This window comes from Lichenihabitans sp. Uapishka_5 (assembly GCF_033947565.1).
Taxonomy (GTDB): domain Bacteria; phylum Pseudomonadota; class Alphaproteobacteria; order Rhizobiales; family Beijerinckiaceae; genus Lichenihabitans.
Genome location: NZ_JARPVX010000006.1, coordinates 55093 through 112241 on the forward strand (window position 1 = coordinate 55093; position 57149 = coordinate 112241).

The 57149-nt window shown below is 66.5% G+C and carries 53 protein-coding genes (2 of these 53 only partly in view); 37 read left to right on the plus strand and 16 right to left on the minus strand.

Annotated elements, in window-relative coordinates:
* From P7D22_RS04270 to P7D22_RS04280, 3 genes are all read right to left on the minus strand, one after another.
* A protein-coding gene (locus P7D22_RS04270) for an O-antigen ligase family protein (protein ID WP_319932974.1) crosses the window boundary here: on the minus strand, positions 1-747 show its 5' portion. It extends 546 nt beyond the left edge of the window; the window shows 747 of its 1293 coding nt (coding positions 1-747); it begins with the start codon at positions 745-747; the stop codon falls past the left edge of the window.
* 270 nt (positions 748-1017) lie between these two features.
* The gene (locus P7D22_RS04275; protein WP_319932975.1) at positions 1018-2529 is read right to left on the minus strand and encodes a lipopolysaccharide biosynthesis protein; all 1512 of its coding nucleotides are present in this window, start codon (positions 2527-2529) and stop codon (positions 1018-1020) included.
* On the minus strand, positions 2526-3962 hold the full coding sequence (locus P7D22_RS04280; protein WP_319932976.1) for a hypothetical protein: 1437 nt from the start codon (positions 3960-3962) through the stop codon (positions 2526-2528). Before P7D22_RS04280 ends, P7D22_RS04275 begins: the two co-directional genes overlap by 4 nt.
* 331 nt (positions 3963-4293) lie before the next feature.
* On the opposite strand from P7D22_RS04280, the gene P7D22_RS04285 reads away from it, so the two are divergent.
* The gene (locus P7D22_RS04285; protein WP_319932977.1) at positions 4294-5550 is read left to right on the plus strand and encodes a polysaccharide biosynthesis/export family protein; all 1257 of its coding nucleotides are present in this window, start codon (positions 4294-4296) and stop codon (positions 5548-5550) included.
* Between the two features lie 95 nt (positions 5551-5645).
* Complete coding sequence (locus tag P7D22_RS04290; RefSeq protein ID WP_319932978.1) at positions 5646-5894, plus strand: hypothetical protein; 249 nt, start codon at positions 5646-5648, stop codon at positions 5892-5894.
* 25 nt (positions 5895-5919) lie between these two features.
* On the opposite strand, the gene P7D22_RS04295 is transcribed toward P7D22_RS04290, so the two are convergent.
* Positions 5920-7014 (minus strand): glycosyltransferase, encoded by a 1095-nt coding sequence (locus P7D22_RS04295; RefSeq protein ID WP_319933048.1) that lies wholly within the window; start codon positions 7012-7014, stop codon positions 5920-5922.
* Between the two features lie 264 nt (positions 7015-7278).
* On the opposite strand from P7D22_RS04295, the gene P7D22_RS04300 reads away from it, so the two are divergent.
* The 12 genes from P7D22_RS04300 to P7D22_RS04355 all read left to right on the plus strand — a co-directional run bounded on the left by P7D22_RS04300 (position 7279) and on the right by P7D22_RS04355 (position 20576).
* Positions 7279-7977 (plus strand): sugar transferase, encoded by a 699-nt coding sequence (locus P7D22_RS04300; RefSeq protein WP_319932979.1) that lies wholly within the window; start codon positions 7279-7281, stop codon positions 7975-7977.
* On the plus strand, positions 7977-9161 hold the full coding sequence (locus P7D22_RS04305; protein ID WP_319932980.1) for a glycosyltransferase family 4 protein: 1185 nt from the start codon (positions 7977-7979) through the stop codon (positions 9159-9161). The genes P7D22_RS04300 and P7D22_RS04305 overlap by 1 nt, the downstream gene beginning before the upstream one ends.
* Positions 9158-9991 carry a glycoside hydrolase family 16 protein gene (locus P7D22_RS04310; RefSeq protein ID WP_319932981.1) on the plus strand — a complete coding sequence of 278 codons (834 nt, stop codon included), beginning with the start codon at positions 9158-9160 and terminating at the stop codon, positions 9989-9991. Before P7D22_RS04305 ends, P7D22_RS04310 begins: the two co-directional genes overlap by 4 nt.
* Entirely contained in the window at positions 9978-10904 is a 927-nt protein-coding gene (locus P7D22_RS04315; protein WP_319932982.1) for a glycosyltransferase family 2 protein, read from the plus strand. Before P7D22_RS04310 ends, P7D22_RS04315 begins: the two co-directional genes overlap by 14 nt.
* A 5-nt stretch (positions 10905-10909) precedes the next feature.
* Positions 10910-12577, plus strand: coding sequence for a tyrosine-protein kinase domain-containing protein (locus P7D22_RS04320; RefSeq protein WP_319932983.1), 1668 nt, complete (start codon positions 10910-10912; stop codon positions 12575-12577).
* 11 nt (positions 12578-12588) lie between these two features.
* Positions 12589-13689, plus strand: coding sequence for a glycosyltransferase family 4 protein (locus P7D22_RS04325; RefSeq protein WP_319932984.1), 1101 nt, complete (start codon positions 12589-12591; stop codon positions 13687-13689).
* 421 nt (positions 13690-14110) lie between these two features.
* On the plus strand, positions 14111-15673 hold the full coding sequence (gene xrtD, locus P7D22_RS04330) for a VPLPA-CTERM-specific exosortase XrtD (protein WP_319932985.1): 1563 nt from the start codon (positions 14111-14113) through the stop codon (positions 15671-15673).
* Between the two features lie 49 nt (positions 15674-15722).
* Positions 15723-17033, plus strand: a complete 1311-nt coding sequence (locus tag P7D22_RS04335) for a hypothetical protein (RefSeq protein WP_319932986.1) — start codon at positions 15723-15725, stop codon at positions 17031-17033.
* Between the two features lie 16 nt (positions 17034-17049).
* Complete coding sequence (locus tag P7D22_RS04340; RefSeq protein ID WP_319932987.1) at positions 17050-17856, plus strand: polysaccharide biosynthesis/export family protein; 807 nt, start codon at positions 17050-17052, stop codon at positions 17854-17856.
* A 44-nt stretch (positions 17857-17900) separates the two neighbouring features.
* Complete coding sequence (locus P7D22_RS04345) at positions 17901-19325, plus strand: GumC family protein (RefSeq protein ID WP_319932988.1); 1425 nt, start codon at positions 17901-17903, stop codon at positions 19323-19325.
* A 54-nt stretch (positions 19326-19379) separates the two neighbouring features.
* Positions 19380-20261 (plus strand): CpsD/CapB family tyrosine-protein kinase, encoded by an 882-nt coding sequence (locus tag P7D22_RS04350; RefSeq protein ID WP_319932989.1) that lies wholly within the window; start codon positions 19380-19382, stop codon positions 20259-20261.
* Between the two features lie 108 nt (positions 20262-20369).
* The gene (locus P7D22_RS04355) at positions 20370-20576 is read left to right on the plus strand and encodes a hypothetical protein (RefSeq protein ID WP_319932990.1); all 207 of its coding nucleotides are present in this window, start codon (positions 20370-20372) and stop codon (positions 20574-20576) included.
* A 30-nt stretch (positions 20577-20606) separates the two neighbouring features.
* On the opposite strand, the gene P7D22_RS04360 is transcribed toward P7D22_RS04355, so the two are convergent.
* Both P7D22_RS04360 and P7D22_RS04365 read right to left on the minus strand, forming a co-directional pair.
* Complete coding sequence (locus tag P7D22_RS04360; RefSeq protein ID WP_319932991.1) at positions 20607-20975, minus strand: response regulator; 369 nt, start codon at positions 20973-20975, stop codon at positions 20607-20609.
* A 186-nt stretch (positions 20976-21161) separates the two neighbouring features.
* Complete coding sequence (locus P7D22_RS04365) at positions 21162-22172, minus strand: complex I NDUFA9 subunit family protein (RefSeq protein WP_319932992.1); 1011 nt, start codon at positions 22170-22172, stop codon at positions 21162-21164.
* Between the two features lie 354 nt (positions 22173-22526).
* Between P7D22_RS04365 and P7D22_RS04370 the strand changes: the two genes are divergently transcribed.
* A complete protein-coding gene (locus tag P7D22_RS04370; RefSeq protein ID WP_319932993.1) occupies positions 22527-23915 on the plus strand; it encodes a DEAD/DEAH box helicase in 1389 nt (462 codons plus the stop codon).
* Positions 23916-23969: 54 nt separating this feature from the next.
* Positions 23970-24476 carry a GNAT family N-acetyltransferase gene (locus tag P7D22_RS04375; protein WP_319932994.1) on the plus strand — a complete coding sequence of 169 codons (507 nt, stop codon included), beginning with the start codon at positions 23970-23972 and terminating at the stop codon, positions 24474-24476.
* A 752-nt stretch (positions 24477-25228) separates the two neighbouring features.
* Here the strand turns inward: P7D22_RS04375 and P7D22_RS04380 are convergent.
* Positions 25229-26356 (minus strand): FAD-dependent oxidoreductase, encoded by a 1128-nt coding sequence (locus P7D22_RS04380; RefSeq protein WP_319932995.1) that lies wholly within the window; start codon positions 26354-26356, stop codon positions 25229-25231.
* Between the two features lie 36 nt (positions 26357-26392).
* Between P7D22_RS04380 and P7D22_RS04385 the strand changes: the two genes are divergently transcribed.
* From P7D22_RS04385 to hisN, 3 genes are all read left to right on the plus strand, one after another.
* Positions 26393-26860: a MarR family winged helix-turn-helix transcriptional regulator gene (locus P7D22_RS04385; RefSeq protein WP_319932996.1), complete on the plus strand. Its 468-nt coding sequence runs from the start codon at positions 26393-26395 to the stop codon at positions 26858-26860.
* 311 nt (positions 26861-27171) lie between these two features.
* Positions 27172-28068, plus strand: a complete 897-nt coding sequence (locus tag P7D22_RS04390; RefSeq protein WP_319932997.1) for an N-formylglutamate amidohydrolase — start codon at positions 27172-27174, stop codon at positions 28066-28068.
* 69 nt (positions 28069-28137) lie between these two features.
* Positions 28138-28935 carry a histidinol-phosphatase gene (hisN, locus tag P7D22_RS04395; protein WP_319932998.1) on the plus strand — a complete coding sequence of 266 codons (798 nt, stop codon included), beginning with the start codon at positions 28138-28140 and terminating at the stop codon, positions 28933-28935.
* Here hisN and P7D22_RS04400 read toward each other — a convergent pair.
* The 3 genes from P7D22_RS04400 to P7D22_RS04410 all read right to left on the minus strand — a co-directional run bounded on the left by P7D22_RS04400 (position 28925) and on the right by P7D22_RS04410 (position 31178).
* Positions 28925-29443, minus strand: coding sequence for a GNAT family N-acetyltransferase (locus tag P7D22_RS04400; RefSeq protein ID WP_319932999.1), 519 nt, complete (start codon positions 29441-29443; stop codon positions 28925-28927). The two genes, hisN and P7D22_RS04400, sit on opposite strands and share 11 nt — an antisense overlap.
* A gap of 81 nt (positions 29444-29524) precedes the next feature.
* Positions 29525-30586 carry a calcium/proton exchanger gene (gene cax, locus P7D22_RS04405; protein ID WP_319933000.1) on the minus strand — a complete coding sequence of 354 codons (1062 nt, stop codon included), beginning with the start codon at positions 30584-30586 and terminating at the stop codon, positions 29525-29527.
* A gap of 13 nt (positions 30587-30599) precedes the next feature.
* Positions 30600-31178 (minus strand): exopolysaccharide biosynthesis protein, encoded by a 579-nt coding sequence (locus P7D22_RS04410; protein WP_319933001.1) that lies wholly within the window; start codon positions 31176-31178, stop codon positions 30600-30602.
* Positions 31179-31641: 463 nt separating this feature from the next.
* Here P7D22_RS04410 and dxs point away from each other — a divergent pair, with 463 nt between their 5' ends.
* The 5 genes from dxs (at position 31642) to P7D22_RS04435 (ending at position 36355) form a co-directional block, all read left to right on the plus strand.
* The gene (dxs, locus tag P7D22_RS04415; RefSeq protein WP_319933002.1) at positions 31642-33570 is read left to right on the plus strand and encodes a 1-deoxy-D-xylulose-5-phosphate synthase; all 1929 of its coding nucleotides are present in this window, start codon (positions 31642-31644) and stop codon (positions 33568-33570) included.
* Positions 33571-33599: 29 nt separating this feature from the next.
* Complete coding sequence (locus P7D22_RS04420) at positions 33600-34307, plus strand: TlyA family RNA methyltransferase (protein WP_319933003.1); 708 nt, start codon at positions 33600-33602, stop codon at positions 34305-34307.
* Positions 34304-35593, plus strand: coding sequence for a class I SAM-dependent RNA methyltransferase (locus P7D22_RS04425; RefSeq protein ID WP_319933004.1), 1290 nt, complete (start codon positions 34304-34306; stop codon positions 35591-35593). Before P7D22_RS04420 ends, P7D22_RS04425 begins: the two co-directional genes overlap by 4 nt.
* A 113-nt stretch (positions 35594-35706) precedes the next feature.
* A complete protein-coding gene (locus P7D22_RS04430) occupies positions 35707-36006 on the plus strand; it encodes a hypothetical protein (protein WP_319933005.1) in 300 nt (99 codons plus the stop codon).
* Between the two features lie 13 nt (positions 36007-36019).
* Positions 36020-36355 (plus strand): DUF1491 family protein, encoded by a 336-nt coding sequence (locus P7D22_RS04435; protein ID WP_319933006.1) that lies wholly within the window; start codon positions 36020-36022, stop codon positions 36353-36355.
* Between the two features lie 19 nt (positions 36356-36374).
* On the opposite strand, the gene P7D22_RS04440 is transcribed toward P7D22_RS04435, so the two are convergent.
* Positions 36375-37757 (minus strand): M20/M25/M40 family metallo-hydrolase, encoded by a 1383-nt coding sequence (locus tag P7D22_RS04440; RefSeq protein WP_319933007.1) that lies wholly within the window; start codon positions 37755-37757, stop codon positions 36375-36377.
* A 160-nt stretch (positions 37758-37917) separates the two neighbouring features.
* Positions 37918-38712 carry a phosphoribosylaminoimidazolesuccinocarboxamide synthase gene (purC, locus tag P7D22_RS04445; protein ID WP_319933008.1) on the minus strand — a complete coding sequence of 265 codons (795 nt, stop codon included), beginning with the start codon at positions 38710-38712 and terminating at the stop codon, positions 37918-37920.
* 304 nt (positions 38713-39016) lie between these two features.
* On the opposite strand from purC, the gene P7D22_RS04450 reads away from it, so the two are divergent.
* The 8 genes from P7D22_RS04450 (at position 39017) to P7D22_RS04485 (ending at position 48347) form a co-directional block, all read left to right on the plus strand.
* Entirely contained in the window at positions 39017-39334 is a 318-nt protein-coding gene (locus P7D22_RS04450) for an ATPase inhibitor subunit zeta (protein ID WP_319933009.1), read from the plus strand.
* Between the two features lie 45 nt (positions 39335-39379).
* The gene (tesB, locus tag P7D22_RS04455) at positions 39380-40246 is read left to right on the plus strand and encodes an acyl-CoA thioesterase II (protein WP_319933010.1); all 867 of its coding nucleotides are present in this window, start codon (positions 39380-39382) and stop codon (positions 40244-40246) included.
* A 201-nt stretch (positions 40247-40447) separates the two neighbouring features.
* The gene (locus tag P7D22_RS04460; RefSeq protein WP_319933011.1) at positions 40448-40786 is read left to right on the plus strand and encodes a P-II family nitrogen regulator; all 339 of its coding nucleotides are present in this window, start codon (positions 40448-40450) and stop codon (positions 40784-40786) included.
* A gap of 49 nt (positions 40787-40835) precedes the next feature.
* Positions 40836-42341 (plus strand): ammonium transporter, encoded by a 1506-nt coding sequence (locus tag P7D22_RS04465; RefSeq protein ID WP_319933049.1) that lies wholly within the window; start codon positions 40836-40838, stop codon positions 42339-42341.
* A gap of 234 nt (positions 42342-42575) precedes the next feature.
* Entirely contained in the window at positions 42576-45155 is a 2580-nt protein-coding gene (locus P7D22_RS04470) for an FtsK/SpoIIIE family DNA translocase (RefSeq protein ID WP_319933012.1), read from the plus strand.
* A gap of 118 nt (positions 45156-45273) precedes the next feature.
* Complete coding sequence (locus P7D22_RS04475) at positions 45274-45960, plus strand: LolA family protein (RefSeq protein WP_319933013.1); 687 nt, start codon at positions 45274-45276, stop codon at positions 45958-45960.
* Between the two features lie 59 nt (positions 45961-46019).
* Positions 46020-47456 carry a lipopolysaccharide biosynthesis protein gene (locus tag P7D22_RS04480; protein ID WP_319933014.1) on the plus strand — a complete coding sequence of 479 codons (1437 nt, stop codon included), beginning with the start codon at positions 46020-46022 and terminating at the stop codon, positions 47454-47456.
* A 78-nt stretch (positions 47457-47534) separates the two neighbouring features.
* Entirely contained in the window at positions 47535-48347 is an 813-nt protein-coding gene (locus tag P7D22_RS04485) for an exodeoxyribonuclease III (RefSeq protein ID WP_319933015.1), read from the plus strand.
* 66 nt (positions 48348-48413) lie between these two features.
* Here the strand turns inward: P7D22_RS04485 and P7D22_RS04490 are convergent, their stop codons facing one another.
* Positions 48414-48842: a cyclic nucleotide-binding domain-containing protein gene (locus P7D22_RS04490; protein ID WP_319933016.1), complete on the minus strand. Its 429-nt coding sequence runs from the start codon at positions 48840-48842 to the stop codon at positions 48414-48416.
* Positions 48843-48871: 29 nt separating this feature from the next.
* Positions 48872-49558 carry a response regulator transcription factor gene (locus P7D22_RS04495; protein ID WP_319933017.1) on the minus strand — a complete coding sequence of 229 codons (687 nt, stop codon included), beginning with the start codon at positions 49556-49558 and terminating at the stop codon, positions 48872-48874.
* Between the two features lie 199 nt (positions 49559-49757).
* On the opposite strand from P7D22_RS04495, the gene P7D22_RS04500 reads away from it, so the two are divergent.
* From P7D22_RS04500 to P7D22_RS04510, 3 genes are all read left to right on the plus strand, one after another.
* Positions 49758-50264 (plus strand): L,D-transpeptidase family protein, encoded by a 507-nt coding sequence (locus tag P7D22_RS04500; RefSeq protein ID WP_319933018.1) that lies wholly within the window; start codon positions 49758-49760, stop codon positions 50262-50264.
* 133 nt (positions 50265-50397) lie between these two features.
* Complete coding sequence (locus P7D22_RS04505) at positions 50398-53226, plus strand: EAL domain-containing protein (protein WP_319933019.1); 2829 nt, start codon at positions 50398-50400, stop codon at positions 53224-53226.
* A gap of 73 nt (positions 53227-53299) precedes the next feature.
* Positions 53300-53761 (plus strand): hypothetical protein, encoded by a 462-nt coding sequence (locus P7D22_RS04510; protein ID WP_319933020.1) that lies wholly within the window; start codon positions 53300-53302, stop codon positions 53759-53761.
* A 104-nt stretch (positions 53762-53865) separates the two neighbouring features.
* Here the strand turns inward: P7D22_RS04510 and groL are convergent, their stop codons facing one another.
* Positions 53866-55512, minus strand: coding sequence for a chaperonin GroEL (groL, locus tag P7D22_RS04515; protein WP_319933021.1), 1647 nt, complete (start codon positions 55510-55512; stop codon positions 53866-53868).
* Positions 55513-55556: 44 nt separating this feature from the next.
* The gene (groES, locus tag P7D22_RS04520) at positions 55557-55844 is read right to left on the minus strand and encodes a co-chaperone GroES (protein ID WP_319933022.1); all 288 of its coding nucleotides are present in this window, start codon (positions 55842-55844) and stop codon (positions 55557-55559) included.
* 275 nt (positions 55845-56119) lie between these two features.
* Here groES and P7D22_RS04525 point away from each other — a divergent pair, with 275 nt between their 5' ends.
* Both P7D22_RS04525 and P7D22_RS04530 read left to right on the plus strand, forming a co-directional pair.
* Positions 56120-56881, plus strand: a complete 762-nt coding sequence (locus P7D22_RS04525) for an SDR family NAD(P)-dependent oxidoreductase (RefSeq protein WP_319933023.1) — start codon at positions 56120-56122, stop codon at positions 56879-56881.
* A 219-nt stretch (positions 56882-57100) separates the two neighbouring features.
* A protein-coding gene (locus P7D22_RS04530) for an extracellular solute-binding protein (RefSeq protein ID WP_319933024.1) crosses the window boundary here: on the plus strand, positions 57101-57149 show its start. Its footprint extends 971 nt past the window's final position; only the first 49 of its 1020 coding nucleotides appear in the window; its start codon is at positions 57101-57103; its stop codon lies off the right edge, out of view.

Here is a 57149-nt window from a genome sequence, read left to right on the forward strand (position 1 = left end):
CACCCGTGTGGCGGCCAGGGGCGCGCGGCGACCCAAGCCATAGATGGCGAGGCCCAGCACCACGGCCACGATCGAGGCCGACGAATGCGAGATGCAGGCCCCGATCTCGGCGAAGATCGCGAGCAGCAACACCATGCGCCAGTGACGGCCCTGCGCCACCAGAGCGACGGCGGGCCAGAGCAGCAGCAGCGGCGGAATCGAGCTGCGCTTGAGGTCGAAGGCCAGCGCCCGTGCGCCCACCAGCCGGTGCAGCGGCATGTGGGTGCCGCCTTCCGAGGCGATCAACAGGGCCGAGACCACGATGCCGAGCGCGATCAGGCGCAGGTCGCCGCGGCGGGCCACCATCGGCCAGGCGGCCGCCAACCCCCAGCCGAACAGCAGTTCCGGCGCCGTTTCGCGCAGGCCCCGCAGCGTCATGGCGGGCGAAACGCTCCAGCCGAGCGACAGCGCCGACCAAACGAAGACGAGCAGCAGCAGCACGCCCGACCCCGTCAGCAGGGTGTCGCGGTAGCGCCGCAGCAGGGGGCGACCCTGGCCGGCCGCCAGGGCCGCCAGGTTGGCCAGAACGCTTCCCAGGGCCAGGGTCACGGGAGCGCTCTTGTTGGCGATGACCATCAGAACGGGAAGCAGGAAGCAAAGCGTGACGCTGGCGGCTAAAGCCAGTCCGCGCGCCACCCCCCTGGTGGGGGCCCGGTAAGGCAAAGGCCTGAGGGGCAGCGCAGCCTCGCTCAGCCTGGTTGTTGTCACCACGAAGTCCCTTATGCCGTTGCGGGCGGTGAGCGGCGCAGCATGGCTTTCGAGGCCGAGAACGGACGTTCCGGACCGCCATGTCTCGGCTCGGCCCCGTCCCTAGCATGCCGGGACCCGAATGCAATCGCGGGCTTGGATGGGGCCGTGGCGGTCGTGACAGCGCGTTGGGGCCCATGGCGCGACGAGGTCAGATCGTGCGCGGATCCCTTCGCCGAGCACTCGGGACGCTTGTCGTGGGGCGGTCGCCGGTGCAGGGCCGGCTTGCCGTCATCCCAGAATCAGTCGCGCCCATGGATCGGCCCGCCGGGCGATCGGCCATGGCAGCGCCGCGACGAGGCCGTGCAGCCGGGCCGTGTCGTCGGCCGTCAAGGCGCCGAACAGGCGCACCGCCGCCACATAGGTGATGGCGCCCGACGGGATGGCCACCGCCAGTCCGAGCACACCCGGGTGCAGCGCCAGGACGCCGCGTGCGACACCGCCGCACAACAGGGCGGCACCGAACAAGCGCAGCAAGGCCCCGACCGGGATCGCGAAGCCGAGCCGCGCCCACAAGAACCACGACGAGATCCCGACCGCGCAGGCCTGGGTGAGGGCCCGCGAGGCTGCCGCCCCCATGTCGCCGAAGGGTCGGATCAGCACCACGCCGCCGACCAGCGCCAGCGCGGCCCCGGCGAGGCTGGCGTAGAAGTCGGCATCGCTGCGCTCGAGCCCCCAGACGAGATTGGAGCCGACCGACGAGATGGCGGCCAGCGACGCCGCGCAAACCAGCACCTGCGCGGCCGGGATGGCTCCCGCGAAGGCTTGGCCATACAGCAGCGGCAACAGGCTGGGCAGAACGGCCGCGAGCCCGAAAGAGGCGGGGAACACCAGGAAGGCCAGCAGGCGCGTTCCGGTGGCGTAAAGGCGGAGCATGCTGTCGCGGTCGTGTTGCCCGTGCAGTTCGGCGAAGCGCGGCATCAGCGCCCAGGTGAGCATCAACGGTCCCTGTACGGCAAGGTTCGCCAAAGTCATGCCGGCGCTGAACAGCCCCACGGAGCCGAGCCCCCAGGCGAGTTGCAGGAACAGGATCTCGATGCGCGACCAGACCAGAAACCCGAGGATGTCCGAAGCCCAGCGGAACCGCGCATAGCGCCGCATGCGGCCGAGGACGGCGCGCTGGGGCGGACCGGTCGGACCCCACACCTCACGCAACACGACGAGCGGCACCCAACTGGCCAGCCAATAGGCCGCGACGGCCCCACGCGTGCCGAACAGCCCGGCGCCCACCAGCAGCGCCACGATCTGCAGCGTTGCCATGGTGGCGGTGGTGCGGGCCACGGCATCGAAGGCGTGCCGGCCCCGTAGAACGCTGCGGGCGAAATCGCCGAGCGCCTGCGTGGTGATGTTGGCCCCGATCAGGGCGCAGATGACGGGATCGCGAAACGGGGATGTCGCGTCGCCGACCTGGCCATGGATCAGCCAGGCCGCATAGCCGAGGCCGCCGAGAGCCGGCAGCACCGCCACGGCCGCGAAGGGCCTGAGCAGCCGGGCCGCCAGTTGTTGCGCCACGGCGTCGCCGTCGCGGGCCCCGACCTCGGGCAGATAGCGGGCCAGGGTGAAGGGCAGGCCGCCGTTCACCACCGTGGTGCCGAGCCAAACGGCCCAGACCGCAAAGGCGACGCTGCCGGCGGGCTCGACGCCGAGCAGGCGCGACACCACGAGGCCGGACAGGAAGTTGCCGAGCGTGGTGCTGAGGCCCGCCAGCGTGCCGAAGACGGAGTTGCGCAGGAACCGGCTCACGCCGCGCGCGTCTCGGCAGGCACCCGCCACGGCGAAGCGATCGCCACCCGGCGCGCGATCGCGGGCGTGGTCGCCAGCGCCGGCCTCACGCGGGCGCTGGCCAGGGCCGCGAAGATGAAGAACGGCAGGCCGAGGTCCACCATGGCGCCGGACACCGTGGCCCCGAGCAGCAACCCCAGGCAGGCCAAGCGGGCCGCATCGCGAATGGCCGCGACAGCCCCGCGATCCGGGGCCGCGGTGGTGAGCAGCAGCCTGACCAGGAAGCCCGAGAACAACAGGGTGCCCGGCACCCCGGTGTTGGCCAGCAGCGCCACCGGGAAGCTCGAGGCCCGCACGCTGCCGAGGCCGGCGCCGAAACCCGCCGTGTCGATGGCGTTCCGCAGCGCATCGATGTTCCATTGGGCGCGTTCGAGGCCCGACTGGCTGCCGGCCTTGTCGAACAACAACGCCGTCAGCGTGTCGGCGACGGCGTCGCGGGCCGCGGGCACCAGCAGCACGCCTGTCAGCAGCGCCGCCATCAGCACGGGCACCAGCAGCAGCACGGCCGCGCCTGTCAGGGTGATGCGCCGTTGTGTCGCCCGAAGGCCGAGGCGCGCCAGCAGGGCGGCCAACAGCAGCGGCGTCGCCACATAGGCGGTGCTGGACGTCGACAGGGTGAGCAGCAGCAGCGACATGAGCGCCAGTGGCGCGAAGAGCCTCGGCCGCACCCCGGCGAGCCACAGCTCGGCCGAGAACCCGAGGGCGCCGAGCGTCGCATAAGCAAAGGAGGCGGTTTCGGTGAAGGAGCCGACGATGCGCTTCAGGCCGGTGACGACCGTTTCGGTGTGGAGGTGGTAGTCGGCGTTACGGACGGGCCCGAACAGAAAGGCCGTGTTGGTCCAGTAGGTCGCCAGATCCAGCAGCGCGAAGCCGATGTTCAGGGCGCAGTAGCTCGTCAGGGCCCGGGCGAGCAGACGGTATCCCTGCGGCCGCCCGGCCAGGGCGGCGCAAAGCAGGAAGCAGACAAGATCCGCAATCCCGTAGATCGACTGCGTCAGGTTGCCGGAGGTGGGGCCGAGCGGCACCAGCATCAGCGACGGTCCATAATCGGTGCTGCCGATGGCATTGATGGCAGTGGCGCCCGCGAGAAGGCGCGGCAACAGGATGGCGCCGAGGGTGGTCGTGACCGTGAAGGCCACGAGCCAGAAGCCTTCGTTCGGAAACCGCAAGCTGGTTCTCAGCCCGTCGCGGTCGAGAGCACGCCATGCGGCCGGAACCGCGAAGCCCAGCATCAGATGGGCCGGCTGGATGGTGCCCGAGCCGCCCAGCAGCACGGCCGCAGCCGCGCCCAGCAGGGTGAGCGGCACAAAGGCTGCCAGTGCGAACCCGGACCCGAGCCGCAGCGCCAGCAGACCGAGCCCCAGCGTCACGATCCCGGCAGCCTCGATGCCCACCGCCAAACTCCCCGATACAACCTGTCCGTGTTTTCTCTTGAAGCCCTCACAAAAAAAGCCGAAGAGGTCAATCGGTAAGACGACCAGCTAATTTAATTCGACATCAGTCAGTGGGATGGCATCGCAATCCATGTCGAAGGTGTCGCTAATCTATTCGGCATGGCCGAACATCGATGGCGTTGCGCACGTGTGGCAGCGTTTATCCTGCCGCACAGGGCTCGCCGCCACACGATTGCGGCTGTGCGCTTCGCGCGCGGTCTGGCGTGAGGGCTGTGTTGCCGGTCGGCGATGGAGCGCCCGCAAAAGTCTGACGGCACTGACGGGAGCCTTCGTGGTCTTCGGCGTACTTGCCGCCGAGGCGGAGCCCGCCGCCTGCCGGCTCGGGCCGGAAGACCGGTTGCAGGTCAAGGTCTTCGATTGGCGCACGGGATCGGGCGAGGCCTACCAATGGCAGGCCCTGAATGGCGAGTTCACCGTGGGGGCGGACGGCGCCGTGTCGCTGCCGCTGCTGGGCGGCGTGCCGGCCCTTGATCTGACGCCGTCCGCGCTGGCCGAGGCGATCGGACAGCGCCTGCAGGCGCGCATCGGTCTGGCGCAGCGGCCCGAAGCCTCCGTCCAGGTGGTCAAATACCGCCCTTTCTATGTGGTGGGCAGCGTCGAGCGCCCCGGGGAATACGACTACAGGCCCGACCTGTCGGTGTTGCAGGCCGTCAGCATCGCGGGTGGCCTCGGTCGCAGCCGGATGGACGGCAACGCGCTCGGGTTCGAGCGTCAGGCCCTCGAAGGGCGCGGCGACCTGCGGGCCTTGTCGGCCGAGCGCACCGAACTGCTGATCCGGCAGGCCCGTCTCGACGCCGAGATCGCCGAACGCGACGTTTTCACGGTGCCCCCCGACCTGCAGGCCCGGCAGGGCGAGCCGGCGGTCGCGCGGGCGTTGCGCGAGGAACAGGCGCTGTTCGAAACGCGGCGGGAAGCGCTGCGGTCGCAGACCGAGACGCTGACCCAGTCGCGGGCCTTGCTGGAGCGGCAGATCGGCGCCCTTGCGGCCAAGGATGTTTCGCTGGCCCACCAGCTGAGCGTCACCCGGCAGGAGCTCGACCAGATCGCGGGGCTGGTGTCGTCGGGCCTTGCGGTGCTGCCCCGCAAGCTCGCCATCGAGGAGAACGCAGCGCAATATGAAAGCAGCCGCCTCGACGTGCAGCTCGCCACGCTGCGGGCCCAGCAGGATATTTCCAAGGCGATGCGCGACATGGCGGATATTCGCGCCAAGGAGCGCAACGACGCCTTGCTCGAAGCCTCGCAGGTGCGCGGCCGGCTCGGCGATGTCACGCAGAAGCTCGAGACCGTGCGCGGCCTCGTCTTTCAGGCGGAGGTGCATGGTCCCGCCGTGATGGCGGCGGCAGGCCCGGCCCGGCCCGTGCCGACCTATGCGGTGACCCGCAAGGTCGACGGCCACCCCACAACGCTCGATGTGGGGGAGGGCGACCTGGTGCTGCCGGGCGATGTGGTGCGGGTGGAGATGGCAGATCCCGCGCAGGGCGAGGGAGCTTCGCTGGTCGGGATCGCGCGACGGGCGGACGCCGATTGACGGGCCGCGGGCCGACCGTTGCGGCGCCATCTGAACCAAAGCTTAACCATCCCGTCGCAAACTGACTCTCCCGTGAATGGTGCAACGGCGGTGCTGTGTCGGCATTGATATTCGCAGCGTTCCTGGGCTTCGGCTTCTTCGCAGCCTCGTTGATTCCCCTCGCTTGGGTGCTGATCGTTGCGGCGGCGGCCGGGCTCTTGGCTTTGGCGATCGCGCTCGGAGAGGGGCGAGGTGTGTTCGGTGCCTTCGGGCTCGGAGCAGGCGGCTTCGCCCTGGCGCAGATCGGCTACGCGCTGGGCCTCGCCTGGGTGGCGAGGACACGTCGGGACCGCGTGCCCGACTGACCTCGGGCACACGGCGCGTGTTCTTTCACCCGTGGGCGGCGAGGCTGTCGGCCACGAAACGCTGCATGCCGGCCTGGAACACATCGGCTCCGAAGCGCTGTGCATGGGCGGCAATCGCCTGTGGATCGAAGTCTGTGCCTTCGAAGCGCGTCACGGCGTCGATGATCGCGTCGATGCTTTGCTGATCGAAGAACAGGCCGCTGAGACCGTCCACCACGGTTTCGGTGGCGCCGCCGCGTCGATACGCCAGCACGGGCCGCCCGCTCGCCATGGCTTCCACGGGAACGATGCCGAAATCCTCTTCGCCGGGAAACACGAGCGCCTTGCAGCCGGCGTAAAGCGAGCGCAGCACCGCGAAGCTCTGCGGCCCGAGAACCTGCACCGTAGGGCCCGCCAGGCTGCGCAACCGCCCCAGCATCTCGCCGCCGCCCGCCACCACCAGCGGCACCTTCATGCGGTTGAAGGCTTCGACCGCGAGGTCCGGGCGCTTGTAGGCGACGAGTTCGCCCGCCATCAGGAAGAAGTCGCCACGTTCGGCGTCCGGCACGGGGTGGAACGCCCGCGTGTCAACCGGGGGGTGGATCACCTCGGCGTCGCGCCGGTAATAAGTGCTGAGGCGTCGCGCCACGGTCTGCGAATTGGCTGCGAACCGGTGCACCCGGGTGGCCGACACGGCGTCCCAGGTGCGCAGGTAATGCGACACGGGCGGCATCAGCAGGCGCGTCAGCGGCCCGCTGCGATCCCGGTAGTCATGAAACATGTTCCAGATGTAGCGCATCGGCGAATGGCAATAACAAAGGTGCAGCGCCCCCGCCGGCGGGATGATGCCTTTGCTGGGGCCCGACTCGCTACTGAGGATGAGGTCATAGCCGCGCAGATCGAGCTGCTCGAGCGCCATGGGCATCAGCGGCAGATAGCGCTGGTAGCGCCGCGCCGCCTGCGGCAGACCTGCGATGAAGGATGTCTGCACCCGATGTGCGTTGATCCGCTCCGAGATCGCGCCGGGAACGTAGACGTGGGTGAAGATGTCGGCTTGCGGAAAGAGTTCGCAAAGCGCTTCGACCACCTTTTCGCCGCCTCGCATGCCGACGAGCCAATAATGAACGATGGCAACACGCAGATCCTTGCTCCAAGGCGCGGCCTGTGGCCGTAAGGCATTATCATTGCCTGGAGGACAGCTGCTGAAAGCAACGGAAGGCATCTAAATTCCTCTACGTAATCTGAAATTGCGCTTTTGTTTGCGTTATTGATTTATATTAACGCAAGACTTGCTTACGGTGCAGAGATCAGTAGGACTGACACCTAATTTAATTTGAAATGTTATTGAGCGTCTGGCTTATAGTAAGAGAATATTAACCTTCTCTTTAGACGTGGGTGGATAGGGATGTCTGATGTTTCCGGCACGCTGGAGACGGCTGCCGATCTTTCCCTGTGTGCCGTTCCGCAGATCAACGAGTCGGCGGCCCCCCAAGCCATCATCGACGGCAAACGTTGCTTCGACGCCCAGGCGGCCATGCTGGGCATTCTGATCCTGGCGCCCCTTCTGGTGACGATCGCTCTCATTCTCCTGGTGCTGCAAGGGCGGCCCGTGCTGATCCGGCACCGCCGCATCGGGCGGAACGGGGCCGTCTTTCCCTGCCTCAAGTTCCGCACGATGGTGCGCGACGCCGACACCGTGTTGCACCGGTTGCTGGCGAGCGACCCCGCTCTGCGGCAGGAATGGGACGAAAGCCGGAAACTTCGGCGCGATCCGCGCATCACGGCCTTCGGGCGGCTGCTGCGGGAATCCAGCATCGACGAGATCCCGCAGATCTTCAACGTCCTGCGCGGCCACATGAGCCTCGTCGGGCCGCGGCCCATCGTGGCCGACGAGGTGCCGCTCTACGGCCCCAAGATCACCCAGTATTACAAGGTACGCCCGGGCCTGACGGGCGCTTGGCAGGTGGGCGGCCGCAGCGATGTCAGCTTTGCCCGGAGGGTCGAACTCGACACCGCCTATGTGGTGTCGCGCAGCTTCCGCGCGGACCTCCGCATCCTGGTCAAAACGGTGCCGGTCGTCCTCGGTCGCAAGGGCAGCCGGTGATGACCGCTGTGGCGACACGCCCGCGCCCGGGCGGCGATCTGCGGCTGATGGGGGACGGCAACGCTTCGGGCCCGAAGGCCTCGCCGCGCGTGCGACCTGCCCGTCAGAATGGCGTCGTGCCGGCGAGCGCCATGACGGTGAACGGCCGTTTCTATGGCCAAGCCGTCACCGGCGTGCAGCGCTATGGCCGCGAGGTCGTCGATGCCCTCGATCCGCTGCTCGACGAGCGTGGGTTGCGCGCCGTGCTGGCGCTGCCGCGCCACACATCGGCGCCCGCGACGCTGCGGGCCTTCGAGGCCGAGCCTTCGCGCCACCTTGGCGGCCACGCCTGGGAACAATGGGCCTTGGCGGCCCGTGGCGCGCCATTGCTGAACCTTTGCAATACGGGGCCGGTGCTGGCGCGCCGTCAGGTGCTCTGCCTGCACGACATCAACGTGCTGCTGGAACCTGGCAGCTACCGGGCTGGCTTCCGGGTCTTCTATGGCCTGTTGCAGCCGCTGTTGGCACGCCGCGCCGCGGTGCTGACCAGTGTGTCCCGTTTCTCGGCCGACACGATCGCGGCGCGCTTCGGCCTTCCGCGCGACCGCGTCGTGGTGCTGCCGAACGGCCACGAGCATGCGCTGCGCTGGCGGCCCGACCCTGAGGTGCTGCGGCGATGGCCGGGCGAGCGACCCTTCGTGTTGTTGCTCGGCAGCCGGGCGCGGCACAAGAACGCTGGATTGTTGATGCGTCTGGCACCGGCGCTCGACGCGCGTGGGCTCGACCTCGTGGTGGCGGGCGGCTCGGCGCCCATCTTCGCGGCCGAACCGGACGGACCGGAGCCGCGCAACCTGCACCGCCTCGGCGCCGTGTCGGACGGCGCCCTCGCGACCCTGCTGTCGCGGGCCCTGTGCCTCGCCTTCCCGTCCTGGACCGAAGGCTTCGGGCTCCCCATTGTCGAAGCCATGGCGCTCGGATGCCCCGTGGTGGCGTCCAACAGGGCCAGCATGCCGGAGGTTTGCGGCACGGCGGCCCTGATGGCGCCGCCGGACGATCCCGCGGCATGGCTCGCGGCCCTCGGAGCCTTGCAGGATTCGGCCACGCTGCGGACGGAACTGAGCGGACGTGGTGCCGAACAGGTCCGCCGTTTTCGCTGGACCGAAACGGCGCGTGGCTATCTCGACCTGCTGGAGCGCTTGGCGTGACGCCTTTGCCGAGAAGCGTTCTCCTCATTCTGGCCGGCTTGTCATCCGTCCTCGGGGCGGCGCTCGCCCATGGCGAGACGCTCGACCTGTCGGAATACGCCCCGACCTTCACGGAAGAGTTCAAGACGCTGGATATTTCGGCCCGGGGTCCGAATACCCGCTGGATCGCCCACACCCCCTGGAACGGCGACTTCGGCGATGCCGCCTTTGCGGACCCCGGCCCGGGCGGGCCCTTCAGCCTGACGCCTGAGGGGTTGCGCATCGCCGCCGCTCGCACGGCCGACGGACGCTGGGTGTCGGGCCTCATCTGCTCGATGGACCGCGACGGCCCCGGGCAGCAGGGCTTCGCCCAACGCTACGGTTATTTCGAAATGACCGCCAAGCTGCCCGAAGGCTCCGGCACTTGGCCCGCCTTCTGGCTCGTCGGCACCGACAAGCGCCTCGCTTCGGCGGAAATCGACATCATCGAGTTTTATGGCGGCTTCCCGCAATATTACCACGCGGTCCAGCACATCTGGGTCGACGGCAAGGATCGCTACGGCCGCGACAAGCGTGTGGAGGTGCCGCCCCACCTGTTGTCCGATCGTTTCAACAGCTTCGGCGTCCGCATCACGCCCGACACCACCACGTTCTTCCTGAACCGGAACAGCGTGTGGTCGACCCCGACGGCCCCGGAATATCGGCAGCCCCTGTATGTGCTGGCCAATCTGGCGCTCGGTGGCGGCTGGCCGATGGCCGACCTGCAGCCGCCCGTGATCATGCAGATCGCCGCCATCCGGGTGTTCCAGTCCAAGGCCCTGCTGCCGGGAGCCGACCATGCCGGGCCTTGAGGCGCACCGGCCTGTCGCCCCGCCTCATCCCCGGTCGTTGCTGACGACGGCGAGGATCTGCGTCGTCTTCGCGACCCGTGGCCGGCCCGTGCTGCTGCAAGCCGCCGTGCAGGCCATGCGCCTGCAAACCCTGCGGCCGCGTTCCATCATCGTGTCCTGCACGGAGGCCGGGGATGCCGGCGCAGTCGCAAGCCCCGAGGTGACGCTGGTGATCGGTGCCCGCGGTCTCGCGGCGCAGCGCAACGCCGCCCTGCGTCAGGTGCCCTATGGCACCGACATCGTGGTGTTCTTCGACGACGATTTCCTGCCCCGGGCCGACTGGCTCGCGGCGGTGGCATCCTTGTTCGAGCGCGAGCCCACCATCGGCGCCATCACGGGCACGCTGGTGGCCGATGGCATCAAGGGGCCCGGATTGAGCCTGGCGGCGGCGCGACGCCTTCTCGCCGCGGCGCCTGCGAGACCCGACGAGCGGCTGCACGAATCTTACGTGCCCTACGGGTGCAACATGGCGTTTCGCGCCGCCGCAGCGGCAGGACGCCGCTTCGACGAGCGACTCGTCCTTTATGGTTGGCTCGAAGACCGTGATTTCGGGGCCGGGCTGGAGCGTAGCGGCTACCGCATCGTCAAGACCACGGCGGCGCTCGGTGTCCACCTCGGGGCCAAGCTCGGGCGAGTGTCGGGGCGGCGGCTCGGCTATTCGCAGGTCATCAACCCCCTCTACCTGTGCCGCAAAGGCACCATGCCGGCGTTGGCCATGCTGGATCATCTGGCCCGCAATGTCGCCCGCAACGCCCTCGGAGTCTTCCGGCCCGAGCCTTTCATCGACCGGCGCGGTCGCTTCCGCGGCAACCTGCGCGGCCTCGCCGACGCGCTGCGCGGCATCCTGGCGCCGGAGCGGGCTGCAGACCTATGAACCACATGCATCACCCGCGCGCCGCCATGGCGCCTGACGCGTTGACAACCGAGGCGATTTTCGGATCGGGGCCGCGCCGGCCGACCTTCGACGCCGATGTCGCGCTCGGCCAGGCAAGCGAGCTGATGGACGTGCTTCGCCGCGGCCGATGGATCGTGGCAGGCTGTGTCTGTGTCTCGCTTGCTTTGGCGATCGCCTATCTGGTTCGCACACCGCCGCAATATACGGCCTTCGCCCAGGTCATCCTCGAGCCGCGCCGCCTGACGCCGCAGGAGGCCGCAACCGGAAGCGCCGCAGGGCTCGACAGCGCGCAGGCTGAAAGCCAGATGCAGGTGGTCCGGTCGGAGCGCATCCTGTCGACGGTTTTCGAGACGCTGGATCTGGCCTCGTCGCCCGATTTCGCCGCCTCGGCGACGCCCGGCCTGCGACAGCGCGTCCTGGCCGTCGTTACGACGGCCCTGCCGCGCCTCGCACCGATGCTGGTGACGCCGGGGCAGGCGCGCCCGGACGCGGCGCGCCTGCAGGCCTTCGAGAGCTTTGTCGACCGGGTGTCGGTGCGTCGCGTCGGGCAATCCTATGTGCTCGAAATCTCCTGTCAGGCCGGCAGCGCGACGGAAGCCGCCCGGCTCACCAATGCGGTAACGGCCGCCTATGTGCACAGCCAGATCGAGCGCAAGCTGGCGGCAGCGCGGCGCGGCGCGGAATTTTTGGAAAATCGTGTCGCTTCGCTCGAAGCCGAGGAGGCGGTTGCAGCCGCAGCCATCCGGGAAGGTGTCATTCCAAGTGCGCCGCTTCCGGATTCCGAGTCGCGCGTCATCAGCGCCGCCCGGGCGCCGCTGGGCAAGTCGGCGCCTCGTACCATGCTGGTGCTTGTCTTCGCGCTTGCGGTCGGGCTGTTGCTGGGCGGCGGCATCCTGGCGGTGCGTCACAGCCTCGACCGGCGCATCCGGGGCGCCTCGCAGATCTGGCGGCACTTCGGCCTGCCGTGTCTGGCGGTGCTGCCGGCAGCGCGTCGCCGCGGCCAGCGCAGGTTGCCCTTCGACCTTGTCATCAGTGACGCCAAAGGCCCTTTCGCCCAGGCGCTCCGCACCGCCTATACGTCGATCGTCACCGGCAGCCCGCGCGACGGGCGCTTCCGCAGCCTCGGCGTCGCGTCCTGGCGGTCCGGCGAGGGCAAGAGCACCCTTGCTGGCAATTTGGCCCACTTCATCGCCGCTGCCGGAGAGCCGGTGCGTCTTGTTGATGCCGACCTGCAGGACCCCGCCTTGAGCCAGGAGCTGGCGCCGCAGGCCCAGGGTGGCCTTTGCGAAGCCCTGGCCGAGCACGTCGAGACCGATCGGGTTCCGGCGCAGCACCTTCGCCGGAATCTGCACTTCATCCCCGCCCGCAACCGCTACGAGCCTTATCGGCCCAACCTGTTCCTCGGCGCCCCGGCGATGGGGCAATTCCTGTCGCGGCTCCGGCAGCACGGCGATGTGGTGGTCGACCTGCCCGCGATGGAGCGCTCGCCGCATGCCCAGGCGGTCGCCGGCTTCCTGGATGGCGTGATCCTGGTGGCCGAGAGCGGGCGGACCACGTTCGACGAACTCGCCATGGCGATCCGGGTGCTGGACTCCGCACAGGCCACGATCCTCGGCATCGTGCTCAACAAGGGAACCAGCCGGCTCGGCTAGATCGGAACGTCGTGCGCATTCTGCAGCTCATCAAGCACTGCAACCTTTCGAACGGCCATGTGAATGTCGCGGTCGACCTCGCCTGCCTGCATGTTCAAGCCGGCCATGCCGTCACCTTCGCCAGCGCTGGCGGTGACTACGTCGACTTTCTCTCGGCACGCGGGGTGGAGCATCATATCGTCGTCACAGGTCGCTCACCCGTGGGCGCCGTGAGTGGCTTGGCGGCCTTGGTGGCGCTTTGCCGCAAGGCAAAGCCCGACGTCATCCACGCCCACATGATGTCGAGTGCCGTTCTGGGCTTTCTGGCGTCGCGGCTGCTCGGCATCCCGCTCGTCACGACCATGCACAATTCCTTCGACCGCCATTCGGTCCTGATGCGCCTTGGCGATGCCGTCGTGGCGGTCAGCGAGGCGGAGCGCCAGCTTCTGCTGTCGCGAGGCTATCCCGAGCGCAAATTAACGGCGATCCGTAACGGCACGCTGGCGTCGCCGCGCGAGGCCTTGGCCGATGACGCTCCGCTGCCGCCCTTCCGGACGCCCTGCATCGCCACCGTGTGCGGCCTGCACCCCCGCAAGGGCGTGCACCACCTCATCGCCGCCTTCGCGCAGATCGCCAGCCGGCACCCCGAATGGCACCTCAACATCATCGGCGTGGGCCCGAGCGGCGCCGAACTGAAAGCCCAGGTTGAGGCCGCCGGACTCGACAACCGGGTTCATTTCATCGGCGCCGTGCTGAATCCACACCCGTTGCTGCGACAGGCCGACATCTTCGCCCTCGCGTCACTGGCCGATCCCTCGGCGCTCGTCCTGGTGGAAGGGCGGGCTGCCGGCTGCGCCATGGTGGCGACCGCCGTGGGTGGCACCGCGGAGGCGCTCGCCTTCGGGACTGCCGGCCATCTTGTCGAAGCGGGACATCCCGAAGCCATGGCAGCGGTCTTCGACGCCTTGATGTCCGACCCCGAAAGGCTGGCTGACTGGCGCCGGAAGGCGTCAGCCGATCTCGAGACATTCGGAGCCGACACCACGGCCAACAAATACCTCGCGCTCTACCGGCGGTTGCAGCAGCACCATACCGGGGCATGCAGGACCCAGAGCGCCACACAGCACCTATGACGAATGCGACGCCATTTCGGCACCGCAGCCGTCTCGATACCCGGCGGATTGGCTCGGCACGCCAAAGCGTCGGCTTGATCGTTCGAGCTCGATCCTGGTTTGCGCGTGGTCCAGAAGCGGCAGTGCTGTTGCAAGAAAGCAGGTCGACGCCACAGAGTCTCGGCTTTCCCCAGGCGCGCTGCCGCCGCTGTTAGACAAGTGCCGTTGTGTAAAATATAACGCTTGCCGACGTAGCCTGGCGTGGTGGAGCCAGTAAGGGTGTTGGTGGATCACTGAGCGATGCTACGCCTAGCCTGGATGTTCATCAGGGGCGCCGTACGGGTCGCCTTAAATTCGGACGAGGTTTAATTTATCGCGCACGGTGGACAAAAGACTTCTTGAGTGTTGGGCGTATCCCTTTGTCGGCAAGCGTGATCAATCCATGAGCAATGCGACGCAGTCTCTCCCATCGCGGGCTGGACGCGGGTTTCGGGCCGCGCCCGCCCTTGCATTGCTTGCGCTTGGCTGCGTCATCACGGCGGTTCTGCCGGGCTTGCGCTTCATCAGCGACCTCTGGGGCCGGGAAGAATATTCCCATGTTTATCTGATCCTTCCCCTCGCGGTGCTGATCTTCCTTTACCGTTTTCCGCAGGCATCGCTGGGGGGCACGCGCTGGCCTGCGATCGTGCTGGCCGTGTTGTCGCTTGTTACCATGGCGATCGGGGATCTGTCGGGCCTCTACACCATCTCGGTCTACGGCGGCCTCGTCGGCATTGTGGCGCTCGTCTGGAGTGCGGTCGGTGCCCGGGGAATGTGGACGCTCGGTGGACCGACGCTCTATCTCGGCTTCATGATCCCGCTGCCGAAAGCTTTGTACCTCACGCTGTCCACCGAAATGCAGCATCTGTCATCGCAGATCGGCGTGGCCGGCATGACGGCACTCGGTTTGAACGTGTTCCTGGACGGCAACATCATCGACCTTGGCGGCGCCAAGCTCGAGGTGGCGGAGGCTTGCAATGGGCTGCGTTACCTGTTCCCCCTCGTCAGCTTCGGCTGCCTGATCGCTATGCTGTTGGAAGATGCGTGGTGGAAAAAGGTGGTGTTGATCGTGTCGACACTGCCGATCGCCGTGCTGATGAACGCCGGGCGCATCACCATGATCGGCATCCTGGTCGATCGGTACGGGATCGGCATGGCTGAGGGCACGCAGCACGAGGTGGAGGGCTTTCTGGTTTTCTTCCTCTGCATCCTGGTGCTGCTGGTTGAGGTCTGGCTTTTATTGAAGGTCGGGGCGCGCGGGCGCTTTCTGGCGTTGGACGTGCTGCTGCCCGACCGCGCGGCTTTGAGCGCAATCGGACGCTGGCCGATGTCATCTTCGTTTCTGGCAACCGGCCTGTTGCTGGTGCTTGGTGCCGTCAGTGTGACCGCCATGCCGCGCCGCGCCGAAGTGATCCCGCCCCGGCAATCCTTTTCATTATTCCCGATGCAAGTCGGATCATGGGTTGGTGCGCCCCAGGTGATGGGGTCGGAATTCCTCAGCATGCTCCAACTTACGGACTACGTGCTGGCCGATTATGCCCGCCCCGGGACGGATGTCCCGGTGAACTTCTACGCCGCCTATTACGAGTCCCAAAGGTTCGGCATCCAGTCACACAGCCCCCAGCAGTGCATTCCTGGCGGAGGCTGGAACATCGAGACGCAGTCCCTGATCCAGATTCAGGCTGAAGATGGCACTTCCATCCCGGTCAATCGTCTCCGCATCGAGCGTCAAGGCGTTCGCCAGATTGCTTATTTCTGGTTCGACGAGCGGGGTCGCTCCATGACCAATGATTTTCAGCTGCGCTATTATGCAATTCATGATGCGCTGCTGAATGGGCGCTCAGACGGTGCCCTTGTTCGCCTCGTGACGCCGATGGTGGACGGGGACGAAGCGGCGGCCGACACCCGGCTGCAGCAGTTTTTTCTCAACGTCAGTGGCGTCATTGGGAAATATGTTCCCAACTGAGTTCCCTCGGCTGAGGTGCCTGTGCGGCACATCGAACCGTAGCGGCCGCGTGCTGCGCATCGGCACGATCAGCCTTGGGCTCGGCCTGGGAACGGCTTTCGCGACCGAGGCGACTTTTGTGCCGCCGTCAGGCCAACAGGATTTCAGCGGTTTCGACGATGCGTCGACACCGGGTACCTGGAGCTATCTGGATCCGGGCTTTCTGGTCGACCACTTGCCGTTCAAGCTCACCATCGGGCAGTCGATCTCCTATAGTGACAATGTCGCAAACCTGCCGACCGGCGCCCGTTCGCTGGGGACGATCTCCAACCTGCCGTCGCGGGGCGACTTTTATTCTGACACGACCATCAGTGTCGCATCGCGCTTTCCCATGGGCGCGCAAACGTACTTCTTTAACGGCACCTATGCGCCGCGACGGTACTTCACCGATAGCGTCATCAATGCCGATAATTATTCCGTCAACGGCGGCGTCGACTTCAATGTCGCCAATCGCTGTTCCGGACGCCTTGTGGCCGGCGTCGACCGGCATCAAGCGCCTCTCGAGGAGACGGCAGGCTATGGCCTGCAGGAAGTGTTCTCGACCTCCTTCAACGAGACTGCGCGCTGCACCATCGCGGGGCATGTTGCGGCGCTGTTCAACTCCGGCGTCAGTCGTCTCGAGAATTCTGGTGGCGATGGAACCGGTGTGGTCTCCGCCATTAGCTCCAACAACTATAATCAGTATTTCACAGGTGGCGGCCTAGAATATGCCCTGACCTCCCTCGACACGCTGCGTGGGTTGGTCACCTATTCTCACCGGGATTTCACCGACCGACCCGCGGGCTTGGGTCTTGCGTCCTCGACGGACCAGGTCGATTATCAGTTCTTTTATGACCGCGTTATCTCGGCCAAGCTCGACGCCAGTGTGTCTGGCGGCTTAAGCTCTTTCTCGTTTCCTGGCTCGTCGAACACAACTTTGGAGCCGATTTATTCGATCCAGGCAAACTACCGGCCCACACCGAAGGTCATCGCTTCCGGTACCGTGTCGCGCTCCGCCGGTGCACCTCAGTCTGCCGTTTCAAATCTTCAGGTCAGTGACACCCAAAGCCTATCGCTGAGTTATATCTACTCACCAAAAATCACTGTCACGGGACTGTTAAGCCATACGAAATCTAACAATCCTGGCGGGACGTCCGCGATCGCCTCAACGCTATTTGCGAATACGGAAACCAATAATGCTTCGCTGATCCTCAACTATCGCGCGACGCCTCTGGTAACCGCTTCTGCAGCCTACAGCTATGTCAGCCGCACCGACACTTCCCGGTCGGGGGCCGATGCAGTATCAAACGTGTTCCGGGTCGGCTTGGTCTACACCCGGTGATGAGGTCGAGGCCAACATGAGCAAGCGGATCGGAATGGGTCTTGGACGCATCTGGATAGGCGCCATCGTCCTGTGCCTGGCGGCCTATACCTCCGCTTGGGCTGCCGGACATCGGCTGGTGCCGTCGGACACCGTACAGATCAAGGTGGTCAACCAGGGTGATCTCGACACCCAGGCGCGGGTCGAGCAGGACGGGACCATCACCTTTCCCTATGTGGGCCGCTTGCGGGTTTCCGGCATGACGGAAGACCAGGTTGCGAACATCATCAAGACAGCCCTCGAGCGGGCCGATGTGGTCAAGCAACCGCAGGTTCTCGTCTCACTCCTGAATTTTGGAGCGCAGGTTTCCGTATCGGGATCGGTTCAGACCCCGGGCCTGTTGTCTCTCGACCGGCCGACGACGCTGAGCCAGGTGATCGCCCGCGCCGGTGGTGTTCGGGAGACCGCTGGAAATGTCGTGACGGTGCGCCGGCCGAATGGGTCGGGTGAACAGGTTTCGCATTACGATCTGAAGGATATCGAGTCCGGCAAGCTGAACGGCAGTCGCATCGTCATCCAGAATGGTGACGAGGTGTATGTCGAGGCCGCGCCGGTCTATTTCCTTTATGGCTATGTGGCTCGGGCCGGGCAATATCCCTTGGCGCGTCATCTGAGCGTCCAGCAGGCCCTCGCGGCAGGCGGCGGCATCAGTGAGCTTGGATCGGAGTCCCGCATTAAAATTAGGCGGCGGGATGCGTCGGGTCACGTCGTCGAGTCCGATGCGTCGCTCGATGACGATATTCGACCAGATGACACACTCGTGGTCAACGAGCGCTTCTTCTAGGCGTGCCGGTGTCCTGATCGTATTGCCGTCGGAGGTCTTAGACTATGTCCGTTAATCAGATTCTTTCCATCCTTTGGCGTCGCCTCTGGCTCGTGCTGATTGGCCTCGTTGCGACGATCGTCGGCGCCACGGCCGTGCTGTTGGTGGTGCCGCCACGCTATGAGGCTCAGGCCACGGCCAGTGTGGATCTGGGGCGCGCCGACCCTGTGACGGGCGCCGAAACAAGCGCGATGTCGTCAAAGACGTTGATCGGCACCTTCTCGGCTTTGATTGAGAGTAACCGGATTGCCACCGATGTGGTGAAGCGATTGAACCTAGCGAGCGATCCCCAATTCGCCCAGCAATACCTGACTTCGGGCGTCAGCGGGCAACTTGGCATCAATGAGTGGATCGCTCAGTCACTGGCGAAGGGTGTCGATGCGAAGAACATCGATGGCACGAACATCATTGCGGTCACCTACAAGTCGTCGTCGCCGATCCAGGCCGCGTTGATTGCCAATACGTTTCTGGCGTCGTTCGAGGATGCTGTCGTCGACATGAAGGTCGCGTCGGCCCAGCAAACCTCGTCATGGCTTGAGCCGCAACTCGAGAAGCTACATGCCGATCTCGACGCCTCGCGGGCCAAACTCATCGCCTTCCAGAACCAGAACAAGCTGCTGGCTCCGGCCGCAGGCGGCACCGACAACGATGCGTCTCCGCTCGCTTCGACGGGCAGTGATCTGTCGAGCGCCAAGGCGCAGTTGTTGGCATTGCAAAGCCAGCTCTCGGTGATCGACTCGGGGCAGGGCGCTTCGACGCAGACGACCACCCTGCTGGACTCCCCTGTGCTGGCCAACCTGAAGGCGTCGCTGGCGTCCGTAAACTCTGATCTGGGTCGGGCCCGGGCTGATCTCGGGAGCAACAACCCGAAGGTGCAGGCTCTCTTGGCCTCCCAAAGATCGCTGCAGGATCAGATCGGTGTCGAGATCCCGAACATCCGACGGAATGCCGTCGCCAAGATCAAGGCGCTGCAGGATCAGATCGCAACCTTGGAGTCGAACTACTCGGATCAATATGGAAAGATGATCTCGGTCCAGGCCCAGCGCGACCAGCTTGCCTCCATGCAGCGGGACGTCTCGTTCCGCCAGGACCAGCTCGACACGTCGCAGAAGAGCGCCGCCTCCGCCAGGATGCAGGGGCAGTTGTCGTTCTCCAACGTGACGACACTCGACAATGCGACGCCTCCGGCCAAACCCACCTTCCCCAAAGTGCCGCTGATCCTGGCCTTGGCCATCGGCGCGGGTCTTGCGCTTGGCGTCATCTTTGCTCTGATCGCCGAAGCGCTTGATCGGCGGATCCGCGGCGTCGCGGATCTTCAGTTTGCGACCGACCTGCCGCTGCTTGGAACCATCGCGAAGACGAACACCAAAGGTGCCCGCAAGGACAAGGGCAAAGGCTTCACCCTGTCGATGCCTGCGGCGCCGCGTTGAGCCCGGCCAACGTCCACCAGGGATCGTAGAGGATCAATTATGTCGAGGTCGGACTTGGGTGAATCGGATCGGGACGATCTCGAAATCCACACGGGAGAGCATGTCGCGGAACTTGGCGATCAACTCGTCAAGGCAGGAAAGCTCACGCCTCGCCAGATCGCAAAGGTTACGGACTGGCAGCGGCGGCATGGCCTGACCTTTTCGGAGGCGGCCATTGCCAAGGGTCTGGTTCGTCAGGAGGACCTCCTCGCCGCGCTATCGCGGCAGTACAGCTACCCGATCCTCGATCGCGATCCCCACAATGAGCGGTTCTCACGCGAGCTCGTGGTCGGGCATGAGCCCTTCGGCCCGGTCGCCGAGGCCGTGCGATCCATTCGTAGTGCCCTGGTGGGGTCGCCCCGCTCCAATCACACGCCGTCCTTCGTGGTCACGGGACCGCGCCGTGGCGTAGGGACCACCTTCATTGCCGCCAACCTTGCCTTGTCGTTCGCACAGATGTCGCTGCCGACTCTTCTGGTCGAAACCGACCTTCGCTCCCCGCGCATTGGCCAGATGTTCGGGCTCGATCGCAACGGCATCGGCTTGTCGGAGCTGCTCCGTCACAAGCACCTGAGCCGGGTTCCGACCGTGGTGGACGTCATTCCAGGATTGTCCGTGCTGACCGCGGGCTCTGTATCCCCCAATCCGCAGGAATTGCTGTGTTCGGGGACCTTCTTCGATCTTGTGGAAGAGTTTCAGTCTCAGTTCGGTGCCGTGGTCTACGACACCGCGCCCGCGCTCGACTACGCAGATGCCGGCGTCGTCAGCTCAAGGATCGGCAATGCCATCCTGGTGGCGCGGCAGCATAAGACGGCCTTCAACGATATGACCGAACTCACGCGCAAGCTGAAGACGGTACAGTGCAATGTCGTCGGCACGATCATGAACAGTTTCTGATGGCTTGAGGTTGGATAGCCAATTCAGCATATCCCGGTTCGGCTGTTGATCGGGTGCCCGACACTCCGCATGGTGTCGCTCCAGACGACGTCGGCAGCGGAGTGAATGGTGGGAACGATCGACGGCCTTGATGTGGTGTCGCTGCTTCTAGGGGTGGCCCTCGCCTATGCGGCTTTGACGTCGTTTGGCCGGCGGTTCGGTGCCGAAGCGCTTCCGGCCATCAGTCGCGTCTTGGTCGTGACGGGCCTCGGACTGCTGTTGGGTTACGCTATCAGCGAAGTCGTCCATGCCTTACAGGCAGGGCGCAGCTCCTGAGCAGAGTCTCCAAAGACGCGTTGCTGCGCCCTAAGCGGCCGCCATGGCGGCCTTCTGGATGGCGTTGATGACCTGGGAAGGGCGCCACGGCTTCGGGATGAAGCTGACATTGGGCGGCAGATCCTCAACCGGACGAACCCGACCAGATGTGACCAGCACGACGATATGGGGCCACTGGCGCGCCACCATGCCGGCCAGTTGAAGGCCGTCCGTGGTGCCAGGCATCATCACATCGGTGAGGATCGCAGCCACATTGTCGGCTTCCTCCAGCAGGAACGCCAATGCTTCGTCGGCATTGGCGAGGCCGATGGCCGGCAGACCGCCTTCCTCGAGTACGAATACCAGGGAGGCGCGTAGCACCGGGTCGTCTTCGACGACAAGTATTGTGCTCTGATCCATTGCAAACCTTAAGCGCCACAGCCCACTCAAGATCCTGCAAAAATCGTTAACGAACCTTTAACATTATCGTTTGTTTAAGGATTTCGCCGCCGGCCGCGTCGCATTGTAGCGCCGGGGATGCGGGCCGGACACGTTACGCGGCGTTCAACAGACTTCGAGCAGGCCTCGCGCTCGGCAGACGACCGATCAGACGGTCTGCCGCGTCCGATCGAACTGCCCTGTTTTGCGGAAGCGGTAAAGATAGGTCGGCGTGATGGCCTCGACGGTTTGCGGCTGAATGCCAAGACCGGCAAAGGTGTGTCCCGCCGTAGTGGCGGCGGCCGAAACCACATTGTCCTGTTCGAGCAGCTTCAATTGGTCTCGCGTCAACTGGAACATCGACGGCAAGGCACCGAGCGTCAGGCCGTTGATCACCTCCGACAGGGCGGCGGGGCCCGAAGCGAGACCTGCCGGGATCGACACCATCGCGCGTTTACGGCCCGTTTCGGCGCAGATGTAGCGCAGGATCTGCTCGAAGGTGAGGATCTCCGGGCCGCCAAGCTCATAGGTGACGCCTGGCGTTGCGGCGCCTTCGAGGCTGCGGGCGATGGCCTCTGCCACGTCCCCCACATAGGCGGGCTGGAAACGCGTCGTGCCGCCGCCAATGAGCGGCATCACGGGGGAGATGCGCGCCAGCGCCGCGAAACGGTTGAAGAAGTCATCCTCGGGGCCGAACAAGATCGACGGGCGCACCACCATGGTTTCGGGCAGGATCTCCCGTGCGGCGGCTTCGGCGGCTGCCTTGGTGCGGGCATAGGCCGAAGCCCCCTTGGCGTCGGCGCCGATCGCCGACACCTGCAGGAGAGCGCCGATGCCGTGATCCTTCGCGGCCCGCGCGATGGCACGCGTGCCCGAAACGTGCACGGTCTCGAAATTCTGTTGTCCCGCCTCGGCCAGGATGCCGACGAGGTTCACGACAGCGTCCGACCCCCGCATGGCGGCTGCCAGCGACGCCGGATAGCGCAGGTTTGCCTGCACCGCATGGATCTGCCCGACACGGCCGAGCGGTTGCAGATGGAAGGCGAGATCGGGGCGACGCGACGCCACGCGGACGCGCCAGCCTCGCTGCGCCAGCGACCGCACCACGTAGCGCCCGAGGAATCCCGAGCCGCCGAACACGGTGATGATCCGATCCTTGGCGATCTCGAAACGCGCCATGCCTGTGACATCCTTGGAGCTGTTCTGCAGGCTCGTTGCATAGCGGCTCGGCCCTCCCCTGTACAGGCAGCGCCATGGGGCAGGCTTGCCGCATCGGGGTCCACGCCGCAGGCCCAGGCATGCATGGCGGCCCTGCACCGGTGTTTGATTGACAATCTGAAGGTGGACCCGCATACCGAACCCGTCGCCGCGCGTGCCAGATGGTACAGGTTAGCGTGATGGGGTCTTGATCCCCGCCGTGGTGACGTTCGCACTTGACGGCGTCCCGATCCATGCTTCGGGCCTGTGCGCAACCCCGCCTGCGGGTTTGAACGGCGTCATCGCCGCGACCTCGACCAACGAAAGACATCCGATTTGACCAACTTCGCCGACCTCGGCCTTGCCGCGCCTTTGCTCAAGGCGCTTGCCGCTGAGGGCTACGAGAGCCCCACCCCTATTCAGCAGGGTGCCATCCCACACGTCCTGGCCGGACACGATCTCCTGGGCGTTGCCCAGACCGGCACTGGCAAGACGGCCGCCTTTGCGCTGCCGATCCTCAATCATCTGCAGAAGATTAACCGCCGCGCCTCGCCAAAGGCCTGCCGTGTGCTGGTGTTGTCACCCACCCGTGAACTGGCGAGCCAGATCCAAGCCAATTTCACCGGCTATGCGCAATTCATGCGCGTCACGAGCACGGTTGTGTTCGGCGGCGTGCCGGTCAATCGTCAGGTGCGGGCGGTCGCGGGTGGTGTCGACGTGGTCGTGGCGACCCCGGGTCGTCTGCTCGACCTCATCTCGCAAAAGGCCCTGACCCTCAACGAGATCGAGATCCTGGTGCTCGACGAGGCCGATCGCATGCTCGACATGGGGTTCGTGCGGGACATCCGCCGCCTTCTGGCCGTGATGCCGCCGCGTCGGCAGAACCTGTTCTTCTCGGCCACCATGCCGCCCGAGATCGCCGATCTGGCCGGCTCGATGCTGACGAACCCGAAGCAGGTTGCCGTCACCCCGGTGGCCTCCACGGTGGATCGCATCCAGCAGGGCCTCATCCTGGTGCCGAACCGCGCCAAGCAGGCGACCCTGCACAAGCTGCTCGAGGATGCCAGCATCGCCCGCGCGGTTGTGTTCTCGCGCACCAAGCACGGTGCAGACCGCATCGTGCGCCACCTCGAATCGGCTGGTTTCTCGGCCGCCGCGATCCATGGCAACAAATCCCAGAACGCGCGTGAGCGCGCCATGGCGTCGTTCCGCGACGGCTCCTTGCGGCTGTTGATCGCCACCGACATCGCGGCCCGCGGCATTGACGTCGATGGCGTCACCCACGTCATCAACTTCGATCTGCCCAACATCGCGGAAAGCTATGTGCACCGTATCGGCCGTACGGCCCGGGCGGGCGCCGATGGCATCGCGGTGTCGCTGGTGGGCGAGGATGAGCGTGGCGACCTGCGCGGCATCGAGCGGCTGATCCGCCGTCAGATCCCCGTGCTGCCCAATCCCCTGGGCGACCAGGCGGCCGTGGCGGCGGCCGTGCAAGTGGCGGAAGCCAACAAGCCGAAGGAGCCGGCGCGCCAGCCGCGTCCCGACCGCTCCGGCGGCCACCATCGCGGCGCGGCCCCTGGCCGTGGCGGCGAGCGTCACGGTGCGGGCGGTGGTCGCCCGGCCGAGAACGGTCAGAACCGCCGCCGCAACCCGGCCGGCCGGCCGAAGCGGACCGGAGCGCCGGGGCAAGCCCAGAGTGCCAATCAGGGTCGGCGCGACCACTAACAAACGACGGGCCGGGGTCTTGCAAGATGCGGCGACCCGGCCCTAACATCGGGCATGGTCGAGAAAGTCATCACGATCCGGGGCGCGAAAGCCGGCGATGCGGATGCCATTGCGGCCGTCCACGACGCAGCCTGGCGTGATGCCTATCGCGGCATCATCCCGGGCCGGGAACTGGAGCGTATGGTGGCACGCCGCGGCCCCCGCTGGTGGCGCACCGCCATTCTGCGCGGCACCCGCCTCAGCGTGCTGGATTTCGACGACCTGATCGCTGGTTACGTCAGCTATGGCCGTAATCGTGTGCCGTCGCTGCCCTTCGGCGGCGAAATCTTCGAAATCTATCTGGCGCCGGAGTTCCAGGGACTCGGCTTTGGCAAACGCTTGTTCAAGGCGGCCCGCCGCGACCTTGCCGATCATGGCTATATGAGCGTGCTGGTCTGGGCCCTCGCCGATAACGATCGGGCGCTCGGGTTCTACGAGCGGCTCGGCGGCCGCGTCGTGCGTCGCGCCGAAGAACGCTTCGGCGACGAGGTGCGGGGACGCGTCGCTTTCGGCTTTAGCTGACCAAGGCCGCTGGGCTACGATTTTGGATTGAGTGTCTACTCCGGAGACGATCTGAACTTAAGACTGCTTGCGGCCCTTTGCGGTCCTTAGGAGTTTCGCCTGAGGGAGGCATCCTCGGACCATTCCAGAAGGGAAGCTGCCATGAACGATATGGCCTTCAGAGAGCCGGGAGAGTTCGCAACGATACCGGGGGCCCTGTCGGGCAGTGACGCATGGAGGCTTCGAATGCCAGCCCCATTGGACGATCCGCACCGGGAGTTTCGTAGGCTTCACAAGCGCGATTGGCTCATCCAAGCCGCCGTACTGCCTTTGCAGGTAGCACAACGTGCCTTCCCCGCCCGACGGTTGCGTCTTGCAGTCCTTGGAGCTGCTGTCTACCTATGCTTGACGTGCTTATTCATAGTCAGTCTAGAAGCCGTCTTTAGGCATGGTCTTCAGAACACCTGGGTCAGATACGTAGTGAATGGGCTGTACACAGGTTCACTTATATTCTGGACACAAGTTCTCTTAAATCGCTGGAAGCGACCGGCAGCGCCCCACTTGGCGGAGAAGTGGCCAAGGATGGTCGACTCAGAACTGCCTGACAGATGAACCAGACGACCCATTCAGGAAACGGGAGAGTCCGCCGCGAATCGGTAATCGCCATGCCTCGGGCCAGGTCAGGCGATTACGTTAATGGCCGCCTCTGGGCGAAAGCTGCCATCCCACTTTCACCCATTCGAACGTTCGCCGCAACGACCGGTGCGCAGCCCTCACACATCGGTGCCTAGCCGCTCGCGATAATGATCGAGCACTGGCCGGACACCCGCTGCCGAGAACACCGCGCGTAGCCCCGCCGCCGATTTCTCTGCCGCCACCACCGCCCGTGCCGCCATCGCAGCTTCATGGGCCGCGACCGCCGCCCAGCTCCCGCCGGAGGCAAGCGCATCCGCCAGGTCCGCGGCATCGGCCAGCGCCAAGTTCACACCTTCACCGGCGAATGGCGACATCAGGTGCGCGGCATCCCCGATCAGCGTCACACCCGGTCGGCTCGTCCAGCGGTGCCCGATCGGCAGCGCATGAAGCGGCCGCGACCCAACGATCGTCCCCGTTTCGATCACTCGCAGCAGCGCCGGCGCCCAGCCCTCGAACGCCTTTAGCAGCGCCACCCGCAATTGCTCGGGTCCCAGCCTGGCCCAATGCTGCGCCACCGCTTCCGGCGCGCGCAGTCCCGCGTAGCCGCGGATGTGCCCATGGCCGTTAAGCTGGGTGATCAGCGCTCGGTTCTCGCCGACCGCAAACATCTTGCCCTGCCCGGTCACCGCCGCAACATCGGGATGCAGGGCGGCTTCGAAGCCCAACTCGGCGAAGGCGACGCCTTCATAGATCGGCTGGGCGTCGCTCAGCAGCGGCCTCACCCGCGACCAGGCGCCGTCGGCGCCCACAACCATGTCGAACCGCTCCCCCGCGATCTGACAACCGCTGCTGTCAGGCTCAATCGCCGCCACCCGGCTGCCCCATCGCACCGTGTCCGGCGCCAGCGACGCCAGCAAGATGTCCCGCAGCGCCGAGCGGTCGATCTCGGGACGGTCGTCGCCCTCGCCGTCCCGATCGAACAACAGCGTGCCGCCCGCATCGTAGAGCCGGTCACCCTGGTCTTCCGGCCTCGCCGCTGCGACGAACTCAGCTTCCAGCGCGGCAAGCCGCATCGCCCGCTGGCCGGTGTCGCCGTGCAGGTCCAGCGATCCACCCTGCGGCCGTTCGCCGGCATGGCCGTCGCGCTCGAACACCACTGGCGAGAGGCCTCGTAGCTGCAGGAGCCGCGCCAGCATCAGCCCGCTGGGGCCGCCGCCGATGATTGCGATCCTCGTCATTGCCGTCATGATAATCTCCGGATACATAGGAGCCTATATTAGTAAAACATAGGAACCTATGCAATGGCTGATGACGATTGGGATCCATTCCGCCATCCGGGCCATTATTTCAGCCGTATCGCCCGCGCCCTCACACGCATCGGCGACGTTCGACTGCGCCCGCTCGGCTTCGCGACGGCGCAGCTGCCTGTGCTTGCGGCGCTCAAGGACGGTAAGGCGATGTCTCAGATTGAGCTCGCACGCTGGGCCAAGGTCGAGCAGCCCAGCATGGCGCAGATGCTCGCGCGCATGGAGCGGGAAGGTATGATCGAGCGCCGCCCCGACCCGCGCGACCGCCGTGCCAGCTTGGTTTCGCTGACCGGGCAGGCGCGGGCTCGCCTGCCCGCTGGCCGTGCGGTCCTGCGCCAGGGCAATGCCGACATGACCAGGGGCCTGTCGTCAGACGACGTCGCGACGCTGGTTTCGCTTCTTCAACGCGTTCTAGCCAACGTCGAAGGCCTTGAGGCGGAGGACGCCCAGCCGGCGGCCTGATGAGCCGCCTTTGCATGAGCTTAACAATATTGGATCGCCGCATATTTGCCGTTCACCGCCGTTCAGCTTCAAGGGTTCGCTGCGACGGGCAGGAATGTCGGCAATTGTGCAACAGGAGACGCGGCTTCAATCCAAGGCAATCTGCGCCCGCCGTCCACGTCCGAGGCACAACCGGTGTAGCTCTCAGATCCATGCCGCCGAACGCCTTGCCGAGCCCCGCAGGCGGGTCGGCGTGGACAAGGGCCCGGCACCTCCGTTAAAACGATCGCTCGACGTCGAGCCTGGCGATCGCTCGGAGAACAATGCTCGGAATGATGGCCGGCGACCCGGAGTTGGACCCCCCTTTCGACATCCTGCTGCCCACCGGCGCGGTGTCGAACGTCGTGCTCAGCTCGCCGCATTCCGGAGACGTCTATCCCCGAAGCTTTCTCGCCAGTGCCCGGCTCGATGCCCAGGCGTTGCGGCGATCGGAAGACGCCTATGTGGACCGGCTGTTCCAGGGCGGCGTTCTGCATGGGGCGCCCTTGCTGCGCGCCCGCTTCCCCCGTGCCTTTCTGGACGTCAATCGCGAGCCCTATGAGCTCGACCCCCGCATGTTCGACGGCCGCCTGCCGTCCTTTGCCAACACGCGTTCGCCGCGGGTTGCCGGCGGGCTCGGCACCATCGCCCGCGTGGTCGGCGAGTCGCAGGAGATCTATGCGCGGCGTCTGACGGTCGAGGAGGCGATCGGCCGCATCGATGCGCTCTACAAGCCTTACCACGCCCAATTGCGGCGGCTGATCGAGGAAGCTCAGCACCATTTCGGCGCCATGCTGCTGATCGACTGCCATTCGATGCCGTCCTCGGTCGTCTCGTCGGGCCCGGTCGGCACCCACGAGAACCGGCTGCGGGCCGATGTGGTGCTGGGAGACCGCTACGGCACCAGCTGCGACCGCACCGTGGTGGATGTCGCCGAGGCGGCGCTGCGTGGCTTCGGCTATCATGTCGACCGCAATCGGCCTTATGCGGGCGGGTTCATCACCGAGCATTACGGTCACCCTGCCACGCATCGGCATGCGCTGCAGATCGAGATCAACCGGCACCTCTACATGGACGAGCGCAGCTTGCGCCCGAACGCCCACTTCCCTGTGCTGGCCGACCATCTGGCCGAGATGGTGGCGCAATTGACCTCGGCCATGCGGGGCGAGCAGCGGATGGCCGCCGAATGACCGGTCGGGCTGATTTCGTCGCATCCGGGCGCTTCATGCGCCGCCCGCAACCTTGAGCGGAGATCGTTCATGACCGCCGTAGACTTCGCCGCCTTTGTCGACCGCCTCGCCGAGGCCTCGGGCGAGGCCATCCGCCCGTTCTTCCGCACCACCCTGGCGTTGCAGGATAAGTCGGCCGGCGTGCGGTTCGATCCGGTTACCGAGGCCGATCGGGCGGCAGAAACCACCATGCGTCAGATGATCATGGAGACGTTTCCGGCGCATGGCATCGTGGGCGAGGAATTCCCGAACCACCAGCCCGACGCGGATTACGTCTGGGTGCTGGACCCGATCGACGGCACCAAGAGCTTCATCTCGGGTTTCCCGACCTGGGGCACGCTGATCTGCCTCGAACACAACGGCCAGCCCGTTTACGGCATGATGCACCAGCCCTTCACGCGCGAGCGTTTCATGGGTGATGGGGCGCGCTCCTCATGGTCGGGTCCGAATCCGCACGGCACCGTCGTCACCCACACGCTGCGGACCCGCCCCTGCGCCACGCTGGCCGAGGCCGTCACCATGACCACCAGCCCGCGCCTGATGGAGCCCGGCGAACGCGACCGCTATGCCCGCATCGAGGATGTTGCGCGGTTGTCGCGCTATGGCGGCGATTGCTACAGCTATTGTATGCTGGCGGCCGGGCATGTCGACCTCGTGGTCGAAAGCGGCCTGAAACCCTATGACATCGCGGCCCTGATCCCCATCGTGGCCGGTGCGGGCGGCATCGTGACGACCTGGGATGGCGGTGACGCGGCGGGGGGCGGGCAGGTGGTGGCGGCCGGCGACCCGCGCCTGCACGCCCTCGCGCTCGAGATGCTCAACCGCTGAAGGCGGGCTCTGCCTCGGATCCGAGGATCTTCTGCATGAACAGCAGGTCGAGCGGGCGGCCGAACTTGAAGCCCACCTGGGGCAACAGCCCCACGGTCTGAAACCCGAAAGCTTCGTGCAACGCCACCGACCCCGCATTGGTGGCATCGATGCCGCCGATCATGACGTGCTTGCCGGCCGCGGTTGCGGCCGCCATCAGGGGCGGCAGCAGGGCCCGGGCGACGCCCTTGCGGCGATGATCCGCATGCACGTAGATCGAATGCTCGACGGTGCGAAAAAAGCCGTCATGCGGGCGAAAGTCGCCGAAGGACGCATAGCCCATCAGCGCGTCGCCTTCGACGGCCACCAGGAAGGCGTGGCCCTTCTGCCGGCGTTCGGCCAGCACCGCCGCGCGGTTGGCGAGGTCGACCGGGTGGATCGACCAGATGGCGGTCGAATGCAGCACGGCATCGTTGTGGATGGCCAGGATGGCGGGCAGGTCGGCCGGCTCGGCGTCACGGATCAGCATGGCGCGATCATGCCGTGATCGCGGGTCCGCCCGCAAGCCGACGGGGCCTCGTGAGGCGCCCAGGCTTGGCCGCGGCGAGCGTCACCCCTCGACAAAGAAGAAGCCGAGCGCCAGCAGCGCATAAACCCCGACCAGCAACAATCCCTCGAACCAAGTCGTTTCGCCATCGGCCGCCACCGACCGCACGATGAAGGCCGCGGCCGCAATGCTGAATAGCTGCAGCGGATTGCTGAACACAAGGGTCATGGGGTGGCCGGCGAGCCATGACAGGATCACCAGCAGCGGCGCCACCACGAGGGCGATCTGGATGGCAGAGCCGATCGCGATGTTGAGCACGAGGCTCATCTTATCCTGCCGCGCGAAGGCGACGGCCGCGATGAGGTCGCCGCCGGTGCCGATCAGTGCCAGCACAACGACGCCCAGAAAGGTGGGCGAGAAGTGTAGCGCGCCGGCGGCCTCGGTCAGGGCATCCGACACGATCTCGGCCTCCCAGGCCACCATCACGGTGGCGGCGGCCAGCACCCCGAGCGTCAAGCCGAGTGACCAGCTGGCCTGACCGCGTTCGTCATCCGAGGCGAAGACGTCGCGGTGGGTGACGAGGGTGTAGAGCAGGTTGCCGCCATACAGCAGCAGCAGGATCGCGGCGGCGCCGAGGCTGAGATATTCGTCCGACAACGCCATTGCCGAATTATGAGTCACCCGCCGGCCGGTAAGGTCGAAGACGGCCGGCAGCATCAGCGCCACCGTGGACAGCAGCAGCAGGGTCGACAGCAGCCCGACGCGCTGGCGGTCGAACACCTGCTTATCACGGCCGATGCCGCCCGCCATCACGGCAAGCCCGAGCCCCAGCAGCGTGGTGCCGAGGATCGAGCCGACCAGCTGGGCCTGCACCACGTCGGCCTGCCCGCGTCGCAACACGAAGAAGGCCAGGATGATCTCGGCCATGCTGCCGAGGCTGACGTTCATCAGGCCGCCGAGGGCAGGGCCGGCGCGCTCGGCCAACTGCTCGGTGGCGCGGCGGGTCCAATCGGCCAGCACCGCCAGGGCCGCGGCGCTGAGTCCGAACACCAGCAGGGCCGGCGCATGCAGCCCATAGGTGACGAGGAGGGAGAGCGGGACGAAGGCGAGCGCGATGAAGACCATGCGGCTCCAACGCTCAGATCATCGAATCGACCGTGCGAAACAACGCATAAAGAAAACTGGCGCTGAGGGCCGCCCCGATGGCGCCTGCCACGACACCGAACGACACCAGCAACCCGTCACGTTCCACCTGGCCGAGTCCGACGAGGCAGACCGCGATGCCATAGGGCACCTGGCCCACGAAGGGCGCCGCGAACAACATGCCGATGGCCAGCAGCATCAGCAACAAACCACTCAGGATGGCGCCGGTTCGGGCTTCGAACAGGTTCAGGCGCGGCTGCGACCAGCGCTCGAGCCGCGCCACGTAGGGCAGGGCGCGGCCGACGGCGCGCAACAGCTCGGCGCGGGGCACGGAGCCGCGCAGCAAGCGGTGCGGCAGCCACGGGGCAGGACGCAGGATCGCCATCTGAACCGCCACCACGATCAGGGCCACGGCGGACAAGGCCGGGATGGGCGGCGGCATCGGCAGGCAGTTCGGCAGCCCGAGCAACACCACCAGCAGCGCGAACGACCGGTCGCTCAACGCGCCGAAGATCGTTCGCACCGGGATGCGCTCCCCGGGCTCTGCCGCCAGCGCCGTGAGCACCTGAGACATGCGCATCGAAACAGATCAGTTCCCGATTTCCGGTCGGGGTTCTAGCGGCTACGTCCAGGCCTGGGAAGCGCCATTGCTGCCAGATGAAAGAGGTGCAAGGCTGATCGGGTGGGGGAGTGAGACCGGTTCAGTCTTTCGCTTGCACGCGTCCAACCCTGGTTGGGGGCAGCCCACCGCCATCGCCGTCAGGGCGTCGTCACCAGGGCTCCACTTTGCGTTGCACCACAGCAAACCCATCAGCGAAACCCGGTGTTGAAGAGCAGTTTGCGCCGCACGCAAAACAAATGTCAGCGTTGCTGTTCAAATCTTCAGTATGGGATGCCGCTAAGCGCCCGTGGCGACCGGTAAAGCGCAGTCACGGCGCATTCAACCTTTCGGCGATTGTAATCCTTTGCCTCGCCGACCCAAACGGTGTACCGGAACCAATTCGCCAACGTGGCAGCAATTCTCTGACGAGTTCAGAATGACCCCCAATACGCCGCTTCTCGACCGCATCAAAATCCCGAGCGATCTTCGACAGATGCCGGAATCCGACTTGCGCCAGGTCGCGGACGAGTTGCGGTCCGAAACGGTCAGCGCCGTTTCGGTCACGGGCGGCCATCTCGGCGCCGGGCTCGGCGTCGTCGAGCTGACGGTCGCGCTGCATTACGTGTTCAACACCCCGGCCGACCGCATCATCTGGGACGTCGGGCATCAGGCCTATCCCCACAAGATCCTTACCGGGCGCCGCGACCGCATCCGCACGTTGCGTCAGGCCGGTGGTCTGTCGGGCTTCACCAAGCGTGCCGAAAGCGAATACGATCCGTTCGGCGCCGCGCATTCGTCCACCTCGATCTCGGCCGGCCTCGGCATGGCGGTGGCGCGCGACCTGTCGGGCGGCAACAATTCCGTGGTGGCGGTGATCGGCGACGGCTCGATGTCGGCCGGCATGGCCTATGAGGCGCTGAACAACGCCGGATCGCTGCATTCGAAGCTCGTCGTCATCCTGAACGACAACGACATGTCGATCGCCCCGCCGGTCGGCGGCATGTCAGCCTATCTGGCGCGGCTCGTCAGCGGTGGCACCTACCGGTCGCTGCGCGACTTCGGCAAGCAGCTGGCTCAGCACCTGCCGCGCTTCTTCTACGAAAAGGCCAAGCGCACCGAGGAATATGCCCGCGGCTTCTTCACCGGCGGCACCTTGTTCGAGGAGCTCGGCTTCTATTACGTCGGCCCGATCGACGGCCACAACCTCGAGCACCTGCTGCCGGTGCTGAAGAATGTGCGCGACAGCGCCGCCGGCCCGGTGCTGATCCATGTCGTGACCAAGAAGGGCCACGGCTACGCGCCGGCCGAGGCGGCGTCGGACAAGTACCACGGCGTCAACAAGTTCGACGTCATCACCGGCACCCAGGTGAAGGCCAAGGCCAATGCGCCGGCCTATCAGCGGGTGTTCGGCGAAAGCCTCATCAAAGAGGCCGAGAAGGACGACAAGATCGTGGCCATCACGGCCGCCATGCCGTCCGGCACCGGGCTCGATCTGTTCGGCCAGGCCTTCCCGAAGCGCACCTTCGACGTCGGCATCGCCGAGCAGCATGCCGTCACCTTCGCGGCCGGCATGGCGACCGAAGGCTACAAGCCTTTTTGTGCCATCTACTCGACCTTCCTGCAGCGCGGCTACGACCAGGTTGTGCACGACGTGGCGCTGCAGAACCTGCCGGTGCGTTTCGCGCTCGACCGGGCCGGCCTCGTGGGTGCCGACGGCCCCACCCATGCCGGCTCCTTCGATCTCGCCTATCTTGGGTGCCTGCCCAACATGATGATCATGGCGGCCGCCGACGAAGCCGACATGGTCCACATGGTGGCCACCCAGGTGGCCTATAACGATGGGCCCTCGGCGTTGCGCTACCCGCGCGGCGAGGGCGTCGGCATGGAGATGCCGACCGTCGGCGTGCCGCTTGAGATCGGGGTGGGCCGCATCGTGCGTGACGGCGGCAAGCAGGTCGCCATCCTGTCGCTCGGCACCCGTCTCGCCGAAAGCCTGAAGGCGGCCGAAACGCTGGCGAGCCACGGTCTGTCTACCACGGTGGCCGACGCCCGCTTCGCCAAGCCGCTCGACCGGGCGCTGATCCGCAAGCTCGCCGAAACTCACGACGTGCTGATCACGGTCGAGGAAGGCTCGGTCGGCGGTTTCGGCTCCTTCGTGCTGCACGCCCTGGCCGAAGATGGTCTGCTGGATGGTGGCCTGAAGGTGCGCGCGCTGACGTTGCCCGACACCTATATCGACCAGGACAAGCCGGAGCTGATGTATGCCGAGGCGGGGCTCGACGCGAAGGGTATCGTTGACACGGTGATGAAGGCGCTTGGCACTACCGAAGCCGCCGGAAAGCGCACGGGCGGGCAATCAGCCTGAGCGGTCGAGCCGCAGCAGCGCGGCTCGACGTGTCCTTGGTGGAGGCCGGGTTCTTCGAGAGCCGGGCCAAGGCCCAGGAGGCCATCGCGGCCGGCCTCGTCGCCGTTGACGGCCGCGTGTTGCATCGTCCGAGCGATCGCGTGCCGCCCGGCGCCCGCCTGACGGCCACGGCGCCTCACCCTTGGGTGTCGCGCGGCGGCTTGAAGCTGGTGGCGGCCCTCGACGGGTTTGGCGTCAATCCGCGCGGCCGCACCTGCCTCGACATCGGCGCCTCGACGGGTGGCTTCACGGATGTGCTGCTCAGCCGCGGGGCCGCTCGCGTCCATGCGGTCGATGTGGGGCATGGCCAATTGCATCCGCGCCTCAAGGCCGACCCGCGCGTCGAAGACCTGTCCGGCACCGATGCGCGGCAGCTGTCGGCTGCGATGTTTCCCGTAGGGCCCACCCTGATCGTTTGCGATGCCAGCTTCATTTCCCTCGCCCTTGTGCTGCCGCCGGTGTTGCGGCTCGCGGCGCCCGGCGCCGCGCTGATCACGCTGGTGAAACCGCAATTTGAGGTCGGCAAGGGCCAGACCGACAAGGGCATCGTGCGCGACGACGAACAGCGGCAGGCCGTGTGCGCCCGTGTGGCCAGACTGGTCGAGGATCTGGGCTGGCGTCTCGGCGGCCTGCTGACGTCCCCGATCACGGGGCGCGACGGCAACGTCGAGTTCCTGCTGCATGCGACCGCGCCATGAGTGTCGAACACCTCGAGATCCTGCGGCTTGGCCAGCGCGGCGAGGGGGTCGCGGAAGCTTCGGTCGGCACCGTCTATCTGCCGTTCACGCTGCCGGGTGACGTCGTGGCGGCGCAGTTCGACAACGGCACCCTGCAGGGCGTCGATGTCGTGGTGCCGCGGGCCGACCGGCTTGCGCCCGTTTGCCCCTATTTCGGCACCTGTGGCGGCTGCGCCGTGCAGGCCTTGCCGGCCGAACCCTACCGGGCCTGGAAGCAGGATCTCGTGGCCGACGCCTTGCGGAAAGCCGGCCTGCCGGCCGTGGCGACGCCGCTCGTCGAAGCCCATGGGGCGGGACGGCGACGCGCCACCTTCCATTCCCGTCTGCAGCCGACGCCCAACGTGCTGCGGGCGCCGGCCGTGAAGACCGGCTTCATGCGGGCGCGCTCGCATGACCTCATCGATATCGCGGCCTGTCCGGTGCTGGCGCCCGAGCTCGACGGTGCCCTGCCGGCGGCGCGCCGCATCGCCGAGGCCCTGCAGAACGTCGGCAAGCCGCTCGACATCGTGGTGACCGCGACCGACACCGGACTCGACGTGGACCTGCGCGGCCTTGGCCCCCTGCAGGACAGCGACCGCCGCAGGCTCGCCCTCATGGCGGCCGAGCTCGACCTCGCGCGCTTGTCGAACCACGGCGACGTGGTGCTGGAGCGGCGATCGCCTTCGCTGCGGATCGGCGTGGCGTCGCTGGTGCCGCCACCCGGGGCCTTTCTGCAGGCGGCGGCGCGCGGCGAGGCCGCCTTGGGCGATGTTGTGATGGCGGCGGTCGGCGGCGCCCGTAAGGTCGCCGACCTGTTCTGCGGCGTCGGCACCTTTGCGTTGCGCCTCGCCACGGTTGCGAGCGTCGTGGCGGTCGATCTCGAAGGGCCCGGCCTTGCGGCCTTGTCGCGGGCCGCGCGGCTGGCGCCCGGCCTCAAGGCCGTCTCGACCGAGGCACGCGACCTGTTCCGCCGCCCTCTGCATGTCGATGAGTTGGCCGCCTTCGAGGCCGTGGTGTTCGATCCACCCCGCGCCGGCGCCCTGGCGCAGGCCGAGGCGCTTGCGGCCTCGGCCGTGCCCGTTGTGGTGGCGGTCAGCTGCAATCCGGTCACCTTCGCCCGCGACGCGGCTGTGCTGGTGGGGGGTGGCTACAGCCTCGAGCGGGTGGTGCCCGTCGATCAGTTCCTGTTCGCGTCCCATGTCGAGATGGTCGGCGTCTTCCGGCGGCCGAAGGCGACGACCCGCCCGAAGCGACGGCTGTTCGGCTGACGGCACGACGGCGTTCAGCATGGCGTGCGGGTTAAGGACAGGGCGACCGCCGCTTCCTTTACTTAGCGACGCCTTGTCCCCATAGTTCGCGCGCCAAGTGCGAGGAGGCGAGTGTGCGTGTGCTGAAGGTCTTGTGTTTGGCCGTTGTTGCGGCTTCGGGCCTCGTGCAGGCTGCCGCGGCCAACGAGGGTGGGCTCGGATTCCAGCCGCCGGCTTTCTTCGCCGACCCGTTCCAGCCGGATCGCGTCAAGCCCTATGGTGCCGTGTGCCTGGCGCCACCGGCCGCCTGCGGGGTGCATTACGAATATCCGATCCGCGCCGGAAAACCCTGCTGGTGCCGCGACGGCGCTTTTGTCTACACGGGCGGCGTTACGCAGCCGCTGCATCCGGGCAGGCCTGTCTACAAGGACTGAGCGCCGCGACGCGATGGCCCGCCTGCGCGCCGACTTCTGGGTCTCGGCTTACCTGCGCCGCTGCGGCGTCGAACTGATCCCCGCCATGCTGCGCCGCCGCGGTTCGCCCGAGGCCGGCGCCATTCTGGTCAAGCTCGACTTCCTCGACGGCACTGCCGCGCTTTACGGCCCCACGCCGCAAGCCGAGGTGGAGAACCGGGACGACGCCCGTAGCTTCGCCCGCATGCACAAGGCCGAGCGCCTCGACACACCCGACGCCGAGGCACGCCTGCGGCGTGAGATCGACTTCGACCCCGATCTATGGATCGTCGAGGTCGAAAGCCGGGAAGGGCGGACGCTGCTCGATTGAGCGGCCTCCGCCGAAGCCCCTACAGCGTCAGCGCGTTGAGGATGCGGGCCCAGCTGCGGGCGCCCTTCTGGAACGAGGTGAGGTCGTATTTCTCGTTCGGCGAATGGATGCGGTCGTCGTCGAGCGCGAAGCCGATCATCAGCGTGTCCATCTTCAGGTCCTGCTTGAACGAGCCGACAATCGGGATGGAGCCGCCCGAGCCCGCCATCACGGGTTCCTTGTCCCATTCCTGATGCAGGGCCCGCTTGGCGCGGTTGAGCGCCTCGGACGAGAACGGCAGCGACAGCGCGGGGCTGGCGCCGTGGCTGATGAACTCCACCTTGCAATCGGCCGGCAGGCGTTCGCGCACGAAATCCCGGAAGGCATCGGCCACCTTGGCGGGGTTCTGCTTGCCGACGAGGCGGAACGACACCTTTGCGCTGGCCTTGGCGGGCAGCACGGTCTTCGAGCCGCTACCCTGGTAGCCGCCCTGGATGCCGTTCACGTCGCAGGTCGGCCGCGACCAGATCTTCTCGAGTACGCTGCGGTCTTGTTCGCCGGCGGCGACCGACAGGCCGACGCCGCCGAGGAACTCGGCTTCATCGAACGGCAGCGTCTTCCATTGGTCGGCCACTTCGCGCGGCAGCTCCTCGACACCGTCGTAGAAGCCTTCGACCTGCACGCGGCCGTCCGTCCCATGCAGGTCGGCGATGATGCGGGCCAGAAGGTTGATCGGGTTGGTGGCGGCGCCGCCATACATGCCGGAATGCAGATCGCGATTGGCAGCGGTGACCACCACTTCCTCGAGCACCAGGCCGCGCAGCATGGTGGTGACGGCGGGCGTGTCGCGGTCCCACATGCCCGTGTCGCAGACGAGCGCCAGATCGGCCTTCAGCTCCGCCTTGTTGTCGCTGAGGAAGGCCGGGAGGGACGGCGAACCGGTTTCTTCCTCGCCCTCGAACAGGATCGTCACGTCGCACGGGAGGCCCCCGGTCTCGACAAAGCCGCGGCACGCCTCCACGAAGGTCATCAGCTGGCCCTTGTCGTCCGAGGCGCCGCGCGCCACGATCGCCTTGACGCCTTCGACCTCGGCCAGTTCGGGCGCAAAGGGGTCGCTGGCCCACAAGGCGCGCGGATCGACGGGTTGCACGTCGTAATGGCCGTAGAACAACACATGGGGAACGTCGCGGCGGGTCGATTTGGCATGAGCCAGCACCATTGGCCGCCCGGCCGTCGGCCGCACCGACGCCTTGAAGCCGAGGCCCGACAGTTCGTCAGCCAGATAGGTCGCGGCCTGCTCGCAGGCACCCGCATAAGCGGGATCGGTCGAGATCGACGGAATGCGCAACAGTTCGAACAGGCGGCCCAGCGCGGCGTCGCGGTTCTCGTCGATCTTGGCCAGAACGGCATCCATGGCGGCCATCGGGGACACTCCTTACGCTTCAACGTCTCGACGGCGTTGTAGCAAGGATGGCGCCGGGGGTTAAGGGAAGTCCGTCGCATGGCTGTCGTCAGCCTCGGCTGGGCCACGACAGGCCTCTTCAAACGAAAAGGCCGCCCGGAGGCGGCCTGATCGGATGGGCTTACTGCACCAGCTGCGGCCCGGGTGGCCGCGTGGCCTCGGTTTCCTGCATGATGCCGAGCCGGCGCGCCACCTCGCTATAGGCCTCGACGAGGCCGCCGAGGTCGCGGCGGAAACGATCCTTGTCGAGCTTGTTGCTCGACTTGATGTCCCACAGCCGGCACGAGTCGGGCGAAATCTCGTCCGCCACGACGATGCGCATCATGTCGCCTTCCCACAGGCGGCCGGTTTCCATCTTGAAGTCGACGAGCCGGATGCCGACGCCTAGGAAGACGCCCGACAGGAAGTCATTGACCCGGATGGCCAGCGCCATGATGTCGTCGATCTCCTGCGGCGCCGCCCAGCCGAAGGCCGTGATATGCTCTTCCGACACCATCGGGTCGTTGAGCTGGTCGTTCTTGTAGTAGAATTCGATGATCGAGCGCGGCAGCTGGGTGCCTTCCTCGATGCCGAGGCGTGTCGCCAGCGAGCCGGCCGCCACGTTGCGCACCACCACCTCGAGCGGGATGATCTCGACTTCCTTGATCAGCTGCTCGCGCATGTTGAGCCGCTTGATGAAGTGGGTCGGCACGCCGATGTTGTTGAGGTTCTGGAAGACGTATTCCGAGATCCGGTTGTTCAGCACGCCCTTGCCGTCGATCACCTCATGCTTTTTGGCATTGAAGGCCGTCGCGTCATCCTTGAAGTGCTGGATCAGCGTCCCGGGCTCGGGGCCCTCGTAAAGGACCTTGGCCTTGCCTTCATAGATGCGGCGGCGGCGGTTCATGGGGATCAACCGTGGCTTGAGGAAATCCATGGATCGGCCTGAGCTCCTGTATAGATCTCTGCCCGCGACCGAAAAACGATCGCAGAAAGAGCGCATTGTCCGAGTGGCCGGTACGGCAGCCCGACCGCAAGGGCCGGACACGCCGCGCACCGAACCTATCCGATCCCGGATCGTGGCACAATGTGAGGCGCTGCCGACGTCGGCGACGCGTGCGCCTCCCGATTGATATGGTGAGCCCGCAGGCCCGGCGCAACGCGGGGCCGCCGTCCGCCACGTTGGCGATGGGCGAGCGGAGCTTTATGGTTCCCGCATCGGGGAACCAGGAACGGGCGCCATGACGAGTTTCGACGAACGCGAACGCGCCTTCGAGATGCAATTCACGCATGAGGCCGACCTGCGGTTTCGCCGCCTGGCGCGTCGCAACAAGGCCCTGGCCTCGTGGATCTGCGATCGGACCGGCAAATCGGGCGCCGAGGCCGCCGCCTACCAGGAGCGTTTCCTGACCTTCGCCATGACGGCGAGCCACGAGGCCGCGGTGGCGGCCCGTGTGGCAGACGACCTCGCGGCTTCCGGCGTGCTGCTACCGCCAGCCGAGATCGCGGCCAAGATGGCGCATCTCGACGATGGCGCGGCCGCGCAGGATCACGCCTGACCGCAGGCGGCCTCCCATGCTCTTTCTCACTTCCAGGCTTTCTTGATGGCGTTCACCGTTCCCGAGCTCGTCGACATTCTGCGTCTCGAGCCGATCGAGGACACCATCTTCCGAGGTCGCAGCCCGCAGGTGGGTTGGCAACGGGTGTTCGGCGGCCTGGTGATCGCGCAGGCCCTGGTGGCGTGCTGTCGCACCGTGCCGGACCGGCTGCCGCATTCCCTGCATGGCTATTTCATGCTGCCGGGCGACCCGTCGACCCCGATCATCTACGAGGTCGACCGGCTGCGGGACGGGCGCAGCTTCGCGACCCGTCGCTGCACCGCGATCCAGCACGGGAAACCCATCTTTACGCTCGCGGCCTCGTTCCATGACGACGAGGCCGGCCTGACCCACGCGATGCCGATGCCGGACGTGCCGCATCCGGATGCCCTGCCGAGCGAGCCGGAACTGCTGGAGCGCTTCGGGGCGCACCTGCCGGAAGGCGTGCGCCGCTATCTGATGCGTGAACGCCCGCTCGAGCTGCGTCCCGTCGATCTGCGCCGCTTCCAGCCCGGCGTCGTGGCCGGCGCCTTGGACCCCGTGCAGCATATCTGGATGCGGATCACCGGCCCGCTCGGCGACGACCCCATCCTGCACCGGGCCGCGCTCGCCTATATGTCGGACATGACGCTGCTCGATACCGCGCTCGTGGCCCACGGCCGGTCGCTTTACGATCCCACTCTGCAGGTGGCGAGCCTCGATCATGCCTTGTGGATCCACCGCCCGCCGAAGGCGGACGAATGGCTGCTTTATGCCCAGGAAAGCCCGAACGCGTCCGGGGCCCGGGGCATGGCACGCGGCCTGATCTACGCGCAGGACGGCGCACTGGTGGCCTCCGTGGCGCAGGAAGGGCTCATCCGCCCTAGAAGCTGACTGGCCAGCCCGCGGGCAAAATGCCGCTAATTTAAGCATTATTGCCGCTGAACCTTACCGAATTGTGGCTGCATCCAGACAGATTGCGGTAAGCCGAGTTGGCATGCCGCTTGATTGCTCGGGTTCACATCCTGTCCCGGCTGATCTGGGCGGACGGTGGCCAGAATGCTGGCCGGATCTCTGATTGGAGGACCCGGTGCGATGAAGATTGTCACGGCGATCATTAAACCGTTCAAACTCGAAGAAGTTCGCGACGCTCTGACGGCCGTGGGCGTGCACGGCCTCACGGTGACGGAAGTCAAAGGCTATGGCCGCCAGAAGGGCCACACCGAAATCTACCGCGGCGCCGAATATGCCGTAAGCTTCCTGCCGAAGCTGAAGATCGAGGTCGCGGTCGCGGCGGAACTGCTCGACACGGTGGTCAACGCCATCACGGCGACGGCCCGCACGGGCCAGATCGGCGACGGCAAGATCTTCGTCACGAGCCTCGAAAAAGCCGTCCGCATCCGCACCGGCGAAGTCGACAACGACGCGCTCTGATCGGCGAACCCGGACTCGAAATTCCCCTGGAGTGATGTTCATGCAGTTGATGAAACCGTCCACGCGGATGCGGTGGGGCGTCGGGCTGGGTGTGGCCTCGGTGGCGCTCCTGGCCGCTGCGGCCGCCTACGCGCAAACGCCCGCGCCCCAGCCAGCCGATGCGGCCGCGGCCGTCGGCCCCGTCCCCAATAAGGGCGACACGGCCTGGATGCTGATGTCGACCGTGCTGGTCCTGATGATGTCGATCCCCGGCCTCGCCTTGTTCTACGGCGGCCTCGTCCGCACCAAGAACATGCTGTCGGTGCTGAGCCAGGTGTTCATGATCGTGGCGCTCGTCGGCGTCATCTGGGCCGTTTACGGCTACTCGCTCGCCTTTGGCGATGGCGGCGCCTACACGGCCTATATCGGCGGTTTCGGCAAGGCTTTCCTGTCCGGCATCACGCCGTCCTCGAATGCCGCCACCTTCTCGAACGGCGTCGTCATTCCGGAACTCGTCTATATGGTGTTCCAGATGACGTTCGCGATGATCACGCCGGCGTTGATCGTCGGTGCCTTCGCGGAGCGCATCAAGTTCTCGGCCTTGGTGGTCTTCACCGTGCTGTGGTCGACCTTCATCTACTTCCCGATCGCTCATTGGGTTTGGTACGTGGCGGCGCCTGACGACATCGCGGCAGCCGCCAAGGTGGTGGCTTCCGCGACCGGCGACGCCAAGGCGGCTGCGCAAACCAAGCTCGACGCCTTGCTGGGCGGCACCGGCTGGCTGGCCCAGGCGGGCGCTCTCGACTTCGCGGGCGGCACGGTGGTTCACATCGATGCCGGCATCGCCGGCCTCGTCGGCTGCATTATGATCGGCAAGCGCATCGGCTACCCGCGCGAGCCCATGGCGCCGCACTCGCTCACCATGACGATGATCGGCGCTTCGCTGCTGTGGGTCGGCTGGTTCGGCTTCAACGCAGGCTCGAACCTCGAAGCCAACGGCGGCACCGCGCTCGCCTTCGTCAACACCATGGTGGCGACCGCCGGCGCGACCTTGTCGTGGTTGTTCGTGGAATGGGCCGTCAAGGGCAAGCCGTCGCTGCTCGGCATGGCGTCCGGCGCGGTGGCGGGCCTCGTGGCCATTACCCCGGCCTGCGGCTTTGCCGGCCCGATGGGCTCCATCGTGCTCGGCCTCGTGGTCAGCCCGGTCTGTATCTTCTTCGTCTCGGTGGTGAAGAACAAGATCGGCTATGACGACGCGCTCGATGTCTTCGGCGTGCATTGCATCGGCGGCATCATCGGGGCGCTCGGCACCGGCATCCTGGTGGCGCCTTACCTCGGCGGCACCGGCACGACCGACTACACCAACTTCGCGGCCGGCAATGCCGGCACCTACGACATGGCGACCCAACTGGTCGCCCAGGCGAAGGGTGTCGTGGCGACGCTCGTGTGGTCGGGCGTCGGCTCGGCGATCCTTTATAAGATCGTCGACCTGGTGATCGGCCTGCGCGTGTCTCCCGAGAAGGAGCGCGAAGGCCTCGACATCGCCGAACACAGCGAGCGCGCCTACAACTACTGAGCTAAGCACCCGTCCATCAACCTGCATGACGGCGCCTCCCAACGGGGGCGCCGTCGGCGTTTGTGCCGTTCTCCGTCGGGTCTTCAGGCCTGCGTCGCAACGGCGTCGCGCGACCTGCACCTCCCATTAACCTTCCGGGCCTAATTTCGGCCCATGTTGCGCCGACACCCGGGTCGGCCGCATCGATCAATCGCGAGTGGCGTAGGGCTTATGCGCGCAGGCACGTTCTCGCCGATGCACTTTCTGTCCGATAACGCGCGCGACTTCCTGGTCCGCCGCGCCGCCGAGGCGTCCGGCTGCCTGGTGATCGCCATCGTCGGGGCTCTCAGCATTTCCTTAGCCACGTGGTCGATCAGCGACCCGAGCTGGAATCACGCGTCGGACGGCGCCGTGCACAATCTGCTCGGCAGCCCCGGCGCCATCGGGGCCGACATGGTGATGCAGCTGTTCGGCATCGCCATCGTGGCGATCCTGACGCCGGTCGCCTGTTGGGGCTGGACGCTGTTGACGCAGCGCCGACTCGCCCTGCTGAAGACCCGGCTGATTCTGCTGGCCGTCGGGGCCGCGGCCGCGGCCTCGCTGGCCTCGCTGCTGCCCATCACGGATCGCTGGCCGCTGCCGACCGGGCTTGGCGGCGTGCTGGGCGACGGCCTGCTGGTGTTGCCGCGCCACCTGATTGGAGGGTCTGAGGTCGGTCGCATGATCCTCGGCATGGCCTGCGCCGGCATCGCGATCCTGACCCTGACGCCAGCGGCGGGCTTCGGCCTGCGCGATGAGCCGGGAATCGACGAGGATGCCGCGCCCTACCGCTGGGTGTCGGACGGGCGCACGTCCCTCTCGGGCAGTACCGATCGTGACGAGGCCGGCGAGCCCGGCCGGGCCTTGAGGGTCCTGGATGCCGTGTTTCGGGGCGGCACCGCAGCCCGCGACGCGTTGGTCCGGGCGTTCCGGCCAGGAGAGCCCGGCCAGAAATCGCGCGACGGACGGTTCGCCCCCTGGCTCGGCCGCGGCGGCGCACCCGATGCGCCCTTCGCGGATCTCGAGGACGAGCCCCAAAGCTTCAGTCCCGACGGCGAACGGCGTGAGCCGACCTTTGCGGCGCTCGACGCGCTTTCCGAGCCCCAAGCTGCGCCGGCACGCCAGCGTGCGGCTGTTGCACAAGAGCGGCCGGGCCGGACCTCCGAAGAGCCCGCCACCTCGCGGCGCGTTTCGATGCCGGGCGGCCCTCCGAAAGCCGCCCCCGTATCATGGGAGCGGGAAGCCGGGCCCGATGGGGTCGATTTCCAGCTTCCGTCGCCGCTCGTGCTGGCCGAACCGCGCAAGCAGCACACCGGCATGTCCGAGGACGCGCTCGAGCAGAATGCCCGCCTGCTCGAAGGCGTGCTGGAGGATTTCGGCGTGCGCGGCGAGATCACCAACGTCCGTCCGGGCCCGGTGGTGACGCTGTATGAGCTCGAGCCGGCGCCGGGCATCAAGTCGTCGCGCGTCATCGGCCTCGCCGACGACATCGCGCGCTCGATGTCGGCCGTGTCGGCCCGCGTCGCCGTGGTGCAGGGCCGCAATGCCATCGGCATCGAATTGCCGAACCAGCGCCGCGAAACGGTGTTCCTGCGCGAGCTGATCGCCGCCGAAGAGTTCACGGAATCGAAGAACAAGCTCGCCATCGCGCTCGGCAAGACCATCGGGGGCGATCCGGTGATCGTCGACCTCGCCCGCATGCCGCACCTGCTCGTGGCCGGTACCACCGGCTCGGGCAAGTCGGTCGCCATCAACACCATGATATTGTCGCTGCTCTACCGCATGAAGCCGGAAGAATGCCGGCTCATCATGGTCGACCCCAAGATGCTGGAACTGTCGATCTACGACGGCATCCCGCATCTGCTGACGCCCGTCGTCACCGATCCCAAGAAGGCCGTCATCGCGCTGAAATGGGCCGTGCGGGAGATGGAGGAGCGTTACAAGAAGATGTCGAAGGTCGGCGTCCGGAACATCGACGGCTTCAATGCCCGGGTGACCGAAGCGGCCGAGCGCGGCGAAACCATCACCCGCACGGTGCAGACCGGTTACGACAAGGAGACCGGCGAGGCCGTCTACGAGCACGAGACGATGGATCTCGCCGTGCTGCCCTACATCGTGGTGGTGGTCGATGAAATGGCCGACCTGATGATGGTGGCCGGCAAGGAGATCGAGGGCGCCATCCAGCGCCTCGCCCAGATGGCGCGGGCGGCCGGCATCCACCTCATCATGGCGACGCAGCGGCCGTCGGTCGATGTCATCACCGGCACCATCAAGGCCAACTTCCCGACCCGCATCTCCTTCCAGGTGACCAGCAAGATCGACTCGCGCACCATCCTGGGCGAGCAGGGCGCCGAGCAGCTGCTCGGCCAGGGCGACATGCTCTATATGGCGGGCGGCGGCCGCATCAGCCGCGTCCACGGCCCCTTCGTCAGCGATGGCGAGGTCGAGAAGGTGGTGCAGCACCTGAAGGCGCAAGGCCACCCCGACTACCTCGATGTCGTCACGGTCGATCCCGACAGCGATGAGGCCGCAAATGGCGACGACGGCGCCGTGTTCGACAAGGGTGGCTTCGGCGAGGAAGGCGGCGACCTTTACGACCAGGCGGTGCGGGTCGTGCTGCGCGACAAGAAATGCTCCACCTCCTACATCCAGCGCCGGCTGCAGGTCGGCTACAACAAGGCCGCCTCGCTGGTGGAGCGCATGGAGAAGGAAGGCCTCGTCGGCGCGGCCAACCATGCCGGCAAGCGCGAGATCCTGGTCGAAACGGATCGTCACGGCGGCGACGGGGAAGACTGACGGACGCGGCTGGCCCGACCCCTTGGCCGCCGCGGCGCTTTCCAGACGGGCGTCTCACAATGGCCACACCTGCTGCCTACCGCAGGATGTGTTCCTGACCAGAAAAGAATCGTCGCGGATGATCCCTCGCCTGTGTGTTGTCGCTTTGTCTTTGGCCCTGCTACCGTTCGCGGTGGCCGATGCCGAAACGGCGCCGCTGCAGCTTCAGCCCACGGTCCGCAAGTCCAGCAAGGCCGCGCCCGCGCCGGCGGTGCCGGCCCTGGCGCCCGAAGAGGTGATCGCCAAGGCGAATGATTATTTCAATTCGGCCGGCACCATGCAGGCGGATTTCACCCAGATCGGGGGAGATGGGCGGCGGAGCGACGGCAAGCTGTTCCTCGATCGTCCCGGCCGCATGCGCTTCACCTATGCGCCTCCGGCCACCCTCGAGGTGATCGCGGACGGCACATCGGTCGCGGTCATCGACCGCAAGCTGCACACGCAGGACCTGTACTTCATCGCCCAGACGCCGCTGAAATTCCTGCTCAAGGATCACGTCAACCTCGGTGAGGACGCCCGCATCCTCGACGTGACGAGCGACAAGAACGATGCCTCGATCCTGATCGAGGATCAGCAGACCTTCGGCGGCACTTCCCGCATCCGCCTGACCTTCTCGATCGAGCCCTTCGCGCTGCGTCAGTGGACCATCATGGACCCGCAAGGCTACGAGACCATGGTGTCGCTGGCTGATCTCGACCTCGTCACCAAGCCCGACCCGGCGTTGTTCCGCATCTCGTCGGAACGGATGCTCAACTCGCGCAACTGAACGTAACGGGTCTTTCAGGCTTCCCGGTCTAGCTTGGCACACCCTCCGGGTCGGGCGCCATGCGGATCGTCGTCACCTTTCTGCTGAATGCCGGGCTGAACTTCGGCGTCGGCCTCGTGATCGCGGCCCTGATGGGGCCTGATCTCTACGGCCGCTATGCGGTGATCGCCTCCACAGGATCGCTGTTAGCGACAGCCCTGTTCGAATGGCTCCGGCTGTCGACGGCGCGCTTTTACGGCGAAACCCAACGCGGCAGCGTGCCGGCGCTCCGGCCGTCGCTCGATGCCTGCTACCATGTTCTGACGGCAGTGCTCGTGGTGGGCGGCGTCTTGGCGCTCGGCCTGCCGGGACGTTTCGGCGTCACGCCGTCGCTGGCCGGGGCCGTGGTGCTGGCGGCCGTGGCCAATGGCGGCTTCGATTATTGCGGCGCGCTGGCACGGGCGCGCTTCATGGATCGGGATTATGCCGGGCTGGTGATCGGCAAGGGGGTGCTGGGCCTCGCGGCCGCAGCCGCGGCCGCCCAATGGACCCACGATCCCGCCGCGGTGCTGGCCGCCCAGGCGGTCGGCTCGCTGGTGGCCATCCTGCCGAGCCGCGGCGCCCTGGCCGACCCGGGCCGTGCCCCTCCGGCCCGGAGCCTCATCCGGCGCTTCGCCGCTTATGGCCTGCCGGTGGTGGCCGCCAATGTGGTGTTCCAAGCCATTCTTCTGTTTAACCGCAGCGTGGCGGCGTCCCGCCTCGGCTTCGCGACCGCGGGTCATCTGTCGCTTGCCACCGATATCGAGCTGCGGCTGTTTCTGGCCGTCGGGGCCGCGCTCGACGTGCTGTTGTTCCAGCTCGCCGTGCGGGGCGAGGCCGTGGCCGGGCCGAGCGGCGCCGCCCAACAATTGCGTCGCAACATCGTCGATGTCGCGGCCGTGTTGCTGCTGCTCGGTGTGTTGTTCGCCGCCGTGTTGCCGGCCTTTACGGCCTTGATCGTGCCCGAGCGGTTCCGCGACGGCTTCGTGCCGTTGGCTCTCGCGGTTCTGCCCGGCATCCTGTTGTTCTGCTTCGGCCAGTTCGCCATCAACCCGGTGTTCCAGATGGCCCACCGGACGCGGCCGATCATCCTGGGCGCCTTGAGTTCGGCCGCCGTGGATGGGTTGGGCCTCCTGCTCGTGCCGGCGACCGCCGGGCCGATCGGCATCGCGGCCGTGCATTCGGTCAGCCTCGGCGGCGGCACGCTTTGCCTCGCCTGGCTGGCGCACCGCGATGCCGCGATCAGGCCCCGGCTGCAGGATGCGGTCGGGTTGCTGGCCGCCACCGCCGTGGCGGGGCTCGCGGTCTGGCCGCTCCGCGCCCTGCCGGCGCCGCTCGTGCTCGGCACGGCAGCCGTGATCGGCCCGCTCGGCTTCGCGGCCGTGCTGCTGCTCGGCGATGTGGGCGTCATGCGGCAGCGCGCGGCCTGGCTGCGGGCTTGCGTACTGCGCCTCGTGCCCACCCGTGAGGTTGCCTGAGCCCTGGCGGCAAAAGCGCTTGCCCGGGCGGGGCACGGGTGCGACGAGGCAGGCCCAAGCCCCGACCATGAGCCTTCCGTGCCGCTGACCCTCGCCACCTGGAACATCAATTCGATCCGGCTGCGCCTGCCGCTGGTGCGGCGCTTCGCGGAAGCTTATCGCCCCGATGTCCTGTGCCTGCAGGAGACCAAGTGCCCGGACGGGCAGTTTCCGCTGTCGGACCTGAAGGCGCTCGGCTACGAGCATATCGAATTCGTCGGCCAGAAGGGCTATCACGGGGTGGCGACACTGTCCCGGCTGCCCCTCCAGAACGTGATCCGCGGTGCGTTCTGCCGTCATGGTCACGCCCGGCAGATGAGCGTGACGCTGGGTGGCACGGGCGAGGCCGCCGGCCTGACGATCCACAATTTCTATGTGCCGGCCGGCGGCGATGTGCCGGACCCCGCCCTCAACGACAAATTCGCCCACAAGCTCGATTTCCTCGACGGCATGACGCGGGCGCCCAGCGAAGGAGCGTTGGCCAACACGCGGGCGGTGCTGGTCGGCGACCTCAATATCGCGCCGCTCGAAACGGACGTCTGGAGCCACAAGGCGCTGCTCTCGGTGGTGAGCCACACGCCCGTCGAGGTGGAGCGCTTTGCGGCGTGTCAGGCGGCCGGAGGTTGGGTGGATGCCATGCGGCGGCGCATCCCGCCCGAGCAGAAGCTTTACACGTGGTGGAGCTACCGCTCGCCCGATTGGGCGGCGGCCGACAAGGGGCGACGCCTCGACCATATCTGGGTCAGCCAGGATCTCGGCGGCGCCGTGGCGGGCATCGAGGTCGTCAAGGAAACGCGGGGCTGGGAGCGGGCGTCCGACCATGTTCCCGTGATCGCCACGCTGTCGCTGTAAGCCGTCGGGTCGCAGGCGAGCGCGATTCGCCTGTCGAGCGGTTGGCCTAAGACGGGGCAGATGCCCTCAGGAGCCCAAGCCGTCGCGGGGCAAGGTGGCATGCAGCCGCCGCGCCAGGAAGGCGAGAAGCCGCGTCGCCGAGGCGGGATGCGCCTCGAGCACCCGCAGCATGGCTGTGCGGGGCAGCTTGAACACCGTGGCGGGGTCCTGTGCCACGGCACTGCGGGCGTGCACGGTGTCGCGCAACAGGGCCGTTTCGGCCAGGAGGCCCGCCGGTCCCACCCGCACGGCCTGATAAACTTCGTCCGTGACCAGAATGGTGCCGCTCACCACCAGATAACCGCCGTCGCTCGGCTCGCCGCGCCGGAACAGCGCCGTGCCGGCCGGCAGACTGCGGGTCTCGCCCGCGAAGGCCAGCAACCGCAAGGCATCGGGCTCCAGCGCCGCCAAGAGCGGAACCCCAGCCAGCCGGTCGATATCCTGATCGAGGCTCATCGAAGGGAGGTCCTGCGGCGCCGGGGTCTTCAAGGAACGAGGCGGTAGCCTCCGGTTTCCGTCACCAGCAGTTGCGCCTGCGCCGGATCGTTTTCGATCTTCTGGCGAAGTCGATAAATATGCGTTTCCAGCGTGTGGGTGCTGACGGCGGCATTGTAGCCCCACACCTCGCGCAGCAGCGTTTCGCGCGGCACCACATGGTCGCCCGCCCGGTACAGGAAGCGCAGGATGGCGGTTTCCTTTTCGGTCAAGCGCAGCTTGGTGCCCTTGCCGTCGACGAGATGCTTGTGGCCGGGGCGAAAGCTGTAGTCGCCGATCTGGAACATCGCCTCGTCGCTGCTTTCGTGGCTGCGCAGGTGGGCCCTGATACGGGCCAGCAGCACGGCGAAGCGGAATGGCTTGCTGACGTAATCGTTGGCGCCCTGGTCGAGCCCCCGCACGATGTCGGCATCGCCCGTATGACCCGTGATGATGATGACGGGGTTCTTGAAGCCCTTCTGGCGCAAGGCCGCAACAGCGTCCCGGCCGTCCATGTCGGGCAGGCTGACGTCCATGATGACAAGGTCCGGATGCTGGTCGACCGCCAGCAGCATGGCGGCCTCTGCGGTCCCGGCCTCGAGGGTCTCGAAATCGTCGTGAAAGGCGAACTGTTCCACCAGCAAGGATCGGAGATCGCCGTCATCGTCGACAATCAGGATCCTGCGTACCTGACTCATGTAGGATCGAACTCCGTGACGCCGGCACCCGTTCGGGGGTGCGACTCCTCACTTGCCCAAAGAGGGTTCCTTTCGCAAGGTGCGCAAACTTGGTGGCCTGCGCAAGCCAATCGCGCAAGGCCCCGCCCGGAGGTGATCCATTCGCAGTCGCTCCGTTTCCGGCCGGCCGGTGTTGCCGCCGCGGCGAACCCTGGCGCGCTTGCGCGTTGCCCTACTGCCGGGCGAGCGGTTTCGCGGGCGCCTGATCGCCGGCCAGAGCGTCATTCCTTGCGTGATTGGCCCTGGCGGCATCACGCGCCGCAAGCGCGAAGGCGACGGTGCCACCCCGGCCGGCTCCTTCGCACTGCACCATGTGCTGGTGCGCCTCGACCGGGCGCCGCGTCCGCTGACTGGCCTGCCGTGTCGTCGGATTCGCCCGAAGGACGGCTGGTGCGACGATCCCCTCGCCGGGTGCTACAATCGTGCCGTGACACTGCCGGCCGCCGTCGGCCACGAACACCTGTGGCGCGACGACCGGCTCTACGATGCCGTGGTGGTGATCGACTATAATCTCCGGCCCGCCCGCAAGATGAAGGGCAGCGCCATCTTCCTGCACGTCCAGGCGTCGCCCGTTCGTCCGACCGCTGGTTGCGTGGCCGTGACGGCGCCCGACCTGCGCCGGTTGTTGCTGCGGATCGGTCCGGCAACCCGCATCCTGATCGGCTGAACTCCGGGCGCAGGCGGCTCTACTTGTCGCAGGCCCAAAGACCCGTTGTTTCGCAAGCTTTGCGTAAGTATGCGCTGTTATCGTCGGCCTACGGCAAGTGAAGTCGCTCCTTGCCCGATGGCTGGATAGTGTCATGGCGGAGGCGCTGCCTCAGCAGAATCTGTTTCGGTGGACCATCGGCCGTCGCATCACCGTGGCGTTCGCCACGATGGGCTTGGTGTCGACCGGCTTGACCGGCCTCGCGCTTCGCAGCATCGCCGACGCCACGACTTATGCCGAAAGCGCGCAGCAGGATGTGGTTCCTGCCAATTTCGCTCGTGCGGTCGGGACGGACTTTAGCCGCCTTCGCGCCGAATTCCTGCGCAACCGCAAGGTGGAGGTGCCGGATGTTATCGCACTGCACCATTCGTTCCGACAGGATCTCGACAATGCCGTCGGCGCCTTGCCGTCCGACAAACGCCCGTTGCTGGAAGACCTACGGACCGTCGAGGCGGACTGGATCCGGGATGCCCAGAAAGCCGAGGCGGACGGCAGTGTGTCGGCGACGGAACTGACCAGCCTCGACATGGGCGCCCAGCAGGTGGATGCCAAGGTCGCCGAGCTGATCGAAGCGACCAGCACAGCGGCCGAGGCGCGACGAACGACGGCCAAGCGCCTCATGGCCCGCAACGGTGCCGCGGCTCTCGTGGCCACCCTGGCCGTGGTGGCGGTCGCCATTCTGGCCGGGCTCGCCTTGCTGCGCGGCATCAAGGCGCCGCTCGGCCGCGTGACGCGGTTCGCCAACGAGATTGCCCAAGGACGGCTCGACGGAGCGACGCCGAAAGCCGGTGCCGACGAGCTCAGCCATCTGATCCGGGTGATGGACGGCATGCGGGAGCGCATCTGCGGCATGCTGGACGAGCAGGTGCGGCTTCGGCAGACCAGCCAGGCGCGCCTGGCGGAAGCCGTCGACGGCTCGCGCGAGGGCATGATCGTGGCCGACCCGCAGGGGGTGATCCAGATCATCAATGCCCAGGCGCTCGACCTGCTCGGCTTGAGCGCCCGCAACCTGAGCGCCGGGGCCACGCTCGACACCATGCGAAAGCTCGTCGGCCTTTACGGTCATGCCCACCGGGCCATGCTGAAGGAGGTCGAAGGCGCGCCTGAGATGCAGGAAAGCCTGCTGCCCGACGGTCGCCGCATTCAGAACAGCCGCCACCGCACCAGCGAGGGCGGCTTCGTGGGCCTTTACACCGATGTCACCGCGCTGGTGGCCCAGAAGGAAACCTTGACGAACGCCAAGGCCACGCTCGATGCGGCGCTGACCACCATGAGCCAGGCGCTGTGCATCTTCGACCGCGACCACCGGCTGCGGCTCGCCAACCCGCAGGCCCATGCCCTGTTCGGCATCGGGCCTGACGAGGCCAAGCCCGGCAGCGCCTATCTGGCGTTGATCGAGCTCAGCCTCGCCCGCAACAATCATCCCGGCACGGATGCGGCGCGTTTGCGTCGGCACTTGCGCTTCGTGGCAGCGCGCCGGCGACGCTCGGTCCGCTTCGTGCCGTTCGGCCATGACCGCATCCTTTCGGTCACCCACGAGCCGATGGTGGACGGCGGCTGGATGGGGACTTACGAGGACGTCACCGAGCGGCGGCGCGCCGCGGCCCGCATTGCCCATATGGCCACCCATGACGGGCTGACGGGCTTGCCGACCCGCTTCGCGCTCGAACGCAGGGTGGACGAGGAACTGGCTCGCATCGAGCCCGGCGGCGGCTTCGCGATCCTCTGCCTGGGCCTCGATCAGTTCAAGGAGATCAACGACACGCTCGGCCATGCGGTGGGCGATGCCTTGTTGTGCGGCGTGGCGGCCCGGCTCGGTGAAGGGCTGCGGCGGACCGACCTGCTGGTCCGGCTCGGCAGCGACGAATTCGCGGTGGTGCGGTCCGGCACCGACGACCGGGACGGCGCGACCGCCTTCGCGGATGCCATGCTGGCGCGCCTCAAGCCGTCGTTCGACATCGACGGGCGGCGGCTCTCGATCGGTGGCACCGGAGGCCTGGTGCTGGCGCCGCATCACGGCGCCACCTGCGCCGAATTGCTGACCAACGTCGACCTCGCGATGAACAAGGCCAAGGATGGCGAAGCCCGGGGCACCTGCCGCGTCTTCGAGCCGGTGCTGAAAGAGGCCCTGAAGAAGCGCATCAGGCTCGAAGCCGATCTGCGGCGAGCGCTTGAGAACGATGAATTCGAACTGTTCTACCAGCCGTTGCTCGACCTCGCCTCGACGGAGGTGCGGGCCTTCGAGGCGCTGATGCGCTGGAACCACCCGACCCGGGGCCTTGTCGGGCCCGTCGAGTTCATCCCAGTGGCCGAGCGCATGGGCCTGATCGACGCCATGGGCCGGTGGGCCCTCAACGTCGCCTGCCGCGAGGCGGCGGGGTGGCCCGAGACCGTAAAGGTGGCCGTCAACGTATCCCTGGCGCAACTGCGCGAGGACAGCTTCGCGGCGGCCGTCGAAGCAGCCCTGGCCGCGAGCGGCCTCGCGCCGCACCGGCTCGAGCTGGAGCTGACCGAAACCATCGTGATGTCCAACGCCGGTCATGCCATGGAAGGCTTGCTCAAGCTGAAGCACCTCGGCGTGCGTTTCGCCATGGACGATTTCGGCACCGGCTATTCGAGCCTCAGCTACCTGCGCCGCTTCCCGTTCAACAAGATCAAGATCGACCGCTCGTTTCTGCAGAACCTGGCCGACAGCCACGAGGCCGAGCAGATCGTCCGCACAATCGTGGCGCTCGGTCGCAATCTTGGCCTGCGGGTGACGGCCGAGGGGGTCGAGACGCCGCGGCAATTACGGTTTTTGACGGAGATCGGCTGCGACGAGATCCAAGGGTATCTGATCGGACGCCCCGAGCCGGCAGCCCAAGTTCCACTCACGCTGGCGGACCATAACGGCACCGCTGCCGAGGTTCCGGTGACCGCATGAGCCGGCGATCCCTGCGCAACCGGAACACGATCCCATGGTGAGCGGCCTGAGGCGGTGGGGTGGCGCAGCCCTCGTGGCGGTGCTGCTGGCCGGGGGATTGACGGCCGCCGCCGCGAGCCTCGATGGCGTCGCGCGCCGATCAGCGCTGAAGAACAATGACCTGACGCGCCTGCGAGCCGAGGCGCTCACGCTGTTCCCCCGCGGCTCGCGGCTCGACGAGGCCGCGTCGCAACTCGCCACCATCGGGTTCGCCTGCGAGGATCTGCAGCACCCGTTGCCCGATATCAGCGCGCCTTCCCTGCGCTGCGCCTCAGACGGACGCGGCTATCCGAACTATCCGTCGGTCAACGTCATTCTGCTGACCCGCAACGGGCTGATCTCCGACGTCGACGTGTGGAACATCATGGCGCGGGCCGATGGCGAGCCCGACGACATCGATTTCACGGCCATCGGCGCCAGCCAGGCCCTGCCGGCCGCGCTGCGGCGCCCGGAGCCGAGGACCGACGAGGCCGACCGGCCCGCACCGCAGTTTTGAGCCCTTCCTGAGCAACACGCCCGGCGCCTCAAAGCCCGGGCAAAGAAAAAGCCCCGGATCGCTCCGGGGCCTTTTCTTGTTCGTTCGGATGAACGGTGACGGACTTAGAAGTCCATCCCACCCATGCCCCCGCCCATGCCGCCGCCGCCCATCGGCATCGAAGGCTTGTCCTTCGGCGACTCGGCCACCATGGCTTCCGTGGTGATCAGCAGGCCGGCGACCGAAGCCGCGTCCTGCAGAGCCGTGCGGACCACCTTGGCCGGATCGACGATGCCGGTCTCGATCATGTCGACATACTGCTCGGTCTGGGCGTTGTAGCCGAAGGTGGCCGAGCTGTTTTCGTTGATCTTGCCGACCACGATCGAGCCTTCCACGCCGGCGTTCTCGGCGATCTGACGGATCGGGGCCTCGAGAGCCTTCAACACGATGTTGATGCCGGCCTGCACGTCCGGGATCTCGGACTTCAGAGCCGCCACGGCCTTCTTGGCGCGCAGGAGAGCGGTGCCGCCGCCGGGCACGATGCCTTCTTCCACGGCCGCACGGGTCGCGTTGAGGGCGTCGTCGACGCGGTCCTTCTTTTCCTTCACCTCGACTTCCGTCGAGCCGCCGACGCGGATCACCGCGACGCCGCCTGCGAGCTTAGCCAGACGCTCCTGGAGCTTCTCCTTGTCGTAGTCCGAGGTGGTTTCCTCGATCTGCGACTTGATCTGGGCGATGCGGCCCTCGATGTCGGCCTTTTCGCCGAAACCGTCGATGATCGTGGTGTTCTCCTTGTCGATGCGGATGCGCTTGGCGCGGCCGAGCATCTGAAGGGTCACGGACTCGAGCTTGATGCCGAGTTCCTCGGAGATCATCTGACCCTGGGTCAGGATCGCGATGTCCTCGAGCATGGCCTTGCGGCGATCGCCGAAGCCCGGAGCCTTGACGGCCGCGACCTTGAGGCCACCACGCAGCTTGTTGACCACGAGCGTGGCGAGAGCCTCACCCTCGATGTCCTCGGCGACGATCACCAGCGGCTTGCCGGTCTGCACCACGGCCTCGAGCACCGGCAGCATCGCCTGCAGCGACGACAGCTTCTTCTCGTGGATGAGGATGTAGGGCTCGTCGAGCTCCGCGATCATCTTCTCGGCATTGGTGATGAAGTAGGGCGACAGGTAACCGCGGTCGAACTGCATGCCCTCGACGACGTCGAGTTCGGTCTCGGCGGTCTTGGCTTCTTCAACCGTGATGACGCCTTCGTTGCCGACCTTCTGCATCGCCTTGGCGATCATCTCGCCGATCGACTTGTCGCCGTTCGACGAAATCGTACCGACCTGGGCCACTTCGTCGGACGAGTTGATCTTCTTGGCGCGGGACTTGATGTCCTCGAGGGCTGCCACGACCGCCATGTCGACGCCGCGCTTCAGATCCATCGGGTTCATGCCGGCGGCCACGTATTTGGCGCCTTCACGGACTATGGCCTGGGCCAGCACGGTCGCCGTGGTGGTGCCGTCGCCGGCCTTGTCGTTGGTCTTCGAGGCCACTTCGCGCACCATCTGGGCGCCCATGTTCTCGAACTTGTCTTCGAGCTCGATTTCCTTGGCGACCGTCACACCGTCCTTGGTGATGCGGGGCGCGCCGAAGGACTTGTCGATCACGACGTTGCGACCCTTCGGGCCGAGCGTCACCTTGACCGCGTCGGCCAGGATGTCGACGCCGCGCAGCATGCGGGCGCGGGCGTCAGAGGAAAAACGTACGTCTTTCGCTGCCATGGGGATTGTCTCCTAAACGGAAGTTTCGGGGGTGGGCGGGGCTGTTAGCCGACGACGCCCATGATGTCGCTCTCCTTCATGATGAGGAGATCCTGGCCGTCGATCTTGACCTCGGTGCCCGACCACTTGCCGAACAGCACCTTGTCGCCAGCCTTGACGTCGAGCGCGTTGAGCTTGCCCTGCTCGTCACGGGCGCCCGGGCCCACGGCGACGATCTCGCCTTCCTGGGGCTTTTCCTTCGCGGTGTCCGGGATGATGATGCCGCCCTTGGTCTTCTCTTCGCCTTCGAGACGCTTCACGACCACGCGATCGTGGAGGGGACGGAAATTCATGGGTCGCCTTCCTGTTTCAAACCCGGCACCTGTGCGATAGAACACGGCGCACACGGGCGTCAGCCTCTGGGAGGCCAGTCTTAGCACTCATCGATCGAGAGTGCTAACCGGCAGGGTTGAGGTAGGCGGATGCCTTCTCCTTGTCAAGGCAAAGGGCCATTCGCCTGGGGATGGCCGCGCCTGCGGATCTGCCTGTCCCCTCAGGCTCAGCTGTCTCGAAAAGGCTTTAGCGTCGCCGTGTGAAGCCTCAACAACATTTCCGGGAAGGAACCCCCATGTCATTTGCCATCTACCCAAGCCTCAAGGATGTGGTCGTCACTGTAACCGGAGGCGCCTCGGGCATCGGCGCCGAGATCGTGCGGGCTTTTGCGGCGCAAGGCTCTCGCGTCGGCTTCGTCGACCTCGACGTCACGACCGGGCAGGCCCTGGCCGAAGACCTGAGCCAAAAGGGCGCCACGGTGGCGTTCGAAGCCTGCGACCTGCGGGACATCGCGGCCCTGCGGCAGGCCTTTGCGGGTTTGAAGGCGACGCTCGGCCCGGCCGGGGTGCTGGTCAACAACGCGGCGCGCGACGATCGGCACGGCTGGGAAACGGTCGAGCCCGAATATTACGACGAGCGCATCGCCACCAACTTGCGCCACATGTTCTTCGCCACCCAGGCGGTGGCGCCCGACATGATCGCGGCCCGCAAAGGCTCGATCATCAACATGGGCTCGAATTCCTGGTGGGAAGCGGGTGGCGGCATGCCGGTCTACACGTCGGCCAAGGCGGCCGTGCATGGCATGACGCGGTCGTTCGCACGGGACCTCGGGCCGCATCGCATCCGCGTCAACACAGTGGTGCCGGGCTGGGTGATGACCGAACGGCAGAAGACGCTGTGGGCCAACCCGGAGGCGCTGGAGCGGCAGAAGGTGCGGCAGTGCCTGCCCGAACTGATCGAGCCCGTCTACCTGGCCCGCATGGTGTTGTTCCTCGCATCCGACGATGCCGCCATGTGTACGGCCAACAACTACATGGTGGAGGCCGGCTCGATCTGATCCGGGCCCGACCGAATGCGACGCCATCCGGCGTCGTATTGCCGGAAGCCTTGGGGCTGCCATTCTAAACTTTAGAACGATTATCAATTGCTGTGATAGACTTGCCGAGTTCTGCCTGACCACTTAAGCCGACCGGGCCATGGCTCCCGGATGACCTTTCGCGGTCCGGTCGGCGTGGCCCCACGGTGGCCGTTCGGCCTGCTTCATCCAGGATGTCTCATGTTCCGAGCTTCGACGCTGCGCCTGCCGATCGCCGCATGCTGTCTCA

Coding starts and splice junctions, on each gene's coding strand:
- P7D22_RS04300 (WP_319932979.1), top strand. CDS start 7,279: ATGTCTGATGTTTCCGGCACGCTGGAGACGGCTGCCGATCTTTCCCTG.
- P7D22_RS04305 (WP_319932980.1), top strand. CDS start 7,977: ATGACCGCTGTGGCGACACGCCCGCGCCCGGGCGGCGATCTGCGGCTG.
- P7D22_RS04315 (WP_319932982.1), top strand. CDS start 9,978: ATGCCGGGCCTTGAGGCGCACCGGCCTGTCGCCCCGCCTCATCCCCGG.
- P7D22_RS04320 (WP_319932983.1), top strand. CDS start 10,910: ATGCATCACCCGCGCGCCGCCATGGCGCCTGACGCGTTGACAACCGAG.
- xrtD (WP_319932985.1), top strand. CDS start 14,111: ATGAGCAATGCGACGCAGTCTCTCCCATCGCGGGCTGGACGCGGGTTT.
- P7D22_RS04340 (WP_319932987.1), top strand. CDS start 17,050: ATGAGCAAGCGGATCGGAATGGGTCTTGGACGCATCTGGATAGGCGCC.
- P7D22_RS04345 (WP_319932988.1), top strand. CDS start 17,901: ATGTCCGTTAATCAGATTCTTTCCATCCTTTGGCGTCGCCTCTGGCTC.
- P7D22_RS04360 (WP_319932991.1), bottom strand. CDS start 20,975: ATGGATCAGAGCACAATACTTGTCGTCGAAGACGACCCGGTGCTACGC.
- P7D22_RS04365 (WP_319932992.1), bottom strand. CDS start 22,172: ATGGCGCGTTTCGAGATCGCCAAGGATCGGATCATCACCGTGTTCGGC.
- P7D22_RS04375 (WP_319932994.1), top strand. CDS start 23,970: ATGGTCGAGAAAGTCATCACGATCCGGGGCGCGAAAGCCGGCGATGCG.
- P7D22_RS04380 (WP_319932995.1), bottom strand. CDS start 26,356: ATGTATCCGGAGATTATCATGACGGCAATGACGAGGATCGCAATCATC.
- P7D22_RS04385 (WP_319932996.1), top strand. CDS start 26,393: ATGGCTGATGACGATTGGGATCCATTCCGCCATCCGGGCCATTATTTC.
- P7D22_RS04390 (WP_319932997.1), top strand. CDS start 27,172: ATGATGGCCGGCGACCCGGAGTTGGACCCCCCTTTCGACATCCTGCTG.
- hisN (WP_319932998.1), top strand. CDS start 28,138: ATGACCGCCGTAGACTTCGCCGCCTTTGTCGACCGCCTCGCCGAGGCC.
- P7D22_RS04400 (WP_319932999.1), bottom strand. CDS start 29,443: ATGCTGATCCGTGACGCCGAGCCGGCCGACCTGCCCGCCATCCTGGCC.
- cax (WP_319933000.1), bottom strand. CDS start 30,586: ATGGTCTTCATCGCGCTCGCCTTCGTCCCGCTCTCCCTCCTCGTCACC.
- P7D22_RS04410 (WP_319933001.1), bottom strand. CDS start 31,178: ATGTCTCAGGTGCTCACGGCGCTGGCGGCAGAGCCCGGGGAGCGCATC.
- dxs (WP_319933002.1), top strand. CDS start 31,642: ATGACCCCCAATACGCCGCTTCTCGACCGCATCAAAATCCCGAGCGAT.
- P7D22_RS04425 (WP_319933004.1), top strand. CDS start 34,304: ATGAGTGTCGAACACCTCGAGATCCTGCGGCTTGGCCAGCGCGGCGAG.
- P7D22_RS04435 (WP_319933006.1), top strand. CDS start 36,020: ATGGCCCGCCTGCGCGCCGACTTCTGGGTCTCGGCTTACCTGCGCCGC.
- P7D22_RS04440 (WP_319933007.1), bottom strand. CDS start 37,757: ATGGCCGCCATGGATGCCGTTCTGGCCAAGATCGACGAGAACCGCGAC.
- purC (WP_319933008.1), bottom strand. CDS start 38,712: ATGGATTTCCTCAAGCCACGGTTGATCCCCATGAACCGCCGCCGCCGC.
- P7D22_RS04450 (WP_319933009.1), top strand. CDS start 39,017: ATGACGAGTTTCGACGAACGCGAACGCGCCTTCGAGATGCAATTCACG.
- tesB (WP_319933010.1), top strand. CDS start 39,380: ATGGCGTTCACCGTTCCCGAGCTCGTCGACATTCTGCGTCTCGAGCCG.
- P7D22_RS04460 (WP_319933011.1), top strand. CDS start 40,448: ATGAAGATTGTCACGGCGATCATTAAACCGTTCAAACTCGAAGAAGTT.
- P7D22_RS04465 (WP_319933049.1), top strand. CDS start 40,836: ATGAAACCGTCCACGCGGATGCGGTGGGGCGTCGGGCTGGGTGTGGCC.
- P7D22_RS04470 (WP_319933012.1), top strand. CDS start 42,576: ATGCACTTTCTGTCCGATAACGCGCGCGACTTCCTGGTCCGCCGCGCC.
- P7D22_RS04475 (WP_319933013.1), top strand. CDS start 45,274: ATGATCCCTCGCCTGTGTGTTGTCGCTTTGTCTTTGGCCCTGCTACCG.
- P7D22_RS04480 (WP_319933014.1), top strand. CDS start 46,020: ATGCGGATCGTCGTCACCTTTCTGCTGAATGCCGGGCTGAACTTCGGC.
- P7D22_RS04490 (WP_319933016.1), bottom strand. CDS start 48,842: ATGAGCCTCGATCAGGATATCGACCGGCTGGCTGGGGTTCCGCTCTTG.
- P7D22_RS04495 (WP_319933017.1), bottom strand. CDS start 49,558: ATGAGTCAGGTACGCAGGATCCTGATTGTCGACGATGACGGCGATCTC.
- P7D22_RS04505 (WP_319933019.1), top strand. CDS start 50,398: ATGGCGGAGGCGCTGCCTCAGCAGAATCTGTTTCGGTGGACCATCGGC.
- groL (WP_319933021.1), bottom strand. CDS start 55,512: ATGGCAGCGAAAGACGTACGTTTTTCCTCTGACGCCCGCGCCCGCATG.
- groES (WP_319933022.1), bottom strand. CDS start 55,844: ATGAATTTCCGTCCCCTCCACGATCGCGTGGTCGTGAAGCGTCTCGAA.
- P7D22_RS04525 (WP_319933023.1), top strand. CDS start 56,120: ATGTCATTTGCCATCTACCCAAGCCTCAAGGATGTGGTCGTCACTGTA.